Below are 54,274 nucleotides of genomic sequence, written 5' to 3'. Positions count from 1 at the left end.
GCTGGGTAGCTATGTATGGACGGGATAAATGCTGAAAGCATCTAAGCATGAAGCCCCCCTCAAGATGAGATTTCCCATTACGCAAGTAAGTAAGATCCCTCAAAGATGATGAGGTAGATAGGTTCGGGGTGGAAGCGTGGCGACATGTGCAGCTGACGGATACTAATCGATCGAGGACTTATCCTTTAAGAAAAGCGGAGACGACCGCATAGGCGCGACAAGCATAAGACGGCCTGCAAGGAGTGGCATAGCCACGGGAGCAGGATGGCTTATGACCTCGAGCGACTGGGAGTCGAAGCTGGACAATGTTAATTTAGTATGGTTGAACTTGTGTTTAGCAACAATGTTGGTTTTATCCGGTTTTGAGCGAATAAAAATAAATTATTTTTAAAAAACGCTTGCAATATTGACCAGATTTGATATAATAAATCTTGTCCTGTGAAAAACAGTCTAGTGACGATAGCGAAGAGGTCACACCCGTTCCCATACCGAACACGGAAGTTAAGTTCTTCAGCGCCGATGGTAGTAGGGGGCTTCCCCCTGTGAGAGTAGGACGTCGCTGGGCAGTCATTTACAAGATGACTGAATGTAACAACCGTAAATTAGTTGTTACTGATTATTCCGCAGTAGCTCAGTGGTAGAGCAATCGGCTGTTAACCGATCGGTCGTAGGTTCGAGTCCTACCTGCGGAGCCAATTGGAGAGCTGTCCGAGTGGCCGAAGGAGCACGATTGGAAATCGTGTAGACGGTTAACGCTGTCTCAAGGGTTCAAATCCCTTGCTCTCCGCCAGTTTACTTTACTTATTATATGGCCCCTTGGTCAAGCGGTTAAGACACCGCCCTTTCACGGCGGTAACACGGGTTCGAATCCCGTAGGGGTCACCATTTACTACTTAGCATTACAAAGCAAAAGAAGGAACGTACAACAGTACGTGACCGAGTGACCGAGTGAGTGAAAGAAGCTGACAAAGAGATGCGCAGCTTATCACGCTTTAAACTTGGAGGATTAGCTCAGCTGGGAGAGCACCTGCCTTACAAGCAGGGGGTCGGCGGTTCGAACCCGTCATCCTCCACCATTAACTTAAACGCAACATGTGATTTGTATAATTTCCTAAAAGGAAATTATAACAACATCTTATGAAACACTGAAAGCGTAGGATTTAAAATTCCTACAACTATTATTATCGCGGGGTGGAGCAGTGGTAGCTCGTCGGGCTCATAACCCGAAGGTCACAGGTTCAAATCCTGTCCCCGCAACCAAATGGTCCCGTGGTGTAGCGGTTAACATGCCTGCCTGTCACGCAGGAGATCGCCGGTTCGATCCCGGTCGGGACCGCCATATGTGGCTCAGTAGCTCAGTCGGTAGAGCAAAGGACTGAAAATCCTTGTGTCGGCGGTTCGATTCCGTCCTGAGCCACCATTTTTATATAGTGATGCCGGTGTAGCTCAGTTGGTAGAGCAACTGACTTGTAATCAGTAGGTCGTGGGTTCGACTCCTATCGCCGGCACCATTTTTCCCTTGGTGGGGTAGCGAAGTGGCTAAACGCGGCGGACTGTAAATCCGCTCCCTCCGGGTTCGGCGGTTCGAATCCGTCCCCCACCACCATTATACAGGGGCATAGTTTAACGGTAGAATAGAGGTCTCCAAAACCTTTGGTGTGGGTTCGATTCCTACTGCCCCTGCCATTACTGTTTAATTCAATATGATGGCGGTCGTGGCGAAGTGGTTAACGCATCGGATTGTGGTTCCGACATTCGGGGGTTCGATTCCCCTCGTCCGCCCCATTCACAGCAATTATCCAAAATGAATATAGTTCTATTATGGCGGTCGTGGCGAAGTGGTTAACGCATCGGATTGTGGTTCCGACATTCGGGGGTTCGATTCCCCTCGTCCGCCCCATTTACTTTTTGGGGTATAGCCAAGCGGTAAGGCAACGGACTTTGACTCCGTCATTCGTTGGTTCGAATCCAGCTACCCCAGTTTCGCGGAAGTAGTTCAGTGGTAGAATACGACCTTGCCAAGGTCGGGGTCGCGGGTTCGAATCCCGTCTTCCGCTCCACTTTTCATACGGCGGCATAGCCAAGCGGTAAGGCACGGGTCTGCAACACCCTTACCACCGGTTCGATTCCGGTTGCCGCCTCCAGTTTTATGAACGCTGTGTATTTGAATATGCCCGAGTGGTGGAATGGCAGACACGTCGCACTCAAAATGCGATGCCGCGAGGCGTGCCGGTTCAAGTCCGGCCTCGGGTATCCACACTTACGAGATACAACCTAGGTTGTATCTTTTTTTATTGGAACCATCCTGAAAAACGCTTCTCTCTGTCTTTATGAAGAGGAAGCGTTTTATGCTAGGGGCATATCTAAGTTTAGTTCATAATGAACTTAAGCCTGATCATTCTCTAATGCAATAGAAGTTTGACCTGCATGCAGCACAAAAGACTCAGCTTCTCCGCCACTCATGCTCGTAAACATCTTGCCGCTCGCTTGAAGAAGTTGAAGGGCTTCTGTTGTGTCCATAGATGGCCGTATAAAGAAAATCTGTATCGCTTCAGTCGTTTCTGCTGTCACTGCTGTTCTGACAGAGTCCACATAAGGACTACCAAAAGGACTGTAATCGTCTTTCAGTAAGAGAAGACGATTTAATGAATTGGGACGACCGTTTAAGCCATCATAGCTGTCGTCTTCATTACCTTGTGTCAGTTGAATATCACCTACAATTTTCGCCAAATCGTAAATCCCGATCGGTATTTCATATTGAAGCGAGAAGAATGTATTTAAATCGACAGCGGTATGCACTGATTGAAGAAACTCTTGTTTCTTTATTCTTCTAAAAAGGGATTCTACTGAAGGACGATAGCGGTTTGGATCCGCGCCAAGGGCTTTCCAAACCACTCGCCATTCTTGTATGTTTGCAAACTCAGTTAATGGTTTAGTGTCCAGCTCGAAATAAAGCTGTTCTTGAAATAATTGGAGCCTACCTTTTAACATTTGAGGAGATTCTGATACGGTAATTTTGGTATAATGGTTAATGCCGATTTTTACATGTGGTAGGATGGTTAAGAGTTCTTTGTCTATTTGAATGTTCAAGCCGATCACCCTTGTTATCTTTTTGTCAATCATATCATAAAGGAGGCGAAACGTTGTGAAGGTCGCTCAGCTTCAACAATCGATAAGAGAGTATGCACATGCAATCGGAATTGATAAAATTGGCTTTACGACGGCAGCCCCTTTTCTTGAATTGAAGAACCGATTAAAAAGACAACAGGAATTGGGGTATCAATCCGGTTTTGAAGAAAGTGATGTTGAAAAACGGACGGAACCGACGTTATTGCTCGATCAGGCTGAGAGTATCATCGCCATTGCAGTAGCTTATCCATCAAAAATGGATGCTTCTCCGAAAGGAAAGAAAGGAGAGCGTCGTGGAATTTTTTGTAGAGCTTCATGGGGGATGGATTATCATGTAGTGCTCCGTGAGAAGCTACAATTGTTGGAAACGTTTATTGCTACACAAGTACCCGACGCCAAGATGCGTTCTATGGTCGATACGGGTGAATTGGTGGACCGTGCGGTAGCGGAACGAGCAGGAATTGGCTGGTCTGCGAAAAACTGCTCCATTATTACACCGGAGTTCGGCTCATACGTCTATTTAGGTGAGATGATCACGAATATTCCATTTGCACCGGATACCCCAATGGAAGATGAATGCAAAGATTGTACGCTTTGCTTGGATGCCTGTCCGACGGGAGCACTCATTCAAGGAGGGCAATTGAATGCACAACGTTGCATTGCATTTTTGACTCAATCCAAAAAGCCGATTCCCGAAGAGTTCCGTGCGAAAATTGGAAACCGTATTTACGGTTGTGATACGTGCCAGACGGTTTGTCCGAAAAATAAAGGGAAATACAATTTGCATCAGGAAGCATTTGCGCCAGAACCTCAGTTGACCAAGCCGCTATTAACACCGATGTTAAAGTTGACGAATCGTCAATTTAAAGAGTCCTTCGGTCATATGTCTGGTTCGTGGCGAGGGAAAAATCCGATACAACGGAATGCAATCCTTGCGCTTGCCCATTTTAAGGAAGAAGCATCAGTTCCTTTATTAGCGGAGCTTCTTGTAAGTGATCCGCGCCCTCTTATTCGAGGAACGACTGCTTGGGCGTTAGGAGAGATTGCTACTGCAGAAGCGATTGAGGCAGTCCAGCAAGCATTGCAAACCGAAGAGGATCCTGGTGTACGTATAGAGTTGAATAATGTACTTGAATCTGAACAAAGGAAGTGCTGAAATGGCGATACATGTCGCGCTATTTGAACCGCTCATACCAGCGAATACAGGAAATATTGCACGAACATGTGCAGGAACAGGAACGAAGCTTCATTTAATTGAGCCGCTTGGCTTCTCAACCGACGATAAAATGTTGAAACGGGCAGGGCTTGATTACTGGGAGCATGTTGAGATTACGTATCATGCAGGCATCCAACAACTATTTGATGCTTTTCCGGAAGGGGAGTTTTACTTCATTACAAAGTTTGGTGAAAAGACCTATTCGAACTTTGATTTTACCTCTCCAACAAAAGATATTTTCTTCGTTTTCGGGAAAGAAACGACTGGGTTGCCTCCGGAAATCATTGAGCAAAATAAAGAGACATGCCTCCGGATACCGATGAATGAACATATTCGTTCGTTGAACTTATCAAATACAGCTGCCATCCTTATTTATGAGGCGTTACGACAACAATCATTTTTGGATTTACAATAAAAAACGGGACAGCCTTATGTAAGGCGTCCCGTTTTTTAGTACTTATTTCTTTACTTTACCAGGCTTGTCTTCGTACCCACCTGTAAAGATTGCAGATAGGAACGCGAAGCATACGGCCATGATTAGAATTAGGTTCATGAAATGTACCTCCTGTAAAAAAATCATTAGTCCTTTGTATAGTATACCCTAAAGTAACTGGAAAAGAAATGACCGCGATATGAAATTGTGACAATCTCCTTAACAATCAAATCGATTGTTCGCAATATCGTTTTTTTATCGTTACAATTAAGGAAATTAGTGGCGAAGGAGTGTGTCATGCAATGAGCTATTTTGCCGGCAACATTATATTGAATAATGGGATCGCCATGCCGCAACTCGGTCTTGGTGTCTATAAGATGACAAATGCTGAAGAAACAGTTATAGCGATTCAGACAGCTTTGCAATATGGCTATCGGGCAATTGATACTGCTTCCATTTATGAGAACGAAGTGGAAACTGGTGAAGCGATTCGTCTATCAGGCATCCCGCGAGAAGAGTTGTTCATTACCTCAAAAGTTTGGAATGCGGAGCAAGGATATGACGAGACTTTACGTGCTTTTGAACAATCGCTTAAGAGAATAGGCGTAGACTACTTGGATCTCTATTTGACGCATTGGCCGGTCGCTGATAAGTACGTAGATACGTACCGTGCGATTGAACGCTTATATGAAGAAAAGCTTATCCGTGCAACAGGAGTGTCCAATCATCATATTCATCATTTAGAGCGTGTGTTTGAAGTGGCGAATGTAAAACCGATGGTCAATCAAATTGAGTTGCACCCGAAGCTTACACAAGAACCGTTACGTCGTTTTTGTAAAGATCACGACATTACTGTGACGTCTTGGTCTCCATTGGCAAGAGGACAGCTTCTCAATGATCCTGTGCTTACCCAAATAGGCTTGTCGTACGGCAAAACACCGGCACAAGTCATTATCCGTTGGCATTTGCAACATGGATTGGTCGTCATTCCGAAGTCTGTTACGCCTGAGAGAATCCGCTTGAATATTGACGTTGGTGATTTTCAGTTAACGACAGCGGATATGATGAAGATTGACGCGCTTAATCGAGATGAACGGACGGGCACGAATCCAGATTCGTATGATAATGAATAGATGTTAAAGAAAAGGACAACATCCCGAGCGGTAAGATGTTGTCCTTTTTCACTATTCTATTGTTATGGACTCGTTTGTGAAGGGGTGTACAAAGGAAACTTGTTTAGCGGTTAAACGATATTGGCTGTCAGGTGTTTCGCTCGCTCCGTACAATGTATCCCCGACAACCGGATGGCCGATATGAGCAAAATGGACGCGAATCTGATGCGTACGACCGGTCTCAAGCATTGCATCTACTTTTGTCGACTGCTCCAAACGTTCAAGCACTTTGAAGCGTGTAATTGCATCTTGGCCATTTGGAGAGACTCTGCGTCGAGTTGGGTGATGGCGATCGCGTCCGATTGGATACTGAAGCGTGCCTTTGACGCGATTCAAACGACCTTCGACCTCTGCTTCATACATCCGTGTAATTTTACGCTCTTCAATCATTCGATCGAATAGAGCCTTGGCAATTGGGTGTTTGGCTACAAGCACGATACCTGCTGTTCCTTTGTCCAAACGGTGTATATGCTCTGCGTAATATCCATCGTCTTGGCTGACGTGATCCATGATTGCGTTCATGAATGTGCCACCGGTATCAGCTTTGTCAGGATGGACGGCGATGCCTGCTGGCTTATAGGCTGCAAGTAGATGCTCGTCTTCAAAGAGAATTTTAACAGTGTCTATTTTCTCTTTCGTATATGTCGATTGTGCATCACTGAAACGGATGACGAGCTTCGTACCCGCTTCAAGCGGGAGACGCCAGTCCAAAGGTTCCCCGGAGAGAACCGTCACAGCTTTGTCCATCCGTAGCTGATGTACGGTCTTTTTACCTGCTTGCCATTGATTGCGTAGCAAGTCTTCAATTGTCGTCTGGTCCTGCTGGATTGTGAATTGGATGTTTAACATGTTTTCCTCATTTTTCTTCATCGTAGGCGTCAAAGAACGCTTGGATGTCTTGTTCTGGATTTTTAGGGAGACCGACTGAGCGGGCAACTTCTTTCCCATCTTTGTAATGGATCAACGCTGGCCAAGATGTAATGCCATATGGCTGCGCTTCATTTTTGAACTCAAGCATATTGTATTGATAAACGTGAATGTCATTTTTTTCTGCAATTGGCATCAGAATAGGTGTCATCTCCATACAATATGGGCATTCAGGTGAGAAGAAATAAGCAGTGACAGACTCACCAGACTTGACTTTTTCATATAATTCGTCTGGTAGGACAATGTTGCTGTAATTTTCATTACCGAGCAAGCCAATTGTCGATTGCTCCAAGTCTTCTTTGCCGTATGGATTGTGTTTCAGCTTTGTTTCATTCGATTGGTTATTCAAAAAGATGAGCAGACCGAAAATCACGACAATAATTCCACCGATGATTAGTAGTTTTTTCAATTTACTTAGACTCCTTTTGCCATTTCATTAAAAATAGGCTGGTGATAAAAATCAGTACGAATGCCACGAGTGCCATGAACGGAATGGTGATGAACCCCAAGTAGTTCACGTATTGGCCTGTACAAGGTACATCTCCACATGCAGGTGCATTAGCTTGTAGAAAGCTCAGTTTTTGTAAGCTGTAATGGTAGAGAGAAATCGATCCACCGACGAGAGCAAATACCGCGGTCGTCAACGCGATCTTGGCATTTTTCTCAAACAACCCGATTGCAGAAATCAGGACAAGTGGGTACATCAGGATCCGCTGATACCAACAAAACGTACACGGCGTAAAACCACGAACTTCCGAAAAGTACAAGGAGCCGAGCGTAGCGATGAGGGCTATTGTAAAAATAAAAATTAGACCGTTTTCCAACCGTTTATCCATCGTGTCAACTCCAGTTCTACAGACTACCTTTGATTATAAAGTGTGGAATGAAACATGTAAAATAATCGGTACGACAGGATTCGAAGGCTAGGTTGGTGGGTAACTATAAAAGAAGAGGTGAAAAATGTGAGTGAAGAATTTAATGATGTCTCCCCGTTTGAGATGAGTATGGTCGTCCGTCAATTGGAACGGTCAGATATTGCCAAAATCCTGGCGATGCAAAAAGTCTGTTTTCCCGGTATGGAGCCGTGGGAGGAAAGTCAATTACTTAGTCATCTGGCAATCTTTCCAGAGGGACAATTTGTGGCGGAACTGGATGGGGAGATTATCGGGTCTTGTTCAAGCCTAATTGTCAACTTTGACGAATACGATGACCGCCATACGTGGGATGATATTTCTGCGGAAGGCTATATTACGAACCACAATCCTGAAGGGTATAATTTGTACGGCATCGAAGTGATGGTGCATCCGGATTATCGGAGAATGAAAGTCGGACAACGCTTGTACGATGCCCGGAAAGAATTAGCTCAACGTTTGAACTTGAAATCTATTATTATTGGTGGGCGTATTCCAAACTATCATCGGTTTGCACATGAAATGACGGCAAGGGAGTATGTGTCCGCGGTTTCCCGACATAAGATTTATGATCCTGTCTTGACGTTCCAAATTATGAATGACTTTACACTCATGCGGGTGAACCCCAATTATTTGCCTGATGATAAAGCATCAAAGAAATATGCAACGTTAATGGAATGGAACAATGTTGATTACAAAGCAACGACGAAACGCCATTACAAAACAAGTTATCCTGTACGGATTTGTGTTGTTCAATATTTGATGCGCAAAATTTCTTCGTTCGAAGATTTAGCCCATCAATGCGAGTACTTTGTCGATGTAGCGTCTGATGCAAATTCGGATTTTGTTGTGTTCCCGGAAATTTTTACGACTCAACTTATGTCCTTTTTGGATGAACCCTCTCCAAGTCGAGCTGTGCGCAAAATGACGGAATATACGCCTCAATACATTGAACTGTTTACGAATTTAGCTGTTCGTTACAATGTGAACATTATCGGCGGTTCGCATTTTGTAGAGGAAGACGATGAAGAGATTTATAACATTGCGTATTTATTCAGACGGGATGGGTCAATTGAAAAGCAATATAAGATTCATATTACGCCAAATGAACGAAAATGGTGGGGGATTAGTGCGGGTGATTCGGTCAGGGTATTTGATACGGATTGCGGGAAGATTGCGATTCAGGTCTGTTACGATATCGAGTTTCCTGAACTTGCACGAATTGCGACGGACAAAGGTGCGATGATCATCTTTACTCCGTTTTGTACCGAAGACCGCCAAGGCTATTTGCGTGTGCGTTATTGTGCGCAAGCCCGCGCTGTTGAGAATCAAATCTATACGGTCATTTCGGGTACAGTTGGAAACTTGCCACAAACGGAAAATATGGACATTCAATACGCACAATCCGCAATTTTTGCGCCTTCTGATTTTGAGTTTGCGCGTGATGGCATTGTAGGAGAGACGAATGCAAACTTGGAAATGGTGTTAATAGGGGACGTGGATTTAGAAATTTTACGCCGCCAACGACAAGATGGTACAGTGAAACAGTTAAAAGACCGTCGTCATGATGTGTACCGAGTGGAGTATAAAAAGGAATAATTATCTAATCGGAGAGGTGTGGAATGAAATCGCTCCATACGAAAAGCATTGATTGGCAATTATGTATCCTAACGTTTGTTAGGATAGTACCATGTCTGAGTGGATAGCTTAAATACGATATAAAAAAGGACTGTCTGAGAAAATCTAGACAGTCCTTTTATCATTACGATTCAACCGACAAGTCGGCTGTGTTGTTCATTTCTTCTTCTGTTTCGTGTTTCATCGCTTCCAAGTAAAGGATGTGATGACCTTCGACGTCTTTTACGGTAAATTCGTAGCCTTGTTCAATGATTTTCTCACCTGGCACGGCTTCAAAGCGTTCGGACATGAACCATCCGCCAATTGTGTCGATGTCTTCCTCTACAATGTCGATATTTAACACTTCATTGACGTTTTCGATTAACATCTTCGCGTCAAAAATATAATGGTTTTCGTTGATCATTTGTACTTCAGGTACTTCATCTATGTCAAATTCGTCTTGGATTTCTCCAACAATTTCTTCTAAAATATCTTCAATGGTGACGAGTCCAGCAGTTCCACCATATTCATCCATGAGGACTGCCATGTGAATACGTTCACGTTGAATCTTCAGTAGCAGATCTCCGATAGCCATCGTTTCGATGACGCGAATAATCGGCTGCATGTATTCACTGACGGGCTGATCGCCCGTGGAAGGGTCTTTAATGAAAGCTGTTAACAGGTTTTTCATATTGACCAAACCGATGACGTGGTCTTTGTCTCCGTCTGTGACCGGATATCTCGTAAACTGTTCGACACCTAACATTTCAAACATTTCACGCAACGTCGTATCTTTTTCGACGGTAATCATTTCTGTACGTGGCACCATGATTTCTTTTGCGACACGGTCGTCAAATTCGAAGATTTTATTCACAAATTTATATTCTGATTGGTTAATTTCCCCGCCTTTTAAGCTGTCTGAAAGAATGAGACGTAATTCATCTTCAGAGTGGGCGACATCCGATTCTGACACTGTCTTGTATCCGAATAGGCGCGTAATGAGTCGCGCTGATCCATTCATCCCTTTAATGACAGGGTACATGATCATGTAAAATCCGATGAGGGGTTTGGCAAATGATAGCGTAATGGCTTCCGCCCGTTGAATTGCGATTGTTTTTGGTGCCAATTCACCTACAACAACGTGTAGGAATGTCACGATTGTAAAAGCGACAATGAAAGAAATGAACGTTGCGATATTCGGTGCTAATTCAAAATGGGCGAATATCGGTTTCAAAAGGAGTTTTACTGTCGGTTCTCCTAACATACCAAGACCTAAGGCAGTAATTGTAATCCCTAATTGACAAGCCGATAAATACTCATCTAAATTACTCACTACTTTTTTAGCAGTGACCGCTCTTCGGTTCCCTTCTGCTACAAGCTGATTAATACGCGTTGTTCGTACTTTCACGATTGCAAATTCACTCGCAACAAAAAATGCGGTGAGTGCGATCAAGGCAGCAAATGCTGCCAATCGTATGGCAATTTCCAAATAAGTTTACTTTGTTCCTAACCCGAATGAGGGGTAGAACAAAGTGCACACCTCCTGTAAGGTTAAAATTCGTTAGATGATATAATGATAATTTATTTACAAGAAAAAAACAAATGGTTTTACATGAATTTTGTATGCTGCATAAAAAAACTGGTGGATGGACAAAGAACGGACAAATACTCGAGCATAGTGTTGACTGGAACAACATAAAGTAAGATGCCAGCGTGCTGAACGTGGCATCTTACTTAAACAGACATATGGCAGTTCCATTCGTCGTTCAGTTGAACATCGGAAAGACATAGTTCAGCAAGAACCAGAGGAAACCGAAGAATATGATGATGTAGGCGGCGTATTTGATGAAGGTTGCGCCTACTAAACTGTTATCGGTTTTTTCTTCGCTTTTCACTTCAATTTGTTTCTTTTCCTCCATTGTAAACATCCCCAGTCCAGTTGAATTTATTGCTTTTTGAATACCCATTCTTTGTGGAATTAAACAATTTGTCTAAATTGTATTGACAGATGGAAAAAGGTAGTGGTACTGTATAATTATTCGAAAAACGAAATAGTGAGGAGGCGTGCAAAATGAAAAAGAATGTATGTGCTACACAATTCAATAATTTTTGCGTGCCGACTGTTCTTACTGCATAAATTCATTTTATGGGAACGGCACGTATTGCCGTTCTTTTATACTGAGCACACGCTTATGTTAAGGGCGTGTGCTTTTTCGTTTTTAATGACATGAAAGGCCGGTGTTTTCACGCTTTGCGTGTAACATATAAAAAATGAGGAAAGGAGTGCTGAACATGAACAACATTATTCAGCAACGGAAACTATACCAACAGGAGTCTCTAGAAAGTGATTAGCTAATGTTCAAGGAAGAAGGTTGAAAGCATGTTTTCTGTTTTATTTAAATTAAAGTGGTTTTTTAAAGAAAATCGTAAACGGTATACGATTGCACTTGTTTTGCTAATGTTCGCAAACATTCTTGTCATTTTACCGCCATGGCTAATTGGTAAGGCAATCGATGCAATTCATACACAAACGATGACGGCGAATACATTAGCCATTTTCATTGGTGCGATGTTTCTCATTATGTTTGTGGCGTACATTGGAAATTTTGTTTGGCAATATCAATTGTTTGGCGGCGCCTATGTAATTGAACGGCAATTGCGGACGCGGTTAATGCGCCATTTTTTGAAGATGACCCCGACGTTTTATGAGAAGAACAAGACGGGAGATTTAATGGCTCGATCGACAAATGATTTACGGGCCATTTCAGAGACTGCGGGATTTGGTATTATGACGCTTGTCGATTCGACTGTCTATCTAGGGACACTGATTGTTACGATGGGATTTGTCGTCTCTTGGAAATTGACGTTGGCGGCGATTATTCCATTGCCGATTTTAGCATTCATTTTACAAGTATTAGGGAAGAAAATTCACGAGCGGTATATGACGGCACAGCAAGCGTTCGGGGATTTGAACGATAATGTCCTTGAAGCGGTGGCGGGTGTTCGTGTCGTTCGTGCGTATGTACAAGAACGTGCTTCTGAACAGCGTTTTGCTGAGATGACAGAAGATGTGTACAAGAAAAATATGCACGTTGAAAAGATCGATGCACTGTTTATGCCGTTCTCAAAAGTATTAACGGCGCTGACGTACATGGTTGGTCTAGGGTACGGGGCATTTTTAGTATCGACTGGGGAAATTACACTCGGAAATCTTGTGACGTTTAACGTTTACCTCGGTATGATTGTTTGGCCAATGTTTGCAATCGGTGAGCTAATCAACGTGTTACAGCGCGGGAACGCTTCGTTAGATCGTGTCATGGAGACGTTGAATTATGAAGAGGACGTGAAAGACCCTGAAAATCCGCAAGCAATTGATAAGCCTGAGAGTGTCGGGTTTGCGGATGTTAGCTTCACGTATCCGATGTCCCATGCGGTGAACTTGGATCGCATTGATTTGTCGTTGCAACGTGGGCAGACATTAGGGATTGTCGGCAAAACGGGAAGTGGGAAAACGACTTTCGTGAAGCAATTGTTACGGGAATACCCTGCTGGCGATGGGGACATTGCATTCTCGGATATTTCTCTTCATTCATTGAAGAAAGATCAGGTTCGTGACTGGATTGGCTATGTCCCTCAAGATCATGTCCTGTTCTCACGTTCTGTACGGGACAATATTTTGTTTGGACGTCCTGAAGCAACGGAGGATGATATCGCTGAATCCATTCGCTTGTCACATTTCGAGAAAGACTTGCAAATGCTCCCAGCCGGGTTAGACACACTTGTGGGGGAAAAAGGGGTTGCCCTTTCAGGTGGACAGAAGCAACGGATTTCCATTGCACGTGCACTCGTGAAAAATCCTGAAATCCTTATTTTGGATGACTCGCTTTCTGCTGTCGATGCAAAGACGGAAGCGAAGATCATCGAGAATATCCAATCGGAACGGTCAGGTAAAACGACAATCATTACAACGCATCGTCTCTCTGCGATTCAACATGCGGATTGGATCATTGTGCTGGATGATGGACGTGTTATTGAAGAAGGACGACATGAAGACTTGCTAGCGAACAACGGTTGGTACAAAGAGCAATTCGACCGCCAGCAGATTGGAGGGGTTGAATAATGGGGACAGGAAAACGTCTGTTGGATTATGCATTACAATATAAGAAACTACTTGCGACCGGTTTGGTTTTATTAACATTTGCGGTCGGAGCGGATTTGATGGGGCCACTCATTGCAAAACGGATTATCGATAATCATATTGCGACTTCAATTGATCAATCCATTAACTTCACACCCATTGCAAAATTACTAGCCGTCTTTTTCGGGTTAGCAGTTGTAACGGCAATTTTACGGTATTTCCAATATTTATTGCTCCAAAATGCAGCCAATCGGATTATCCAGAAAATGCGTAACGAATTATACGGGCATATCCAAACATTGCCGATTCGCTACTTTGATAATTTACCGGCTGGTAAAGTCGTCGCGCGGATTACGAACGACACGGAGGCAATCCGTAATTTGTATGTAACGGTCGTATCGCAATTTGCGATTAGTGGAATGTATATGCTCGGAATTTTCATTGCTTTATTCTACTTGGACCCGAAAATGGGCGCTATTACATTGTTCGTCTTACCTGTTTTGTATGTGTGGATGAAGTTATATAGAAGGTTTGCGTCGAAGGTGAATCATATTATCCGTAGTAAAAACAGTGAGATGAATGCGATGATCAATGAGTCGATTAACGGCATGACGATCATTCAGGCATTCCGTCGTGAAAAGCAGATGGACGGCGAATTTAATGCGTTGAACGAAGAGCATTATACGTATCAAAGTAAGTTATTGAAAGTAGAAGCGGCGACGTCCCATAACCTTGTGGACATTATTCGGTCACTCGCTTTCGTATTTCTGATCTGGTACTTCGGTGGGGCGTCACTTAATGCTGAAAGTGTCGTATCGGTCGGTATGCTCTACGCGTTCGTCGATTACATTACACGTTTATTCAATCCGATTACAGGTGTCGTCAATCAGTTTGCACGGTTGGAGCATTCACTTGTTGCGGCAGAGCGTGTATTCGATTTGATGGACCGTCAAGGCGAACCGGTAAGTGATGATAAAATTGTAAGATACCGAGGGAATGTGCGGTTCGAAGATGTTTGGTTTGCGTATAAGGATGAAGAGTATGTACTAAAAGATATTTCATTCGAAGCGAAACAAGGCGAAACGATTGCCCTTGTTGGTCATACGGGATCAGGGAAAAGCTCAATCATGAATTTGTTGTTCCGCTTTTATGACGTGTCCAAAGGGAAAATTACAATTGACGGAATGAACATCGGGGATCTATCTCGTCAGACAATCCGTGATCATATGGGCATCGTCTTGCAAGACCCGTATTTATTCAGCGGAACGGTTGAGTCGAATATTAGTTTAGGAGATGTACGGATTTCACGGGAGAAGGTCCAACAAGCATTGGATGCTGTTGGTGGCGAACGTGTGTTAAAGCATCTGCCAGGCGGTATTGACGAACCGGTTGTTGAGAAGGGGAGTACGCTTTCTTCAGGGCAGCGACAACTCATTTCATTCGCACGTGCATTGGCATTTGATCCGGCAATATTAATATTGGATGAAGCGACGTCCAACATCGATACCGAGACAGAAGAAATCATTCAGCATGCGATGGATGTGTTGAAAAAAGGGCGGACGACGTTCATTATCGCGCACCGTTTGTCCACCATTAAAAATGCAGACAAAATTTTAGTGTTGGACCGTGGCGAAATTGTGGAACAAGGGAATCACGATGAATTGCTACAGCTAGATGGACAATATGCTCAAATGTATAAACTACAGGCGGGGAATAACTCGAATGTAGGATAAGGTAGAAGCGGCTTGGAAAGTATTCTTTCTGAGCCGTTTTCTTTTGTGAAAATTTACAAGGAGTCGTTCTTTCTAAGTGGATATGATAGGATGAATAGTAGGATAATGAATCGGAAATTGGAGGTGACGTACGAATGAACGAGGAAATTGCTTTGTCGATTTTAGCTGAAGTGAAAGGGTTGAAATCAGAGTTAAATGGTGTCAAACAAGAAATGCACGGGTTTAGGACAGAGTTGAACGGTGTCAAACAAGAAATGCAAGGATTTAGGACAGAGTTGAACGGTGTCAAACAAGAAATGCAAGGATTTAGGACAGAGTTGAACGATGTCAAACAAGAAATGCACGGGTTTAGGACAGAGTTGAATGGTGTCAAGCTAGAAATTGAAGGTGTTAAAAGAGAACAGCAACTTACAAATGAACGGTTAGTGACAATTGAGGCTCAACAACAGCTCATTTATGAACAAACAGCACACTTAACAGATTTTCGATCGGAGACGCTGGCTCGGATGGAACAGCTTGCGACGAAAGAAGATTTGCGGTTTTTTGATTTGAAAATCGGCCAACATGAACGTGCAATTTTTACAATTCAGCATCGTAGCTAAGTAGAGATAGGTGAGGTAAATGAATAGATGATCTGATTGAAGTCACTAAAATCGTAGAGACTTCTTTTTTGTTTCTTGAAATAGTTTGAAAAATGCATTGCATAATAGTTCAGCGACCCGTATATTTAGTGTATCGAAATAGTAGTGTACGGAAAGTTGGAGAATTGAATGAAATGGTTCATTGAGTGGAAAAGACAAGTAACCGCCTTCAATCGGAATGTAAAGTTGTTCATGCTAGGAAACGTGCTTGTTCAAATTGGCATGGGTGTTTTCATGGTCATGTACAATTTGTACATTCGGGAGTTAGGGATGCCGGAAACAGTGAATGGAAAAGTCATTTCCATGACCGCATTGGCGTTGGCAATCATTCTTGTGCCAGCAGGTTTTGTCAGTGATCGACTGGGGCGTAAGTGGCTCATTTTTGGTGGAACATTGTTAACTGCGGGGACATTGTTCTATCGAAGCATCGCGGTGATGGAAACGCCGATTGTCGTCGCTGCGTTACTGACGGGTTTATTCATGGCATTTGTTCAAGTGTCAGGCATTCCGTTCTTAGCTGAAAACTCCACACCCGGTGAACGCGTGCATCTGTTTAGTATCAATTTTGCGATTGTAACCGTTGCAAACGTCGTTGGCAGTTTGTCTGGCGGGATGATTGCAGATTTGTTGGAAACTGCTCTAGCCCTTTCAACCGTAGAAGCAATCCGGTCGTCGTTGCTTATCGGCGCAAGTATCTTCACAATTGGATTAATTCCTTTCTTCCGCTTACAAGAGAAGCCGACTGAACCTGTGAAAACAAAACGGATTGAGGGTGTATCAACAGGTGAGGACAGTCTGAAACGGAACCTTCTTGTCATCTTCCATTTTTCCTTTGCCAGTCTATTGATCGGCTTTGGTTCTGGCTTGGTCGTACCGTATTTGAATTTGTATTTTGCGAACCGTTTTGGGGCGTCCAACAGTTATATCGGCTTCGTTTTATCACTGGGCTCAGCAATGACAGCAGTGGCGGTTATGATTGGCCCTGCGTTGTCGAGGCGGGTGGGGAAAGTGAAAGCACTCATCCTGTTTCAATTGCTGTCTATCCCTTTCCTTTTATTGACCGCTTATTCAACTTCGCTTTGGCTTGCTTCGTTAGGGTTTCTGTTGAGGCAGGCGTTAATGAATGCCGGAGGTCCCTTGCAAAGTGCAGTGGCAATGGAAGTTGTATCGGATAAATACAAAGGGCTGGCAAATTCAATGAACCAAACCGTCTTTAACATTGGCTGGGCGACGATGGGTCCAGTTGCGACAGGATTAGTCGTTGCACAAGGGAGTTATTGGGGGTATGCGTATGCATTCACAATTACAGCTGCTTTGTACGTTATTTCTTCGCTGTATTACTATTTCATCTTCGGTAGAAGGAAACTGCAAGATGAATGAAAACCGCGTCGTGTCTAGTACATAGGCTAGACGCGACGCGGTTTCGTTGTTCATTGACCTCTATTATACTGCGTTTCTTTCCAAGCGTTCTGCTCGTTCGGGACGCGGCTTTTATCCTCAAACACATTCTCGGTTTTTTGGTTCTCAATCTTCATCTGGTCTTTCTCTTTTTTCAATTGTTCAGGTGTTTTTTCTTTATCCACACGAATCGCCTCCTTCATATCGGAGCTTAGTATATGCGTAAAAGCACCTTTCATTCATATACGTGGAAAGTCATGAGTTCGTGAATCATTTTTTTGACATTTTCTTCATCAGAAGGCACATCACTTGTCCACTTTATCGTACCGTCGGGCATATACTCCCCTGTGAAGCGTTCTTGTTGATAAAAAAACGAAAACGTCCATCCAGGTAAATTGCCCCCTGCAAACATTGGCGTAAAACGAAAATGCTGTAACATTGACCTGCTCCTTTCATATGACAGTCCTTGCGCGCATAAGGTGAATAAAACATGCGAAAGGGTGCTGACGTGTTTGTCGATCAATTAAAACAAGCGATTCAGAACGAATACAAAGACTATCACTTTTACAAGTCCATGTATGAACAGACAAAAGACCCGCTTTGGCGTGATTTCATCCAACATATGATTGAAGATGAAAAGAGCCATTATGAAATGTTCCAACAACTCTATTATATGTTGACGGGGACCTTTGTTCAAAACCCGAAGAAGCCGATTCCATGCTACAATTTCAAAGAATGCGTAAAGCAAGCATTAGTGGATGAGCTTGAAGCGGTAGAAATGTACAAAGAAATGTTGTTGACGATTCCGATTCAACAAGCATACAATCCGCTCTTCATCGCAATGCATGATGAAATGGAGCATGCAATTCGGATGTCGACGATTTACAATTCATTAAGATGAAGCTAAACACGAGACCATCTACTTAGATGCTCCCGTGTTTTTTTTGGATATTTTTTCAGCAAGATAGTGGGCAGCTTCTAGCATTCTCGGGCCATACCAAAACATTTCACCGTCGACGAGTTCAATTTGAACGTCTGGAAGAAAAGCGTTGAATTCCGGGATATGTTTTTCCGTGTAAGGAAATGGTTCCGAAGCGAGCAGTAACACATCCAGATTCGCTTGTTGAAAGTCTTCGATTGTGACAGCAGGATACCTGCCTTCGTGTTGGACGAAGGGATTGGTGAACCCGAGTCTGTCAAGCAACGATTGAATGTACGTATCTTTTCCGACGACCATATATGGCTTGCGCCAAATGACATACGCTGCCCGTTTTCCAGCTCCCAACGGCAACTTCTCAAAAGCATTGCGTGTAGATTGAATAAGTGAAGTTGCGGCGTTTTCTCGGTCCGTCAATTCACCCATTTCCTCGATCATCGCATACGCTTCCTCAATCGTTTGCACTTCTGCGACATACACAGGGAAGTATTGTTCAAGTTCTTCAACGATTTCTTTCGTATTTTCCTCTTTTTCTACGATAATTAAATCAGGTGCAACTTCTTGAATGGCGGCTAGCTTCACATTTTTTGTTCCGCCGACAACAGGGACTTCTTCAACTTTCCCTTTCGGATAAATACAATACTTCGTTCGGCCGACAATTTCTTGTTCAAGGTTAAGCGCAAAAAGTGTATCTGTGATGCCGGGGCATAACGAAACGATTCGTTTAGGTGGATACGTATACGTGACAGTTCGTCCTACGTGGTCGACTACTGTTTTATTCAAAATAGATTTACTTCCCTTCTATGAAAAAACGCTGCACTTCCTTCGTCACCAGTTCAGGGACTTTTAGTGAAAGTGGCTCTGCATGTAAATAGTTAAACACATTGCAGTCACTCGATTCAAGCATACCAACTGTCATGCGAGGGAGCAGGCGTAGATGAACGGTTTCAGCTTCGCTCGCTTGAATCGGGATACAGAGCGCAAGGTTAAAACTTCCGATTCCGACAGCAGTGAAATACGTGAAGAAACGAAGGAGACTGTCGGCTAAATCTTCATAATCCTCATCCGTAAGATGCTGAAGAGAAGCAGCTTTCGTCATGCCGATGAAATCCATATGACTTTTCGGTGCATATGCATGAACCCAACGAATTGTGCCTGTTTCTCCTATCCAACGTTCCCCGAGAGACTGTTCTTTTTCCGCAAGTGCCAAATAGTAGTTTTCACCGTTTTTCGTATAATACTCTTTGCTTTTTTCCGTAATGACTGCTTGATAATTCGTCGGTTGTTCGGAAGCAAGGACATGGAGATGCGGGTGAACGATACTGCCGCCAGATGGGGGCATATAATTCCAGTTGACGGACACATATTTTGTTTGCGGATCAAACTCTACAATGTTTTCAATGTATTGATGAGCAGCTTTACATGCATTGGTTATCAAGTCTTCTGTAAATTGTTCAAGCGTTACATAATGCTGATCGGTCATCCGGACAACAGCATTATGTTTGCTATATGGAAACAAATTCGGGAAAACGACCGCTTGATCGTGAATGAAACGCCCGCCTTCAACGAGTTCATCCGGAAAACGAGGGGTGCTGGTCAATACATTTGGCGTGCAAAACGGACACTTCTCGCCTTCTGTCAATTTTGCGAGCTCTGCATAGTCCTTTGGTACAAAGGGTGCACCCATATCATAAATAATGCGTGACGACTCGCCCGTTAACGGATCAAACCGGATTTCCGTCTTCCGGTCAATCAGTTCGCCATTTTGTAAAGGGTCATGAAAGGTGAAAAATTCTTCGTGTGAATGGAATGAAATGGTCAATTTCCTAGTCCTCCTTTAGACAGTCTAACTAAAATGGATCTCAACTTGTCCTTTCCCATGCGCAACAGTTACAACACCCAATGCACCATTTACAAATGTAATTTGCGGCGGTACATGTCCTACATCAGCATCATAAATAATTGGCAAACCTGTCAACTCTTGAATTCTTTCCATCGAATCAAAAACAGTAAAACCTTTAACTTCTTGACCAGCAGGGGAGCGTCCAAATACGATTCCAGCCGCATTGGCAAACCAGCCAGCGTAGTGTAATTGAAGAAGTGAACGATGGAAATCAGTACTGTTCAGTTCACAATTCTCTAGGTACCAAATAATTGGCTCATCGTTCCCATAATTCTTTTGGAATGAAGCGACGTCCCCATAGGGCGTGCCTACTAAGTGACGAATTGTATCGATACAACCTCCTAAAAAACGGCCTTTCATGTGAACCGTATCCTCACCAATTACCTTCCACTTTGTATCGGTATTCAGTTTGTACACATAAGGATCGTTCGGAGCGTCATGTTGCCATTGGGATTGGTATTTCGTAGAGGACGTTTGGTAAATAGTCGCGCCAGGAGCAGCATGAAGTACGTCCAAAAACTTACTTGCGACGGGTTCCCATTCGTCACTTCTCATTTCGACTAAATTGGGTCCATGTGCAGTAGCAATCCCAGTTTTAATCGTAAGGGCGAATAACAAAGTACTTGAATCCGAGTAACCTAGGAGCCATTTCGGTTCAACTTCATCCCAATCCAAAAGAGGGAGGATTTCCATCAGCAGTTCCCCACCCCAAGGAGGGATGATTGCTGCAATCGATGGATCTTTAAGCATTGCCATAAGTTCGGCCGCACGCACCTCTTTAGAAGCTGAAGCTGCTTTCTGTTGAGTCCAAACTGTATCACCAACTTCTACAGAGTATCCACGATTTTCGAACTGCTGTTTAGCATCATGAACTAACTGATGGAGGGCTTCATCTACGCCAGAAGATGGTGCAGTTACACCAATCGTATTTTCTTTTTGCAATGGTTTTGGATAGCGAATCAATACAAACACTCCTTTTTCGTATGTAGAATATGGTAAGATAATTGTATAGTAGTTTACCAATAATTCTTGAAACTGTCACGACTATTTGAAAAGGATGATTGAAATGAGGAGTGCTGTGAAACGATTTGTCCTGTGGATAGGCTGCATGTCCATCTTTCTGATGGGGTGCGCAAATAGCGAAACAAATGCAAGCTACTTAATACCTGAAGCGTACACAGGCTATGCAATTGCAGTTTACAATGTGAAAAATGCGCCGCCCCTCACATACGAAAAAGGATTCGCGGTACATACAATGAATGAGGATGGATACTTTGCCACATCACAACCAGATATGCAATACGGGACTGTGACAGATCAATATTTTTACGTGGATCAAGCAGGAAACCGTACCCCGATCGATCCAACGTGCATTCATACCTTTGGAACAGGCGGCCTACAATCAGATAAGGTAAATCTTTTGTATACAGGCATTGAGGTGACGGATAACTGCTTGGAGGCATTCGCTCATAGCAGTGAGAACTTTGATGATACGCAGTTAAGGACGATAATGAATAAAGTGACGAAGCAGTATTATGATGTTGAAGCTTATCCGTAAAGTACAAATCGCATTTACTAATGAATGATCTTTTGGTTGAGCAATGTTGTGAGTACGCATATGACTAACGTTTCGGATAAAGAGCAAAACGAAAACAGAGACAGGGGAAAATAGGGATGATTAAATCAGCGACATTATATACAAATCAGTTGAAAGCACTCAAGCGTTTTTATGGGAACTTGCTGGAGCTGGATATTACAGAATCGACTACTGAACAATTCACAGTCAGAGTCGGGGCATCATATCTGACATTCAAACAAACAGAGCAACCTGCATTTTATCACTTTGCCATTAACATTCCAGGCAACCAATTTTCCATGATGAAATATTGGATGCAAGATCGCGTGACATTTAACCGGGAAGAGGGAAGAGACGAAGTATATTTCCCAAGTTTCGATGCGGACTCGATGTATTTTGAAGACCCAGCGGGCAATATCGTAGAATTAATCGGGCGAAGAAAACGGGATTTATTTGGTGATTTAACGAAGGAATCATTTTTAAGCTTAAGTGAAGTTGGCGTCGTGACACCGTACGTCGCGGAAGTAGGAGACGAGTTGCAAGATGTTGGGATTCCGCTTCGTAGCGGAACGGAAGTAGATCCAGATGAGTTGAACTTTCTAGGGCGTAACGACACATTTATCGTCCTCGTTCCACCAGGGCGTCGGTGGTATTTTTCCAAAAAGACTTCTGAGACGTTCCCATTGGCGTTCACATGGAATGATACACACATACAAATCGGTGAAGACGGAAAGTGTACATGTGGTGAAGAAGGATGAATTGTTGAAGGTGACGTGGTGCACACGTCACTTTTTCTTTTGGATTCGTTTGAATCGCGATGATCAGTAGACGAAGTATTTGGAGCGTGCCCGCATGACTAGGAAAAGTGGGGCGGTTTTCTAACGGTTGTGCATTGCATTAAAAAGTTGCCTGCTTAACGCGACATAGAGGGTTCGCATCACAACGTATCCCGTTCGTATCACAACGTAAAGGCTGCGCATCACAACGTACCGAGGTCGAATCACAACGCTCGCGTCGCATCACAACATAACCCGTTCGTATCACAACGTAAAGGCTGCGCATCGCAACGTATCGGGTTCGTATCACAACGTAACCCGTTCGTATCACAATGTAAAGGCTGCGCATCGCAACGTATCGGGTTCGTATCACAACGTTCGCGTCGCATTACAACATAACCCGTTCGTATCACAACGTAAAGGCTGCGCATCGCAACGTATCGGGTTCGTATCACAACGTTCGCGTCGCATCAAAACATAACCCGTTCGTATCACAACGTAAAGGCTGCGCATCGCAACGTATCGGGTTCGTATCACAATGCTCGCGTCGCATCACAACATAACCCGTTCGTATCACAACGTAAAGGCTGCGCATCGCAACGTATCGGGGTCGCATCACAATGCTCGCGTCGCATCACAACATAACCCGTTCGCATCACAACGTAACGGCTGCGCATCGCAACGTATCGGGTTCGTATCACAACGTTCGCGTCGCATCACAACATAACCCGTTCGTATCACAACGTAAAGGCTTCGCATCACAACGTATCGGGTTCGTATCACAACGTTCGCGTCGCATCACAACATATCCCGTTCGTATCACAACGTAAAGGCTGCGCATCGCAACGTATCGGGGTCGCATCACAATGCTCGCGTCGCATCACAACGTAACCCGTTCGTATCACAACGTAAAGGCTTCGCATCGCAACGTATCGGGGTCGCATCACAATGCTCGCGTCGGAACACAACATAACCCGTTCGTATCACAACGCTCGCTTCACAAAACTCTCCATTTAACTCATGCACATAACCTTTCAAACAAAAAACCGGCTATATCGTAATAGCCGGCTACTTTTTGATAGATGAAATCTATCTTTAACCTTTATTCATGAGGAAACAAAGGTAATTTCTCCAAGAAGAGTATGTCGTCACGTTCTGCTGCATCGCCTTCGGCTAATATAGCCGCTTTTGCTATGACGTGAGCACCAGCTGCTTCAACCAATTCGCCTAATGCACGGAGCGATTCGCCTGTACTGATAACGTCATCGACTAATGCAACCCGTTTGCCTTTCATGAAATCAGCGTCTTTGCGGTCGAGGCATAGGACTTGTTCTTTTTGTGTCGTAATGGATACGACTTCATTCACAAGAGGATCTTCCATGTAAGGTTTGACCGTTTTACGGGCGACGACGTAGCGTGGCATGTCGAGCTGCTTTGAGAGATCATATATGAGTGGAATTCCTTTCGCTTCTGCAGTTACAAGTACATCCACTTCAGGTAGTTTCGCTGCTAACAACGGTGCAGCTTTACGCACCACTTCTGTATCGCCTAAAATGACGAAACTTGCAATGCTCAATGCATCAGAAATTGGGAGTATTGGTAACTCCCTTTCAATCCCAGCTAGTTGTAATGTATATGTTTTCAACTGTTACCCCTCCAATTAAAATCCGAATACGGTCATAAGAAATTGAACGATGATTCCCGCTAACATGCCTAAGAATGGATCTGTAATCGCCGTGACGATCATTGTCACGCCACCAACTATTCCGTTGCCAGCTCCTTCACCAGTTAACGCAGAAATTGCGTTGCCAGGCAATGTGACAATCGCGCCTAAAACGAAAAGGAATCCAGCGATTGAAGCACTTGGCACAAACTTTCCAATCTTAGGAAGAAGTTTTGCAAATAAAATGATTGCCATCAAGACCATCATTAATACACCAGACCAAACGGCGTGTGGTGCACTTGCTGTTGCAGAAATGACGATTTCAACGGGTGCTCCACCAAAAAAGGAAGAAGCCATATCTGCCAAACTACTAATAACCGTTAACGTATCAACGTTTACATCAGTGTTTGCGATTTCCCCATTTATTTTACCGAAGGCAATATTTGCTCCGATATTTAAACAAACCATCGCTAGCGCACCTCTAATGACAGAAGGGTTTACGACAAGTTTTTGTCTAAACATGCCCTCTTTCATAAGATGGTTAGCGGGATTTGTCACATCTTTTTTCTTTATGAAGGTGTAAACGATACTTGAAAGAAGTACAGAAGCAGTAATTGTATAAACTAAATCTTTTGTTGCGAAATAGGTTACGAGTGCGCTCACCATCGATGTAATACCGATGATTCGATCATTCTTGGCCATATCCCAAGCCACTTTTGTCAGCATGATACCGACACCGGCCATCATCCCGGTTGTAATAATTGGACCAATCCAATCAATAAGGGATTCTAAAAAACCGAAAAGGCCAATCACTAATAAAATCGCCGCTCCGAAGAAAATCATCGAGAGTCGTTCGCGCATATTTTTCCCCATTGTTCCCGCTAACGTAATTGTCTCCGCTTGATAGGAAATGACTGCCACATTACTTGTTGCAGCACTCCCGACCGCACCGACAACGAAGGCCAATGCTGTTGGAACGGATGCGAACCCAAACGTCATCGCGAGCAAACCTTGGGGAAGGGCGTTTAATACCCCACTTAAAGCAGCCAAAATATCTTTCCAAATGTCCATGTTGTTCTCCTTCCATCACGCCATCTCTCTACGGAAAACAACTGGTTCGTTTGCACGGATAAATGAAAAAACACTTTTGTTCTACAAAAGCACTTTAGAAATCTGTCCGAACGACCATCCATAGTAGGGCAATTAAGGTTGCCCCGTAGAGACTCCCGAACCAAATTATCGGGATTATATGGGTGTGTCTAATGTCTTTGGCTGTTCAAAAATAACACAAATCAAACTATTGCACAATAGCACATTATTTGTAAAAAGGGTGTCATTTTCGTTTGCGCTAGCGAATGCTTTTTCCATTGAACATCGTTCTGTTATAATGAAACGGAACGAACTAGAAAAAGGTGAAGCGATTGAATTTCATATGGACATTGTTATTCATGGCAATGATTGGTGCATTAATTGGTGGTTTTACAAATCACCTTGCCATTAAGATGCTTTTTCGACCGCATGAAGCGAAGTATATTGGGAAGTGGCGGCTTCCGTTCACGCCGGGGTTAATTCCAAAACGTCGGGATGAATTGGCTGTACAACTCGGGAAGACGGTCACGAATTATTTAGTGACGCCTGATATGTTCAGAAAAAAGTTGCTGACGCCAGAAATGGAAAAGAAGGCGGAGCAATTCCTTCAACGGAAGCTTGAAGAGCATATTTTGCATTCTGACAAAACATTGAATGATTGGTTGCAAACAGCTGGTGCGACAACGTTTGCTGCAAAAACAGAAGAAAAAATCATTGACACCGTAGATGCGCAGCTGTTCAAAGTGAAGCACAAACTGACGACAGGTACGATTGAAGAAGTCGTTCCAGTGGCATGGCAAGAACAGTTGAAAAACAAAATTCCTACCGTCACATCCTATTTACTCGAACAATCGGCATCCTATGTCGATTCGTATGAAGGTAAAGTGATGTTTCAAAAGTTGATCAACGACTTTTTGGAGTCAAAAGGAACATTTGGTGGCATGCTCAATATGTTTTTCGGAGATTCCAATTCACTCGTTGAAAAAGTGCAAAAGGAAGTATTGAAATTCATTCAAGCACCTGGCACCGCGAACATGCTCACAACGTTGCTCGAAAAGGAATTTCTCAAACTGCAGCAACGACCGATGGAAGAATTGTTAGCGGATTTCAATTGGGATGGATTGTTTACGTCGATTCGAGCATATGTTAAAAAGGAATTGGCGGTTGACGTACGATTGAATAAGACGCTGCACGATTACTGGCCGGATGGTTCGATGTGGACGGCTGAAAATGTGACACCAAAGCTCGTTGAATTTGGATTCATGCAAGCGGAGAAACAATTGGATTTGTCACTGCAGAAATTGAAGCTCGATGAAATCGTTAAAGAACAAGTCGATTCATTTCCAGTCGCTGTACTGGAAGACTTAGTATTAGGTATTTCAAGACGTGAATTTAAAATGATCACCGTACTTGGCGCACTATTAGGTGGAGTCATCGGGATTGTCCAAGGATTGATCGTCTTTTTTACACTATAATATAGGGGGAATTAATAATGACCGTAAACATTTATGATGACTTGAACAGATTGGAAGCGACGTTCCGTAAAACGAACGAATTTGCAGAAGTGACAACAGCGATTGAAGCTGTTAAAGCTGATGAGCAAGCGTTGGAATTGTTCAAGAGCTTCCGTCAAATCCAAATGACGTTGCAAGAAAAACAAATGCGTGGCGAAGAAATTGCACCGGAAGAATTGGAGTATGCTCAGAAAACGGCTCAATTAGCGCAACAAAACGAAAAAATTATGGAAATGCTTCAAGCGGAAATGAAACTAAGTGGCTTGCTAGAAGAAGTAAACCGCGTTCTCATGAAACCTGTCCAAGATTTGTATGAAACGATGTAATGAATAAAAAGAAAAACAGAAAAAATGCATGATGGCAAATTCGCCGTCATGCATTTTTCTGTTTGTACGATGTTTCTTATTATTTCAAAGTTCTTCTATTACATTTGTGATAACGCATGTGCAGATGCACTGATTTCCTCAGAGCTTTCTTGGAAAGACTTGATGGACGTGAAAATCTTCTCAACGTCCTTATGTAGTTGAGCGTTGCGCGTTTGCAACTTCGACATCGAGTCGACGATTGAAGCAAACGAATTACTGGAAAGTACAATTTGCTTATGTTCTTCATCAATTAACGTCTGTAACGCACCGACTTCTTTTACAATCGTTGTCGTTTTGGAATCCGTTTCTTCTAAAATCATCCCGATTTCCTCAACAGAAGCTTTCGTATTCGCAGCAAGTTTTCCTACCTCTCCAGCTACGACGGCAAATCCTTTTCCGTGTTCACCCGCACGCGCCGCTTCAATGGACGCATTCAATGACAACAGGTTCGTCTGGTTTGCAATATCGGTAACAATTTGCGCGATGGATGCGATTTTTACAGTCAATGTACGTAGTTCTTCAGCGCGTACACGGATGGAATCCATGTTCGACTGGATTTCAATACTTTGTCCTTCTGTCTTTTGCAATGCAGTGCGTTCCATTTCGGAAGCGGTAGTGATTTCATCTGCTAACACCGTATTTTCATCCGCCAAATGATGGAGGTTATCAAGCACTTCTGTCATCTGCTGCACTTCAGTCGTTGTCTTGTCGATGACTTCATACAGGACAGAAGAACTTTGTTGGATCTCGTCCATTAAGGCCGTTTTCTTTTCATTTTCATCCACAAGTTTTTGTTCATGCGCTTGCTCATATACTTCTAACACGAGTTGTTGTTCAAAGTTTAAGATTTTGGAAATGCAGTGGATGGCGGTCACTTTGTCATTCCCCGCTAAGTCGGATTGTTCAATAATGGTAAAGAAGCTGTTCAGTAAGTCTTGAAATGCAGCTAAATACCATTTAGGCTCAAGACCAATTCTGGCATGGATAACCGCGATTTTATGACGTGTTTGTACATAATCATTGTCGATTTTCCCGTTAAACATTTCAGAGATGTGCTTTTCAAGTGTAATGCGCAGTCGCTCAACGCTACTATTGTTTGCAATGATGGTTTTGAGCGCTACTTCGTTTTCGAGATTTGCGTAAAATTTTGATACAATAGTGGACGCATTCTCTTTGACATACGGAATGAGAATACGTAAAACAGCTAAGTCGATTTCACGGATATTACTCATGCACAGTTGAGATTGTATATCTGCATCTAAGTCTTGGGAAATATGCACATGTTGTAATTCATGTTGTGCCTGTTCGAGTAGTGATGACGATACGGTTGTTTTTTTCTTTGTGAATAAAGCCAATGAAGTTCCCCCTAGAAAGTTGTAAAATGAAAACAATGATAAATGAAAGTTGGAGCGTACATGCAAAAGATTATCCTATCAAAACCATTTGAACAAGACTGGATTCGAATGTTCACACATCTTGCCAACCTTTTCTTTGAAGAGACAAAGATCAGTTTCGATGCGGAAGAGGATGGCATCTATGTTGATGTACATGTAGAGCAAGATTCGAACAACCGATTTTCAGGAAGTGCCCAGCTTAGACAGAACGACAAAGCGTATTGGGCATCGTTTGAAGAGCAAGTCGAAATGAACGTCACTGAAAAAGAAAGAGCTCGTCAGTTGAAGCGGGTGTATTCCCACGTATTTTTAGATGTACTGGAACAACTTACGGGCACAACGCAGTCTTGGGGAATACTGACAGGAATACGTCCGATGAAGCTCTACCATAAGTATCGTCAACTTGGACATAATTGTGAAGAGGTTAAAAAGATTTTAATGGAAAACCATCGGATTGCTGAGGAAAAATGTACACTTTTAGAACAGATTGAGAAAGTACAGATACAGGCCATCCCTGATTTACACGCTATTAAAGATGAAGTGAGTATTTACATTGGTATTCCTTTCTGTCCAACGAAGTGTGCGTATTGTACGTTTCCTGCGTATGCCATTCATCGGAAAAACGGTCGTGTCGAGTCGTTTTTGGATGGCCTTCATGAAGAAATCCGTGAAATTGGCAAATGGTTGACGCAAAGGGATAAAAAGATTACGACGATCTATTTTGGGGGTGGGACGCCGACTTCTATTGAAGCGGATGAAATGGACGCTCTTTATCAAACGATGTATAACTCATTTCCATATATGGACGAAGTGCGTGAAATAACGGTTGAAGCAGGACGTCCGGATACGATTACACCTGCGAAAATTGACGTATTAAAAAAGTGGGGCATTGATCGGATCAGTGTCAATCCACAATCCTATACGGATGAAACGTTGAAAGCGATCGGTCGGCACCATTCTGTGCAAGAGACGATCGACAAGTTCTGGTTGTCGCGCAATATGGGCATGAACAACATTAATATGGACCTGATTATTGGCTTACCGAATGAAGGCGTAGAAGAGTTCCAACATTCATTGACAGAAACTGAGAAAATGCAACCGGAATCTTTGACTGTGCATACATTATCCTTTAAACGTGCGTCCGAAATGACGAGGAACAAAGAGAAGTATAAAGTGGCGGACCGGGAAACAGTGGAACGGATGATGCAATTGGGGGAACAATGGACGAAGGAAAATGGCTATGTTCCATACTATTTGTATCGCCAGAAGAACATTCTCGGTAACTTGGAAAATGTTGGGTATGCAAAACCAGGCGAAGAGAGCCTTTATAATATTATCATTATGGAGGAAGTCCAAACGATCATTGGTATTGGGTGTGGTGCTTCGAGTAAGTTCATGGACCCAGTGACAGAGAAAATCACTCAATTCCAAAATCCAAAAGATCCTGCAGCGTACATTTTGACGTTTGAAGATTATATTGACAAGAAAATTGAACACCTTGAACGCATTTTCCCTGAGAAGGTCACAGTTGAGCTGGATCGCTGATGGGCACGAAATCGTAACCGACAAGCAGTTCGCCGCTTAACCGGTTACGATTTTCTTTTTGACGGAAAGAAGGAGTTCCACAACATACCTCGAATATGTACTAATGAATGGTTATTCATTATTGGAGGGATGGAGCATGTTTACGACAATTGAACTAACAAAAGAGGGGCGTTTAGCGCGTTTAGTACTTAATCGACCTGAAGCGATGAATGCGATGGACGATCGGATGATGAAGGAGTTAGCGGATGCTTTTGAAGCTTTGCACAATGATGAGGAAGTCCAGGTGCTCATTATTGAAGGGGCAGGAAGGGCTTTCTCAGCAGGCGGAGATATTAAAAAGATGGTAGACCCGGATTCGCCGATGGACATCGCGAGTGTAATGGTCGATGTATCACGTTTGGCGAAAGCGCTCTATTCGTTACCGCAAATTACGATTGCATCGATTCATGGGGCTGCGGCAGGATTAGGTTGCAGTGTTGCACTTGGCTGTGATGTCATTGTTGCGGAAGAATCGAGCAAATTGGCAATGAATTTCATTGGCATCGGGTTAGTGCCTGACGGGGCAGGACACTTCTTCTTAAAAGAACGCGTCGGCATCAATACGGCAAAACAGCTCATTTGGTCCGGTGAAGTGATGGCGGCTGAAAAAGCGAAAGCGCTTGCGTTGGTTGATGAAATCGTTCCGGACGGACAAGCTTCGGGTGCATCGACTGCACTTGCGCAAAAGTTTCTCAACGCGCCAATCGCAGCCATGCTAGCGTCGAAAAACATATTACACGCACAAAAGATGGATGAATTAGAGAAAGTAGTAGCAATGGAAAGTGAGCAACAAGTACGTATGCGTCAAACGGAAGATCATTTGGAAGGCATTCAAGCGTTCATACAAAAACGCAAACCACAATTTAAAGGGAAATAAACCCAGAAGCTGCCGACTCGTCAAATCGGCAGCTTTTCGTATATAGTAATTTTGAATACATTGAGGTTTAACGTCTATACATAACGGTTATGTAAAGATACGGGATTAGAACCTAGGGGGGGACTTAGATGGACTTTGTAATTGCTAACAAAGAAATTAACGACTATTTTCAAGGAAATAAACAATGCTTTGAAGCCGAATTGTTATCGCAAGCTGTCACGGTAAAAGACAAAATAACCGAGATTTTAGAAGTGGGTAATATTGATTTGATCAATAACGCTCACAAATTGGTCAATTGTGTGCTTGAAGGGAAAGGCGAAGAGTTGCAAGATTTCGCAAAGCAGGAAGGGATTTTATGGGCGACGCATGCATTGACGCTGTCGTTTAAGTTGGAATGGGTGCAAGCAATTAGGCGGACACTTTGGATTTTTATTGAACGCTATTTACATGAAAAACAATTGGACATCAATTTTTTTACACTTGAAAAACACATTAATAATCATATCGACCAATTCCTCAATGCGTTCTTCATCAACTACTCTACCTATAAAGATGCATTGCTAAAAGCACAGAGAGAGTTGGTTGAAGATTTGTCTGTACCAATCATTCCGATTACACCGACTGTCTGCATTTTGCCGATTATTGGTGAAGTGGATTATTTCAGGGCGAAAGTGATGGAAGAAAAGGTTCTGATGGAAGTGAGTAGGCTACATATTCAAACGTTGCTCATTGACTTATCTGGTATTGCTGAAATGGAAGAGGAAGTTGTCGACCAACTCATGAAAATAATTGACGGGGCTGCGATGATGGGCTGTAATACGGTCATAACTGGTTTACGACCAGATGTCGTCCGCAGTGTCATCAAACTAGGCGTTCGTTTTGATACAAATACGAAAACCGTAGGCTCCTTGCAACAAGCATTGAAGCTGTATTTGAAGTAAAAGAAAAGGACTCAATCCGCTTAGGAATTGAGTCCTTTTGTTTTGTATTTATCAGCTGTATCACGCCAAGAGAAGTACCCTTTTTCAACAGCGAGAATCAGTAATTCAGCCGTTGCGATATTAGTTGCAAGTGGAATGCCGTATACGTCACATAGACGAAGCAATGCACTGACATCCGGTTCATGCGGTTGTGCAGTCAATGGATCGCGGAAAAATAAAATTAAATCCAATTCACCTGTCGCGATCATCGAACCGATCTGTTGGTCACCGCCGAGTGGACCAGACATCATCCGGTGTACGGTTAGCCCAGTTTCATTCATGATAAGTTTGCCGGTCGTTCCTGTCGCAAAAAGGTTGTAATTTGCAAAGATATGTTTATACGCAATGGCGAAGTTCACCATTTCCTCTTTCTTCTGATCATGTGCAATTAGTGCAATATTCAAAGGAGCACCTCCAACTGTAGCTTTCAGCTTTAGTGTACCATTGCACGAGACGAACAGCCAAACAGAAAGATTATTCAGGAATCTATCAAATTAGACATGGAACAAAAGGAGTTTTCCTGCTGGTGAGGCTAAACGATGTGTTTGGTCGAGTAGATTTTGTTCTTCTAACAACGTCCTGCCCTTTTCTTTTGCTGCATCATCCGTTTCAGCGGTGAATGTCTCTTCCGTTAGTAATTTCCCCGTTTTTTCATATGCGGTTAACTTGTACGTTCTCATGTTGTTCATCCTCCCATCCTTTTTATTAGTATACTACGAATGTTCATAGAATGAATAGTAATTCATTTAAATGAAATATGACTTTCGTATGTAAAGTTTCCTTGACAATATGCATATAGTAAAGTAACCTTTACGTAAAGCGACCTTTACAAAAGAAAGGGGGAGCATGTCACTGGACAATTTAATACGGGAAAAGCGGACGGCGATGGGGCTGACCCAAGATGATTTAGCAGAGAAGTTGGAAGTTTCAAGGCAGACGATCATCTCGTTGGAAAAAGGCCGATACAATCCGTCTTTACTGTTAGCGTTTAAAATTGCAAAGTTGTTTAATTGCCAAATCGAAGAGATTTTTAATCCGGAGGAGGAGTGAAGATGTACGAAGGGTTTGATTTCTGGACATTTATGGCCGGATTGCCACTTGGATTGGCCATTTGGGGTGTCGTCTATTATTTTGTCAGGAAAAAAGGGAAGAAGGAGCGCTTGTTTGATGAACGGTATAAAAACATTCATCGACAAGCGAGGGCTTTTTCATGGATGGTCATGACGGGTGCAATCTTAATTGCTTGGATTATTGTCATGGTTGTAGAGGGTGCAAAATTAGCGTTCTTCATCATGACTGCGTTATGGGTCATTCATATGATGTCGTGGCTAGTGGGCGCGGTGATTGCGAATAGGGAACATTAAGGGAAAGGGGGAAGTTTATGATTCCCACAATGGAAAGTATTGCAGGATTTATTACAGGATTTGGTGTTGTTTCTTTAATCGCATTTATTTATTTTAAAAATGGCAATAAACACCGTCGTTTCGATGAAAGATACAAGGAGATTCATACAAAAGCTAGAACGATATCGTGGTCGATCACGCTCATTGTTCTTGTATGTATGTGGTTGGGGGCATTGCTAATAGAAGGACCTAAGCTTGCATTTTTCCTAGCGGTATTTGCATATGCTGTCATGCTAATTTCGTATGGGGTTAGTGTCCTTGTATTCAGTAAAAGAATGTAACTGAAACCATTCACATAGTTGTTCGTACTGTACAAAATGGAAACAGGAAAGGGGAAATATTGTGCTACAAATTGAACAAGTAACGAAAAGATTTGGGGATTTTACAGCTGTTGATCAGCTATCGCTCTCAGTTGAACAAGGAACGATGTATGGGTTCCTTGGAGCGAATGGAGCTGGCAAAACGACAACTTTTAGAATGATCTTAGGGTTATTGAATGCAAATGAAGGTCGGATTTCGTGGAATGGCAAGTCGATTTCTTATGCAACGAGTCCTGAAATCGGCTACTTGCCGGAAGAACGGGGTTTGTATCCGAAAATGAAAGTGGATGAACAGCTGCTGTTCCTTGGTGAGCTACGTGGGATGCGTAAAGCGGATGCCAAAAAGGCCATTCAGTATTGGCTTGACCGCTTTGAAGTGCCCCACTATGTGAATAAAAAAGTGGAGGAGCTGTCTAAAGGGAATCAGCAAAAAATCCAAGTGATTGCTGCGTTGATGCATGATCCGAAGCTCATCATCCTCGACGAACCATTTTCAGGACTCGATCCGGTCAACGTGGAAATGTTAAAACGTGCAATTATCGACTCGAGAAACAATGGAGCGACGATATTATTTTCTAGCCATCGGATGGATCACGTGGAAGAACTGTGTGAACAACTGAGTATTATTCATCGAGGAAAACAAATTGTCAGTGGTTCATTACGGGATGTGAAGCGATCTTTCGGTCGACAAAATGTGCGGATTCGGTCGGATTATGATTTGACGGCGCTCGATCAAGTACAAGGCGTACTGAACGTGAATCATTCGATTGAAGGGGCAGTATTTCAAATTGAAGATGAAGCCGTCGCTGCGGAACTGTTAACAGCAGCGTTACAAGCGGGGCCGATTCGTCATTTTGAAATCGAAGAGCCTTCTTTACAAGACATCTTCATTGCAAAGGTGGGGAAAGAGCATGCGTGAGTTTTGGATTGTTTTCAAGCACGCCTTTTTATCAAAAGCGAAGGCGAAATCGTTTTACATTACAACGGCAATCATGGTGGCGGCAATCTTTTTATTTGCAAACTTCTCGAAAATCATTGATACGGTGCAAACGATAACAGGTGGGGACGAAACCGAAAATCGTCTCTATGTAGTCGACGAAAGCGGGGAGCTTGTCGGAAAGTTGCAAGCGCAATTGGAAGTTGTCGGCAGTGACCTGAAAGTTGAACAAGCTGAAGACGCAGAGCAAGTACTGATGGAGAAAGTGACCTCAGAAGAAATTGACGCTTTTCTGACTGTGTCTGTGGATGAGCAGAACACGATTCAAGCGACCTATACAACGATGGGTTTACTAGATTTCTCAATGCCGCAACGCATTCAGGAAGCGCTACAATCGATTCAGACTGAAATGAAGGCTGAACAATTGTCATTGACGGGCGAACAAGTTCAAACACTCTTTACGCCTATCCAGTTTGAACAGAAAAATGTGTCTCCTTCGGCTAAGTCTGAAGAAGAGTTAAATCAGGCGAGAGTGCTCGTATATGTGCTCATGTTTGTGATTTACTTCTCTGTCATTATGTATTCAAGTATGATAGCGATGGATGTCGCGACGGAAAAATCGTCAAGGGTGATGGAAATTCTCATTTCAAGTGTGTCACCTGTGAAGCATATGTTTGCGAAGGTGCTGGGCATCGGTTCACTCGGCATCGTGCAGATTGTCATTTATGGGATCGCTGGTTTCATCGCGCTACGGACGTCTGCAACCGAAGTGCCGGGTGGTGTATCTGATTTCTTCAGTTTGTCAGACATAAATGGAATGACGTTAGCGTATGCGGCGATATTCTTTCTATTAGGCTATTTCTTGTACGCAACACTTGCTGCATTACTCGGTTCATTAGTAAGCCGTACGGAAGATGTGCAACAGATGATTATGCCGATGACGTTACTCATTGTCGCTGCATTTTTAATTGCTGCAACAGGGCTAGGTAATCCGGAAATAGGTTATTTGAAATATGCTTCTTACTTCCCGTTTTTCGCTCCACTCGTTATGTTTCTGCGCGTTGGTATGCTCGATTTGCCAATGTGGGAACCGTTGCTTTCCATTGCGATTATGGTAGCGACAATTTTCTTATTAGGATGGTTCGGTGCGCGCGTGTACCGCGGTGGTGTGTTAATGTATGGCCCATCCCGTTCCTTAAAAGATCTAAAAAAAGCAATTCAATTAGGGAAAGAATAAAAGACGACCACTTCATCATTGGTTTCATTAATGATGAAGTGGTTTTCTTCTATTTCCTTACCATTTTAAGAGAGAATGTGGTAAAATTAGAACAAATATTCGATTTTAGGAAGGGGGCGTCGGGTGTGTCATCAATCCGATTCATTCACACGGCTGATTTGCATTTAGATAGCCCGTTTAAAGGGATGACGGGCTTATCCACTGCAGCATTGCAAACCGTGCGGAATAGTACATTCGCCGCTTTTCATCGCCTCATAGAACACGCGGTGGCGAGTAAACCAGATTTTGTCGTCATCGTCGGTGATGTTTACGACGGGGAGGACAGAAGTTTGCGTGCGCAGCTCAAATTTCAGCAAGGGATGGAGCGATTGCACGAAGCGGGCATTCCAGTCATTCTATCGTATGGGAACCACGATCATTTAAGTGGCAATTGGACACGGTTTAAATTGCCGCCGAATGTTTATGAATGCAAGGAACACGTTGATAAGGTCACACTTACGGTCCGTGGACAGGAAGTTAGTCTGTACGGCTTCAGTTACCCACAACGCCATATTCGACAAGAGATGGTCAGTCAATTCCCTGTCGCAACCGAGCGGAATGCTTTTCATATCGGGCTGCTACACGGCAGTCAATCGGGCAATGAAACGCATGACGTCTATGCGCCGTTCACAATCGATGAATTGCTCGCAAAGCAATACGATTACTGGGCACTCGGCCATATCCATTTACGGCAGCACCTTCATGAAGATCCTCCGATTGTCTATCCGGGCAATTTGCAAGGGAGGCACCGCAACGAGGCAGGCGAGAAAGGCTTTTATGAAGTGGAGCTATCGAAAACGGAAGCGGCGTTCACGTTTGTCCCGACATCGGCCATTCAATTTGCGACATTACGAATACCTTGTCAACAACTCCGTCATGTAAATGAATTGCTGGAGACGATTCAACAAGCGATTGAAGCATTTCTGACAGAAAACGGTCCTGCAATTCTCGATTTGGAATTGCAACAGTTTGATGCAAACTCTGCTTCATTGGTCGAGCAAAATGAGGAAGAGTTGTTAATGGAAATGCTTACAGAACAATTGGAAGGACACGAGACGTTTGTTTCAGTGCAACGTCTAACGAGTGTCAATAACTACCGAGCCGCGGGGGAACATGATGCGCTTGTGACGTCCATCCTTGCGCAAATGGATAGGTGGGAATTAGACGAGTGGCACGAACAATTGGAAGATGTGTATAGCAATGTTCGTACACGCCGCTATGTGGAACGATTGACAGAAGAACAAGTCCAAACGATTCGACAACGTGCAGAACAGCTTTTGTTGAATGAACTGCAAGCAGAGAAATGAGGTGAATACGTGAAGCTAAGGAAAATTGTCATTTATGGGTTCGGGAAACATGAAGATAAGACGATTGAGTTCACGGATGGCGTCAATGTCCTATACGGGCATAACGAAGCAGGCAAGACGACAATCCAACAATTCGTTCTCCAAGTGTTGTTTGGTTTTCCAAAAAAACAGAGTGTGTATGTACGGTACGAGCCGAAATCCGGTGGCAAGTATGGCGGACAAGTTCATCTAGAGGATGACACGTACGGGACGTGTGTCGTCGAGCGTGTCCGTGGAAAAGCGACAGGGGAAGTGACCGTCTATTTGCCGGATGGCCGTCAAGGCGGTGAAGAACTGTTACAACGAATCATGCGCCACTATGATCGGGCTTCCTTTGAAGCAATATTTTCCTTTTCAGTCTTGCAGTTACAAGGCTTTGAGCGGATGAATGAAAGTGAATTGAGTCGAACGTTGCTCGCATCTGGAACGACGGGAGTCGATTCGTTAGTTGCGCTGGAAAAGAAGATGGACAAGGAAGCGGGCGATTTATTCAAAAAAGCGGGTCGTATCCCGGAGATGAATGTCCGTTTGCAACAACTGAAGGAATTGGAAGATGAACTGAAACGAGCAAGAGAGCGTCAGTCGACGTATGCACCAAAAGTGGCTCGCATCCGCGAAATTGAGCAAGAATTGAAAGCCGTCAAGGACCAATATGAGGGTATCCGCGCACGCAACCACACTATCGAAAAGCAATTACAATTGCTGCCGTTGCATGAACGGAAAAAGTTGCTACTGGCGAAAAGGAGCGCTTTGCGAGAAGGTGGTTTCCCATCGGATGGCATTAGGCGGTATGAAACAATAAACAGTCGGTTGTTGGAAGCTGAAGCGAAACGGCAAGGCTTGGACAATGAAACGAATGTGTTGAAAGAACAACTCGAGCGAAATGTACAAGCGGAAGATGTGGCAGCGCTAGAAAGTCTGTTAGCTCGGGAACCTGAGTGGCACGAGTGGCGGTCGATCTTAGTCACTATACAAGATTCTGAACGCCAACTGTTTGCAAAAAAACATCAGTTGCTCGACCGTCTCGGCTTGCAGGATGCAGAAGAGATGTTGCAAGCGGACGTTTCAATCCATCAGGAAGAACACTTGTATACGGAATTACAGCATGTTGCTGAACTGGATCGTCAGCTTGAATACATCGATCGCCAGCTTTCGCAACTGGAAGCTGAGTTGAAGGAGCTCAAACTGGAATGGCAGCACGTCCAAGAGAAGGGACCGACAGAGGAAGAACTGAAAAAAGCAGATGAGTGGCCGTCCATACGAAGTAAACTGGCAGAAGCGAAAGCCTTTGTGCAGTTGAATGAAAATCGTGTACGCGGAGAGCATCCAGCGGTTTTAATCATACTCCTCCTCGCTTCTGTAGTTGCGATTGGCTTCGGCTTCATCGAACAGCAATGGCTCATTTTGCTTGCTGGTCTTTGCATTGCAGGCGTTGCAGTACTACGGGAAGTCGGAAAACGCAAACAGTCACCTGCAGCGTCTCAACAGGAGATGCAACGGCTCATTGACCAATACGGTGGACAAGAAGCGGATGCCGAACTACTTCTCGATGATGTCCGGTTGTACCGTGACAAAACAAAGCAGCTAACGGACGCACTTCAATCCATGGAACGAAAAATAGGGCTTTTGGAAACTGATTATGCTAAATCTTCTCAGGAGAAAGAGAGAAAGGAACGCGCTTTACAACAATTTTTCTTGAACTATGGGATGACGAGCATTCCAAATGCGAGTATTGTGCATCAGTTTTTCAGTATGGCACGTTCGTTACAGGAGATTCACCGGGAGCTCAACGACAGTAAACGACGACAGCAAACGCTGAGTGAACACGTCGATTTGCGAGCATCGGCTATACGTGCATTCGTCGGTGCAGATTGTCTTGAAGATGTTTTATATGAAAAATTGCGCACAAAGTATGTTGCTTTGCAAAGCGAGCTGAAGGAGCGGGCGCATGTAGAGGCGCGTCTCGCTACGATTGAACAGCAGCAGAACGAAATGGATGGACTTATTGCATCATTACGTCAACAGCAGGAAGCGCTGTTCGAGGAAGCATCAGTAGAGACGGAAGCAGACTATTACGAAGCATACGAAGCGCATGCGCAACGGTTACAACTCTCACGTCAATTGGCCGATATCGATGCGCAATTGGATCTACAACCAGTCCTGGAAGTAGATGTGTCAGAGGAAATCGTGCAGGATGAGTTGGTACGCAACGAAAAGGAGCTAAATATACTCACAGCCCGACTAGATCACCTTGTACAAGAGAAAGCGAATTTGCAAGCTGAAACGGATCAGTTATTGACGGACGATGCCTACCAAGTGAAACAACAACAGATTGAAATGAAGAAGACTGAACTCGAGCAATTAGCAATGCGCTGGGCGACCAGGCAAGCGATTGTGCAAGCAATTAGAAGCATGATGACGGAGTTGAAAGACCGGAAGTTGCCACATGTTTTAGAACGGGCACAACAGCTTTTCAGTACACTGACAGCAGGTGCCTATGTAGCATTGGAAATAACGGAAGAAGGGCTGTTCAGAGCCGTTGCGAACAATGCGGTTCGGTATCCAATCATCGAACTGAGTCAAGCGACAAAAGAACAAGCGTACATTTCGTTACGTCTCGCGTTAGCGATGGAAATGAAGGCACAGGCACCATTTCCAGTTTTACTCGATGATCCATTCGTGCATTTTGACGGTGAGCGTTTAAAACGGATGTTGCAGCTGATTGACGAAATAAGTAGTAAACATCAGTTCATCTACATGACGTGCCATGATAAGATAATAGAAGAGTGGACAAATGCAACGATCATAAATGTTTCCACAGTCGGAAACGATAAGGGGGCGGTTTCTATATGAAGAAAGTATTGGAACACCAAGTCGGAGAGTCGGTAGATCTGTTTTTGCTTATTAAACAATCAACGAAAGGGATCACGCAACAAGGAAGTCCTTTCATGACATTGATTTTGCAAGACAAAAGCGGTGACATCGAAGCGAAACTGTGGGATACAAACGAAGAACACGAACAACAATACGCTGCGGCCACTATCGTGAAAGTCGGAGGGGAAATCCATGAGTATCGTGGAAAAAACCAACTGCGTATTAAGAGCATCCGACCTGTAAGGGAAGACGAAACGGTCTCCATTTCGGATTTGGTCCCTTCAGCGGAAAAGAGCAAAGAAGTGTTGTACGAAGAGCTTATGCAATATTTCTTTGAGATGAAAAACCCGCATATCCAACGAATTACGCGTCATTTATTGAAAAAGCACCAACAGGCATTTCTTGTCTATCCGGCTGCCACACGAAACCATCACGACTACGTATCGGGCTTGCTCGACCATGTCGTGTCGATGCTGAAACTCGGAAAAGCGATTGCAGAATTATATCCTTCCTTAAATAAGGACCTGCTCTATGCCGGCATTATTTTGCATGATGTCGGGAAGGTGATCGAATTGTCAGGACCGGTCGGCACACAGTATACGATCGAAGGAAACCTGCTCGGACACATTACCATTATGGTGAATGAAATCGCAAAGGCTGCGGATGAGCTGGAAATCCAAGGCGAAGAAGTGATGTTGCTGCAACATCTCGTCTTGTCCCACCACGGAAAAGAGGAATGGGGCAGTCCGAAACGGCCGATGTTGATGGAAGCGGAAATCCTGCATTACATCGACAACATTGACGCGAAAATGAACATGCTGAACCGTGCAATGGCGAAAACCGGTAACGGAGAATTCACAGAAAGAATTTTCCCACTCGACAACCGTTCGTTTTACAAGCCCAATATTGAATAGGTTGGTTTGATGAAACAAGAAAAACTGCGTGAACGAAGGAGCCAATGTCCTCGCGTTCACGCAGTTTTTTAAATGAAAAGTTGCTTACTTTTCGTCTTTTTTGTCAGCGTCGTCTTCTTTAGCTGGCATGTACTTGTCCAAAACAGTTTTGTATTCATCGACTTTAATGTCGACATCCGCTGCTTTAATCAATTCTTGCAATTTCGCTTCAAAAAGAACACCTTTTAGGCTGTTTTCGATTTCCGCTTTCAACTCTTCTTCAGTCTTTTCAGATTCAGCTTTACGCGTATCAAGCAACTCGATGACATGGTAACCGTAGCTCGTTTTTACCGGCTCACTCAGTTCACCTTTTTTCAACGCATACGCTGCATCTTCAAATTCTTGAAGCATTTTACCAGGACCGAACCAACCTAAGTCACCGCCTGTTTCTTGTGCAACGGGTTCAGTGGAATATTCTTTCGCTAGCGCTTCGAAATCCCCACCGTCTTTAATCTTCTGAATGACTTCTTTTGCAGTCTCTTCATCAGGAACAACGATATGACGTGCATGCAATTCCGTCTTCGCACGCTCTAATCCTTTAGCAACATCTTCTTCGGACACTTCTAATGATTCAACCATTTTCTTTTGAAGCATTTGAGACTTAACGTTCTTTTCGAAGAATGCTTCCGTAATACCGTTTTGTTCTAGATACATATCAAAGTTGTCGCCGTACACTTCTTTTTGTTTCTTAATTTCTTCTTCTACTTCTTTATCTGTAATTTTGTATTCATTTTCCAACGCTTGTTGAAGAAGCATATTTTCAATGACTTGAGGGCCAATCGCGTCTTTCATTTCTTCATATAAATCTTGTTTCGTAATTTCACCAGACTTCGTTGTTGCAATCACTTCATCGTCTGAAGTTTTTTGATCGTTACTACATGCAGCAAGGGCTAATACCGAAGCTGCCATTGTCATTGCAAGGACTGTTTTTTTCATGATTATTCTCCCCTAACTTTTGTGTACAACAGTTGATACTATACCATAAAAACGTATAGAAAACAAAAAGGTTCCATCTCGTGAATCGCCTAAATCATCTTTTCACCATCGCATACGATACAAAGAGAGAGGAGGTGCTCTAAATGAGTGGATACAGCCATGGTAATTCCGGCTTCGCGTTGATTGTTGTATTGTTCATTCTTTTGATCATCGTCGGTGCAGCATACTTGTATTAATAACAAAGGTCCAACGCCCTCGTCTTGGGTGTTGGACCTTCTCTTATTTACACGTTCAATAGAACTTCAAGGTAGAAAGACAATATCAGGATCGTAATGAGGATATTGACTGTACGATAGATTTTAGGTTGCTTTTCTTCAGGAATTTCCCGAGATTGGCATAACGCATATGTCATTTTGTTTATCTGAAATAAATAAAATAATGAAAACATCACCGTAACAATAAGGATCATGTCCATTCCTCCTCTTTAACACATACATGTATCATAGCAGACCAAAAGAGAAAAAGACATTATTTTTCTTTCGATGCAGGAACAGGGACAGGCTGTCTTTGCGGTTTTGAGAGGTTGACGGACACCAATTCACCGTCTTCTTCTTCAAAAGCATGATCGATTCTTTTGAAGCCACGCTCAAAAATTTCCATGAAATCTTCCCCATAAATATTCCGCAGCACCGACATGACTTCCAAAAACTCCGGGAACTTCCCGTAAATGCTTTTAATCGGCAACGAGCCTTCCAGAATGCCGTGATTGGAGTTGTAGTAGTTTTCATTCATGCCTTGTAACAGTTGCTCGCCTTCTTCCGTCACAGAGACATATGTATTGCGCCGATCGTCATCTCTCTTGTAAAACTTCAAGTAGCCACGCTCTTCCAGTTTTTTCGAGAAATTAAAAGCGGTCGACACGTGCATGACGCCGAATTTGGCTACATCCGAAATGGAGGCACCTTGTAAATGATACGCAATCCATAAAATATGGTGTTCATTAATATTCAGGTCATAAGGTTTTATCCACTGCTGCCAATCTTTTTCGACTGCTTTCCAAAGCGCTTTTGACATTTGGGCAACACGTTGACTATAAATCATTGCTTCCTTTTGAGAGAACTTTTGCTCAGTCATTGTATACCTCCAACAATTAAATAATTGGTCTTTCTGTCATTATAGCAGGAAAATATCAAATAAAAAAGTTTGAATTGCAAAAACATTGTATAGGGGGAATAGGAAGGGAGTTTTATATGTTGTCAAATCAATGAAATTTCCGTTAGTTTGCAAGAGGAAATAATTTTCGAAGTTGAGTGGGGGATTCCGCGTGTTTTGTGCGAAAGCAGTCTGTTATGCTTCAAAGTTGATCCGTGCCCAATTCCGCTTTCTGCCACACTTGCATGGTACTGCGAAACCGGCTAATCGAGCAACAAAAAAGACAGAGGACGTACAAATCCTCTGTCGACGGAAGTCTCTCACTTTTGTTGCGCTGCAATGGATTGTTCGAGTTCAGCAAGTGATTGTTGAATAGCGGAGATTTCCTTTTCAAGGCGTTGCTTGTTCTTTTCAGTTGAGCGTTGCCATTGTTCAATCGAGCCTTTCACGTCTTGCACGGCATCAGGAACTAGTTCTTTCGCTTCTTTCGTCATGTGCGTGACGGAATCTTTCAACTCGGAAATTTTCCCTTTTACGTCATTCAATTTAAGTTTCATATCAGTAGAAGCGCTTTTAACGGATGATCGGATTTCACGACCCGATTGTGGAGTTGAAAAAAGAACGGTGACTGCCGCCGTAACGGATCCTGCAAGTAGTCCGTACATAAATGTCGATGCTTTCATGAAGGACACTCCTTTCATTTTGAATAGTATTCCTTTTCATAGTTTAATTAAAACATGGCAACCCGTTCTGGGCAAATAAAAAAAGCTTCGCTCACGAAGAGGAAGCTTTGGGCTATCAATTGGAAACGGCTGTTTTAAACGATGTCCGTTGTAAAAACTTATGAATGATTGGGTAGATAATAAAGAACACGATCCCATTCATTGCTATTGTCGGTAAAACAACTGTGACGAACAATAATGTGAATGGCACTTTCGCACCGAGTACAAAAATGGCAACGGACAAGAAAATCGTTCCGGACAATAATGTCCCCACACATGCGATCGCAGTGGAAACAACTAAGTGATTCGCTGCTTTTTTCAACAAAAGAATGACCGCATAGACGACAAATGCCGTAATGAGCTTGTCTATAATATTGGGGACGAGTCCACCTGGAAATGTCGTGAAGATGCCCGATAGGACACCCGTCGTCGCACCAAGTAAAAAGACGCTGCGTGCATCTGGGAATAAAAAGATGCCAATAAACATCATTGTCAGCATGAAATCTGGCTTCATGCCATCTCCGTAACCTGGGATCACCAAGTACAAAGCGGCACCAACAGCGACTAATAGCGCCATTAGCGTAAGATTTTTCGTATTCATTTCTCATCTCTCCTCAACTGGGCTCAATATTGTTCTCCTAACGTATCCTCGTGATCGTTAGCGAAAACTTATTGAAAGTATACACATAATAGTCTGAATTGGCAACTGTTATTTATTGCCGATGGTCTTTCGGATTTCATTCGCAAACTCGTGAATCCGTTCTTTCGTCAACTCTTCCACTTGTGGATTCCAGTTGGAAGAAAAGCCGTCCGTTTCATCATAACGTGGAATGAAATGCATATGGAAATGGAAGACGGCTTGGCCTGCAGGCGCGCCATTGTTTTGTAAAATGTTCATGCCAGCTGGTGTGAACGTTTCTTTTAATGTGTTCGCGATTTTCGGAGCAACCGCAAATAGATTTGCAGCTTCCGTCTCACTGAACTCATAGAGATTTTCACGGTGTGTTTTTGGAATTAATAAAACATGTCCCTTTGTCACAGGGGTAACGTCCATGAAGGCGACGACATGGTCGTCTTCATAAATTTTCTCACTCGGGATTTCCCCTTCAACAATTTTACAAAAAATACAGGATGTCATTGACGTTTCGTCCTTTCTCATTCGGTTTTCCGTTTCATGATGAGCGTGAAAACGGAGATGGATTCATGATTGAAACAAGTGTAGCATACTTTCAATTAACAAGTGAAAGTTGGACAAAGCATTTCGATTGGATGTTTGGTAAAATGAGTACAAGAATGGAGGATGGATATGGCAATTCTCGAAGTACAAGACGTAACAGGTGGCTATACACGTAAACCTGTTTTACACGAACTATCATTTGAAATCGGTGAAGGCGAACTGGTCGGGTTGATCGGTTTGAATGGAGCCGGAAAAAGTACAACGATCAAACATATTATCGGACTCATGAATCCTCATGATGGAGATATAAAAGTGAACGGGGTCACGTTTAGTGACAACCCTGAAGACTATCGGAAAGCATTCTCCTATATACCTGAAACGCCTATTTTGTATGAGGAGCTGACGTTGCGAGAACACCTTGAACTGACTGCGATGGCGTATGGGCTCGATCAAGAAGTATTTGAAGCACGATCAGCAATGTTGTTAAAAGAGTTCATGATGGAAAAGCGGTTGAACTGGTTCCCGTCCCATTTCTCAAAAGGGATGCGCCAAAAAGTGATGATTATGTGCGCTTTTTTAGTGGAACCGTCGCTGTATATTATCGATGAACCGTTTGTCGGATTGGATCCGATTGGTATCCGTTCATTACTTCAGCAAATTACGGAACGAAAAGCGAACGGGGCATCCGTGCTCATGTCGACACACGTTCTTCCGACAGCAGAACAGTATTGCGATCGCATTATTGTTTTACACAACGGACGGGTGCGCGCGCAAGGAACGATGGACGATTTGAGAAAGGCATTCAATCGTCCGAAAGCAACATTGGACGAGTTGTATATTTCAATGACTGAGGAACAAGATTATGAACAGCATTCGTGACATATGGAGCAATCGGTTTGTTCATTACATGTCTGAACTTCAGCGCTACATGCAATTTGTGTTTACAGGTCATCTCGCAATTGTGCTGCTTTTTACAATCGGAGCAGGTGGCTATGCGTACAGCGAATGGTTAAAAGAAGTGCCTGAAACGTTCCCGGCAGCTATTTTATCCGCGTTGCTCATCGGTTTTGCCTTATCGATGGGTTCGCCTGTCACGTTGTTGAAGCCTGCAGATCGTGTATTTTTCTTACCGATGGAAAAGAAGCTAATGTTGTACTTGAATAAGTCTTTGCGTTTCACGTTTATTACACAACTGCCAATTCCACTGATTTTATTCATTATTGTCGTACCGTTATTGGCGGCAACGGGAGTTGCGGGTAAGCCTCAATTTTACTTGACGGCAGTTGTAATACTCCTTGTGAAATGGCTATATGTTGAGACGGAATATCATTATCGCCATGCGAGCGCGGGTGAAGGTGTGTGGAAAGATCGGTTCATCCGTTTTGTGTTAGCGGCATTGTTATTGTATGTAACAATTGCAGGGTTTCCAATTTTTATTCCACTCGTCGGTTTGCTCATGGCTTTCTATTATGTACTTTGGAAGAAAAGAAGTGCTGTAAAACCTTTTCCGTACGATCACTTCATTACGCTTGAACAAAATCGAATGATGCGTTTTTATCGATTCGCCAATTATTTCACGGATGTGCCCCATTTAAAAGGCTCGATCAGTCGACGGGCATGGCTCGGCTTTCTCATGCGGCCAGCAACGTTTGAACGGACATCTTCGCAACGCTATTTGCTAAGAAGAACGTTAATCCGGACGGACGATACATTCTGGTTATGGGTAAGACTCACCGCATTGTCTGTTGCGGGTGTCGTCCTCATTCCTTTCCCAATTGTCATGTACATTTTTAGTGGAGCATTAGCTTTCGCGACGTCGATTCAATTGGTTCATGCATTGCGTGCTGGAGATGAATTCCGGATGGATCAGTTATTTCCCGCAGCAACAGATGAACGGACGCCTGCGATTCGGAAAACAGTGAGCGTTGTGCAACTCATCCAAGCTGTCGTGGTTTTCCTAGCAGCCGTCTTTGCAAGTGGTTTATCCACAACCGCAATTATTGTAACGGTCATCGTCGTCCTCATTTCTGAATTGACAATCCGGTCATCGACAAAGCAGAACACAGAACAATGACTAGCAAACTAAAAATTAAATAGAATATTCTCAAAATCCTTGCAACTGAATAGCAAAATTATGTATAATAGAAAAAAGGCATCAGGGGTGAGGGAGATGGAAAACAATTATTCATATGCCGATTTCTTAAAAGCCGTGGGAAAAAACAGTTCTTCGCTACAAGCTGAAAGATTGCTAAATGATATCTATATGGATTTGTTTCTAAGTCACATTCATCGCGAACAGACGAAAAGCCGTCTCTTGGAGCTGATTGATCTCGCACTCGATGAAAATGACGAAAAGTCTTTTAAAAGGCTTACGGATGAACTGTTGAAAGTGGAAGACGATTAATAAATAAAAAGCGGGCTGCCTGGTAGGAAACTATCGGAGCAGCCTGTTTTTTTACGATTTATTTTAAAACACATGTTCCCTTATTTCTTTCGACTCGTGAAACTCTATGGTAAACTAGATGTAATCAACATTGATCTTGGGGAGGGAAAGACATGGACCAAACATTCGACTTGCATGCGCCATATGAACCGCTAGGCGATCAACCGGCCGCCATTGCTAAATTGGTCGACGGTATTAATGAAGGGAAAAAGCATCAGACGTTATTAGGGGCAACAGGAACGGGTAAAACGTTTACTGTGTCTAATGTGATAAAAGAAGTAAACAAACCAACACTTGTTATCGCGCATAACAAAACACTCGCAGGGCAATTATATAGTGAGTTCAAAGAATTTTTTCCAAATAATGCAGTAGAGTATTTTGTAAGTTTCTATGATTACTATCAACCGGAAGCGTACGTTCCGCATACCGATACGTATATCGAAAAAGACGCAACGATTAACGACGAAATTGATAAATTGCGTCACTCCGCTACCTCTTCTTTGTTCGAACGGAATGACGTGCTGATCGTTGCTTCCGTCTCGTGCATTTACGGTCTAGGTTCGCCGGAAGAATACGGGAAGCATGTCGTCTCCCTTCGTGCAGGCATGGAAATTGGACGGAACGAATTATTAAGGCGGTTTGTCGATAACCAATATTCAAGAAATGACATTAACTTCACACGCGGAACGTTTCGCGTAAGAGGCGATGTCGTCGAAATCTTCCCCGCTTCACAAGACGAACATTGCATCCGAATCGAGTTTTTCGGGGACGAAATTGACCGAATTCGAGAAGTAGATGCATTAACAGGGGAGATTCTAGGTGAACGGGAACACGTAGCGATTTTCCCGAATTCCCACTTTGTCACCGGTGAAGAAAAGCTGACGAAGGCGATTGCCAACATTGAAATTGAATTGGAAGAGCAACTGAAAGTGTTGCGAAAAGAAGATAAGCTGCTCGAGGCACAACGGTTGGAACAACGAACACGCTATGACTTGGAAATGATGCGCGAAATGGGCTTTTGTTCTGGGATTGAAAACTATTCTAGGCATTTAACGTTGCAACCACCTGGTGCGACACCCTTTACATTGCTCGATTATTTTCCTGATGATTTCCTCATTGTCATCGATGAAAGTCACGTCACATTGCCGCAAATTCGAGGGATGTACAATGGTGACCAAGCTCGTAAACAAGTGTTGGTCGATCACGGCTTCCGGCTTCCATCTGCGTTGGATAACCGGCCACTTATGTTTCAAGAGTTCGAGCGGTACATCCACGAAGCGATCTACGTATCCGCTACACCTGGTCCGTATGAAATTGAGCATACGCCGGAAATGGTCGAGCAGATTATCCGACCCACCGGATTGCTTGATCCGCTCATTGAAGTGCGTCCGATCGAAGGGCAAATTGATGATTTAATCGATGAAATTAATGAGCGTACAAAACGGGATGAACGGGTATTGATTACTACGTTAACGAAGAAAATGTCTGAAGATTTGACGGACTACTTAAAAGATATTGGCATTAAAGTGCAATACTTGCACTCAGAAGTGAAGACGTTGGAACGGATTGAGATAATACGGGAACTGCGGTTAGGAACGTATGACGTGTTGATCGGCATTAACTTACTGCGGGAAGGGCTAGATATTCCTGAAGTATCCCTTGTCGCGATTCTTGACGCAGATAAAGAAGGGTTTTTGCGCTCGGAACGGTCTTTGATCCAGACGATAGGCCGGGCTGCCCGGAACTCAGAAGGGCAAGTCATCATGTATGCAGACCGTTATACCGATTCAATGAAAAAAGCGATTGATGAGACGGCGAGAAGACGTGAAATCCAAATGGCGTACAATGAAAAACATGGCATTACGCCGACGACGATTAAGAAGAAAGTACGGGATGTGATCCGAGCAACTCAAGTTGCGGAAGCAGGAGAACCATCCTTTATGGATAAAGTGACGAAAGGAAAGCCGTTGTCGAAGGATGACAAGGCGAAACTACTTGTCACATTGGAGAAAGAAATGAAAGAGGCAGCGAAAGCGCTAGACTTCGAACGTGCAGCACAATTACGGGATACGATACTAGAATTGAAGGCTGAAAGGTGAAAACGCGATGAAGAATTCGGAGATTATTATTCAAGGGGCCCGAGCGCATAATTTGAAAGATGTTAATGTGAAAATCCCGCGCGACCAGCTTGTCGTCATGACAGGGCTGTCGGGATCGGGGAAATCATCACTTGCTTTTGACACGATTTACGCGGAAGGGCAAAGAAGGTATGTAGAATCATTGTCGGCGTATGCACGGCAATTTTTAGGGCAAATGGACAAGCCGGATGTGGATGTCATTGAAGGCTTGTCACCTGCTATTTCGATTGATCAAAAGACGACGAGCCGGAATCCTCGGTCGACAGTCGGTACTGTGACGGAAATATCCGATTACCTCCGCTTGTTGTTTGCACGTATCGGAAAACCGATTTGTCCGGTGCATGGGACGGAAATTACATCGCAGACGGTTGAGCAAATGGTCGATCGGATTATGGAATTACCAGAACGATCCCGTCTGCAAATTCTTGCACCTGTTATTTCGGGCAGAAAAGGTACGCACGTCAAACTGTTGGAAGACATTAAAAAAGAGGGCTATGTCCGCGTCCGTGTGAACGGGGAAGTGATAGACCTCGATGACAATATTGAGTTGAATAAAAACAAAAAGCATACGATCGAAGTCGTCATTGACCGGATTGTCGTAAAGGAAGGCATTGAGTCGAGGTTGAGCGACTCGCTTGAAGCGGCACTCCGTTTGGCAGAAGGCACGGTGATTGTTGATGTCATCGATGTAGAGGAATTGCTGTTTAGCGAGCATCATGCTTGTCCGTTATGCGGATTTTCGATTGGAGAGCTTGAGCCGAGGATGTTTTCCTTCAACAGTCCGTTCGGAGCATGCCCTGAGTGTGATGGGCTCGGAACGAAGTTGGAAGTGGACCCGGACCTTGTCATTCCCGATCGCTCATTGACACTGGCGGACGGTGCAATCGTTCCTTGGATTCCAACGAGTTCACAATATTATCCTGAGTTATTGAAGACAGTTTGTAAGCATTTCAATATTCCGATGGATGTGCCTGTGAGCGAGTTGGCGGATGAAGATTTACACATCATTTTGCATGGTTCGAAAGACGAAATGATTAAATTCCAATATACGAATGAATTCGGCAATACACGTGTGAACAACATTTACTTTGAAGGTGTGTTAGCGAATGTTGAACGCCGTTTCAAGGAGACGTCTTCGGATTATATCCGCGAGCAGATGGAGAAGTATATGGCACAACGCCCTTGTCCGACGTGTAACGGTTATCGATTAAAGGAAGAGTCGCTAGCCGTCAAAGTGAATGGTAGCCATATCGGTGAGGTGACGGCACTCTCAATTACAGATGCAGATGCGTTTTTCAAAAACCTCGTCCTTTCTGAGAAGGATATGCAGATTGCGAGACTCATTTTACGTGAAATCGAGGAGCGGCTCGGCTTCCTTATCAATGTAGGGCTTGATTATTTGACGTTATCAAGAGCAGCGGGTACGTTGTCAGGCGGTGAAGCACAGCGGATTCGGCTTGCGACGCAAATTGGATCTCGTTTGACGGGTGTTCTATACATTTTGGATGAACCGTCGATCGGTCTTCATCAGCGGGACAATGATCGTCTCATCGGTACGTTGCAAAGTATGCGGGATATCGGCAACACGCTCATCGTTGTCGAACATGACGAAGATACGATGATGGCGGCTGATTTCTTAATTGACATTGGTCCGGGGGCTGGTGCTGCTGGTGGACAGATTGTTGCTGCAGGTCCGCCGACTGAAGTGATGAATGACCCGAACTCATTGACAGGTCAGTATTTAAGTGGCAAGAAATTCATCCCGCTTCCGCAAGAAAGACGGAAGTCCGATGGAAGGGTCGTTTCCATTAAAGGGGCGTCCGAGAACAACTTGAAAAATGTGAACGTGGACTTCCCGTTAGGTCAATTCATTGCGGTGACGGGCGTTTCAGGTTCAGGAAAAAGTACGTTGGTGAATGAAGTGCTATACAAAGTGCTTGCCCAAAAGTTAAACCGTTCCAAGCAGAAACCGGGCCAATTCAAATCTGTGGCGGGACTTGAAGAATTGGAGAAAGTTATTGAAATCGACCAGTCTCCAATTGGGCGGACGCCTCGATCCAACCCGGCGACGTATACCGGTGTGTTTGACGATGTACGTGATGTGTTTGCGATGACGAACGAAGCGAAAGTACGTGGGTATAAGAAAGGCCGCTTCAGCTTCAATGTGAAGGGCGGACGTTGTGAAGCTTGTCACGGCGATGGCATTATTAAAATCGAGATGCACTTCTTGCCGGATGTCTACGTGCCGTGTGAAGTGTGCCACGGGAAACGATACAACCGTGAAACGCTTGAAGTGACGTATAAAGGGAAAAATATTGCAGATGTTCTGTCGATGACGGTTGAAGATGCACTCGTCTTCTTTGAAAATATCCCGAAAATCAGTCGCAAACTGCAAACGATTGTCGATGTCGGATTAGGGTACGTCCAACTTGGACAACCGGCAACGACGTTATCAGGTGGCGAGGCGCAACGGGTGAAACTCGCATCCGAATTGCATAGACGGTCAAACGGCAAATCGTTTTACATTTTGGATGAACCGACAACAGGTTTGCATGTTCATGACATAGAAAAGTTGCTGAAAGTGTTGCAACGACTTGTTGATTCTGGGAATACGGTTCTTGTCATTGAGCATAATCTAGATGTCATTAAAACCGTGGACCACATTATCGATCTAGGGCCAGAAGGCGGACATAAAGGTGGACAAATTATTGCCACAGGGACACCGGAACAAGTGGCACGCTCGAAAAAATCGTATACAGGCCACTATTTGAAGCCAATCTTAGAGCGCGATGCGCAACGGATGAAAGACAAAATCGAGCAAGCACAAGTATAGAAAGATGAAACCTTCTCCACACTCTTTCGTATATATAGCTATGAAACGTGAGAGTCTCGAACACTTGCTTTGACGGAAGGCTCTTGCAAAGAAAAACCTAGGCATACCAATTTAGGAGGCGGAAATGATGCAAAACGAACGCAAACGTATATTGACCATGCTAGAAAACGGGACCATTTCAATGGATGAGGCCTTGACGTTATTGGAGAAGTTAGAGAACAAGTCGACGGCAGAGAGCGGTCATGTAGATGTGCAGCAAACTGCGCATTCGGAATCGGTTCACGATGAGGATGCTGCGCACACGACAAAAAGAGGAAAAGACAAAAATCCTTCTATGGATGAATTCATTGAAGATATCCGCAAAGATTTTGTAACAGTAGGCGACCGTTTCATGCAATTCATGCAAACGACTGTTGATCGCATGAAAGGTTTCGACTTCGATTCGCCGTTTGGTGGAAGTTCCACTTTCCATCATTCTATTGTGAAGCAGGGAACGGATTTGTCTGAAATTCTCATCGATGTGGATCACGGGAGTGTCATTGTCCAACCGACGGATGCAACAGAAATCCGGGCAGAATTTACGGTCAAGGCGTTTAACAACCGATCCGAAGAAGAGGTCAAAAAGGAGTTCCTGGATAAATTAATTTTTGTACAAGATGAAGGGAAACTTCGCCTCTTGAGCGATTTGAAGTTGTACCAAGTGAACATTGATTTGTTTGTGCCGAAGAAGAAGCTCGACAAAATTTCTGCACGATTATTGAATGGAAGCTTTAATTTGAAAGATTTGTCCGTCGACCGTTTATATACAAAAACAGCAAACGGAAAAGTGGACATTGAGCGTATCGAATTTGATGAAGCGGAATTGGAAACAGCCAATGGGTCGATCCGTGTGAATGAAAGTACAGGCCGCTTGCTCGAAGCGGAAACGATTAATGGACGCGTATACATCTTAGGGAAATTAAAAGATGTAGAAGCGAAGTCGTTGAACGGTCATGTCGTCGTAACAACAACCGATCAAGCCGCACAAAAGGTGGAAGCACGGACGGTGAGTGGATCTGTCGAGTTATACATTCCATCGGATGTAACGCTCAATGGCGAAATTTCGACGAACATGGGACGCTTGGATCTGCAGTTGCATGACATTAATAAAACAACGGAGCAGGAGCAATTTTTACAACGTGCTGTTCGTTTCAAGAAGGATGTTGAAGGGGATGCAACGCCACTTCATTTGATTGGTGAAGCGAAGTCCGGTTCTGTCATTGTGTGCTATACGGTGAAACATTCGTAATGAGAATGGGTAGCCTGAAGAGTTGTCTTGTATGACGACTCTTCAGGCATTTTTTGTTTGTAGGGAAATGCGGTGATTTGATTGGAATATGCTGCGAATGCGTAAGTTTTGCCGCGTTCTGGAGGGATATGCCGCGTTTGACTGGAATATGCGGAGTTTGAAGAAGTTATGCTGTTGTTATCGCGGGGAGTTGTATATGTGGGACTGTTATTGTCGCGCTGAATGGGTTTTGACAATCTAAAAATGGGCTGATTATTGGTGAGGTTATTACTTAAAGTAACGTCGAGTTTTAGGGGAATGCGGCGTTTTGCTTGTATATGCGGCGAATGGAGAAGTTATGCGGCGTTCTAGAGGGATATGCGGAGTTTGACGGGAATATGGTAAGCGTAAAAGGATCTGCACCTGTTTTTCCGGGTGCAGATCCTTTATTTTAGTAATGAATCCTTTAATTTTTAGATAGGTAACATTGCTCCGGCAGCTTTTTCGACCAAGGGAACAATTTT

At 43.6% G+C, this 54,274-nt stretch carries 54 protein-coding genes, 16 tRNA genes, 2 rRNA genes and 1 riboswitch; of the genes, 50 read left to right on the top strand and 22 right to left on the bottom strand.

The genetic code is table 11. The features are described 5' to 3' along the window. From QT711_RS17360 to QT711_RS17275, 18 genes are all read left to right on the top strand, one after another. Nucleotides 1–186 (top strand): 23S ribosomal RNA (locus QT711_RS17360); the annotation flags it as partial. A 263-nt stretch (nucleotides 187–449) separates the two neighbouring features. Continuing rightward, nucleotides 450–565: ribosomal RNA gene (gene rrf, locus QT711_RS17355) — 5S ribosomal RNA — on the top strand. A gap of 55 nt (nucleotides 566–620) precedes the next feature. Then, a tRNA-Asn gene (locus tag QT711_RS17350) sits at nucleotides 621–695 on the top strand. 3 nt (nucleotides 696–698) lie between these two features. Continuing rightward, a tRNA-Ser gene (locus QT711_RS17345) sits at nucleotides 699–790 on the top strand. Nucleotides 791–810: 20 nt separating this feature from the next. After that, nucleotides 811–885 (top strand) — tRNA-Glu (locus tag QT711_RS17340). A gap of 115 nt (nucleotides 886–1,000) precedes the next feature. Further along, nucleotides 1,001–1,076 (top strand) — tRNA-Val (locus QT711_RS17335). A 109-nt stretch (nucleotides 1,077–1,185) separates the two neighbouring features. Continuing rightward, nucleotides 1,186–1,260, top strand: a tRNA-Met gene (locus QT711_RS17330). Nucleotides 1,261–1,263: 3 nt separating this feature from the next. Further along, a tRNA-Asp gene (locus QT711_RS17325) sits at nucleotides 1,264–1,339 on the top strand. A gap of 5 nt (nucleotides 1,340–1,344) precedes the next feature. Further along, nucleotides 1,345–1,420, top strand: a tRNA-Phe gene (locus QT711_RS17320). A 15-nt stretch (nucleotides 1,421–1,435) separates the two neighbouring features. Then, nucleotides 1,436–1,511 (top strand) — tRNA-Thr (locus QT711_RS17315). Nucleotides 1,512–1,521: 10 nt separating this feature from the next. Beyond that, nucleotides 1,522–1,606: transfer RNA gene (locus QT711_RS17310), tRNA-Tyr, on the top strand. Between the two features lie 6 nt (nucleotides 1,607–1,612). After that, nucleotides 1,613–1,686, top strand: a tRNA-Trp gene (locus tag QT711_RS17305). Nucleotides 1,687–1,709: 23 nt separating this feature from the next. Beyond that, a tRNA-His gene (locus tag QT711_RS17300) sits at nucleotides 1,710–1,785 on the top strand. A gap of 39 nt (nucleotides 1,786–1,824) precedes the next feature. Then, nucleotides 1,825–1,900 (top strand) — tRNA-His (locus QT711_RS17295). A 9-nt stretch (nucleotides 1,901–1,909) separates the two neighbouring features. Then, a tRNA-Gln gene (locus QT711_RS17290) sits at nucleotides 1,910–1,981 on the top strand. A gap of 4 nt (nucleotides 1,982–1,985) precedes the next feature. Then, nucleotides 1,986–2,060, top strand: a tRNA-Gly gene (locus tag QT711_RS17285). Between the two features lie 10 nt (nucleotides 2,061–2,070). After that, a tRNA-Cys gene (locus tag QT711_RS17280) sits at nucleotides 2,071–2,144 on the top strand. 28 nt (nucleotides 2,145–2,172) lie between these two features. Then, nucleotides 2,173–2,253 (top strand) — tRNA-Leu (locus QT711_RS17275). A 132-nt stretch (nucleotides 2,254–2,385) separates the two neighbouring features. On the opposite strand, the gene QT711_RS17270 is transcribed toward QT711_RS17275, so the two are convergent. Further along, nucleotides 2,386–3,090, bottom strand: coding sequence for a B3/4 domain-containing protein (locus QT711_RS17270; protein ID WP_398296310.1), 705 nt, complete (start codon nucleotides 3,088–3,090; stop codon nucleotides 2,386–2,388). A 55-nt stretch (nucleotides 3,091–3,145) separates the two neighbouring features. Between QT711_RS17270 and queG the strand changes: the two genes are divergently transcribed. The 3 genes from queG (at nucleotide 3,146) to QT711_RS17255 (ending at nucleotide 5,911) form a co-directional block, all read left to right on the top strand. Beyond that, nucleotides 3,146–4,285 carry a tRNA epoxyqueuosine(34) reductase QueG gene (queG, locus tag QT711_RS17265; protein WP_317946342.1) on the top strand — a complete coding sequence of 380 codons (1,140 nt, stop codon included), beginning with the start codon at nucleotides 3,146–3,148 and terminating at the stop codon, nucleotides 4,283–4,285. Between the two features lies 1 nt (nucleotide 4,286). Beyond that, nucleotides 4,287–4,760 (top strand): tRNA (uridine(34)/cytosine(34)/5-carboxymethylaminomethyluridine(34)-2'-O)-methyltransferase TrmL, encoded by a 474-nt coding sequence (gene trmL / locus QT711_RS17260; RefSeq protein ID WP_317946340.1) that lies wholly within the window; start codon nucleotides 4,287–4,289, stop codon nucleotides 4,758–4,760. A 320-nt stretch (nucleotides 4,761–5,080) separates the two neighbouring features. Continuing rightward, nucleotides 5,081–5,911, top strand: coding sequence for an aldo/keto reductase (locus QT711_RS17255; protein WP_317946338.1), 831 nt, complete (start codon nucleotides 5,081–5,083; stop codon nucleotides 5,909–5,911). A gap of 51 nt (nucleotides 5,912–5,962) precedes the next feature. Here QT711_RS17255 and QT711_RS17250 read toward each other — a convergent pair whose 3' ends face one another. From QT711_RS17250 to QT711_RS17240, 3 genes are read right to left on the bottom strand one after another with little or no spacing between them, the layout of a single operon-like run. Further along, the gene (locus QT711_RS17250; protein ID WP_317946336.1) at nucleotides 5,963–6,799 is read right to left on the bottom strand and encodes an RluA family pseudouridine synthase; all 837 of its coding nucleotides are present in this window, start codon (nucleotides 6,797–6,799) and stop codon (nucleotides 5,963–5,965) included. 7 nt (nucleotides 6,800–6,806) lie between these two features. After that, nucleotides 6,807–7,286 (bottom strand): thioredoxin family protein, encoded by a 480-nt coding sequence (locus QT711_RS17245; protein ID WP_317946335.1) that lies wholly within the window; start codon nucleotides 7,284–7,286, stop codon nucleotides 6,807–6,809. A 1-nt stretch (nucleotide 7,287) separates the two neighbouring features. Further along, nucleotides 7,288–7,713, bottom strand: coding sequence for a disulfide oxidoreductase (locus QT711_RS17240; RefSeq protein ID WP_317946333.1), 426 nt, complete (start codon nucleotides 7,711–7,713; stop codon nucleotides 7,288–7,290). A 126-nt stretch (nucleotides 7,714–7,839) separates the two neighbouring features. Between QT711_RS17240 and QT711_RS17235 the strand changes: the two genes are divergently transcribed. Continuing rightward, a complete protein-coding gene (locus QT711_RS17235) occupies nucleotides 7,840–9,387 on the top strand; it encodes a GNAT family N-acetyltransferase (RefSeq protein ID WP_317946331.1) in 1,548 nt (515 codons plus the stop codon). Between the two features lie 163 nt (nucleotides 9,388–9,550). On the opposite strand, the gene QT711_RS17230 is transcribed toward QT711_RS17235, so the two are convergent. Together QT711_RS17230 and QT711_RS17225 are read right to left on the bottom strand one after the other, a co-directional pair. Continuing rightward, on the bottom strand, nucleotides 9,551–10,894 hold the full coding sequence (locus tag QT711_RS17230; RefSeq protein ID WP_317946330.1) for a hemolysin family protein: 1,344 nt from the start codon (nucleotides 10,892–10,894) through the stop codon (nucleotides 9,551–9,553). A gap of 277 nt (nucleotides 10,895–11,171) precedes the next feature. Beyond that, nucleotides 11,172–11,324 (bottom strand): hypothetical protein, encoded by a 153-nt coding sequence (locus QT711_RS17225; RefSeq protein ID WP_317946329.1) that lies wholly within the window; start codon nucleotides 11,322–11,324, stop codon nucleotides 11,172–11,174. A 461-nt stretch (nucleotides 11,325–11,785) separates the two neighbouring features. On the opposite strand from QT711_RS17225, the gene QT711_RS17220 reads away from it, so the two are divergent. The 4 genes from QT711_RS17220 to QT711_RS17205 all read left to right on the top strand — a co-directional run bounded on the left by QT711_RS17220 (nucleotide 11,786) and on the right by QT711_RS17205 (nucleotide 17,297). After that, nucleotides 11,786–13,525: an ABC transporter ATP-binding protein gene (locus tag QT711_RS17220; RefSeq protein ID WP_317946328.1), complete on the top strand. Its 1,740-nt coding sequence runs from the start codon at nucleotides 11,786–11,788 to the stop codon at nucleotides 13,523–13,525. Beyond that, a complete protein-coding gene (locus tag QT711_RS17215; RefSeq protein ID WP_317946326.1) occupies nucleotides 13,525–15,276 on the top strand; it encodes an ABC transporter ATP-binding protein in 1,752 nt (583 codons plus the stop codon). Before QT711_RS17220 ends, QT711_RS17215 begins: the two co-directional genes overlap by 1 nt. Nucleotides 15,277–15,410: 134 nt before the next feature. Next, on the top strand, nucleotides 15,411–15,878 hold the full coding sequence (locus QT711_RS17210) for a hypothetical protein (protein ID WP_317946324.1): 468 nt from the start codon (nucleotides 15,411–15,413) through the stop codon (nucleotides 15,876–15,878). A 168-nt stretch (nucleotides 15,879–16,046) separates the two neighbouring features. Next, the gene (locus QT711_RS17205; RefSeq protein ID WP_317946322.1) at nucleotides 16,047–17,297 is read left to right on the top strand and encodes an MFS transporter; all 1,251 of its coding nucleotides are present in this window, start codon (nucleotides 16,047–16,049) and stop codon (nucleotides 17,295–17,297) included. A 50-nt stretch (nucleotides 17,298–17,347) separates the two neighbouring features. Here QT711_RS17205 and QT711_RS17200 read toward each other — a convergent pair whose 3' ends face one another. Then, nucleotides 17,348–17,500, bottom strand: coding sequence for a hypothetical protein (locus tag QT711_RS17200; RefSeq protein WP_317946320.1), 153 nt, complete (start codon nucleotides 17,498–17,500; stop codon nucleotides 17,348–17,350). A gap of 50 nt (nucleotides 17,501–17,550) precedes the next feature. Further along, nucleotides 17,551–17,754, bottom strand: a complete 204-nt coding sequence (locus tag QT711_RS17195) for a YheE family protein (RefSeq protein ID WP_317946318.1) — start codon at nucleotides 17,752–17,754, stop codon at nucleotides 17,551–17,553. Nucleotides 17,755–17,805: 51 nt separating this feature from the next. Here QT711_RS17195 and QT711_RS17190 point away from each other — a divergent pair, with 51 nt between their 5' ends. Further along, entirely contained in the window at nucleotides 17,806–18,216 is a 411-nt protein-coding gene (locus QT711_RS17190) for a ferritin-like domain-containing protein (RefSeq protein ID WP_317946316.1), read from the top strand. Between the two features lie 18 nt (nucleotides 18,217–18,234). Here QT711_RS17190 and QT711_RS17185 read toward each other — a convergent pair whose 3' ends face one another. The 3 genes from QT711_RS17185 to QT711_RS17175 are packed head-to-tail and all read right to left on the bottom strand — an operon-like array spanning nucleotide 18,235 to nucleotide 21,127. Beyond that, nucleotides 18,235–19,035 carry an ABC transporter substrate-binding protein gene (locus QT711_RS17185; RefSeq protein ID WP_317946315.1) on the bottom strand — a complete coding sequence of 267 codons (801 nt, stop codon included), beginning with the start codon at nucleotides 19,033–19,035 and terminating at the stop codon, nucleotides 18,235–18,237. A 7-nt stretch (nucleotides 19,036–19,042) separates the two neighbouring features. Next, entirely contained in the window at nucleotides 19,043–20,074 is a 1,032-nt protein-coding gene (locus tag QT711_RS17180) for a hypothetical protein (RefSeq protein ID WP_317946313.1), read from the bottom strand. A 24-nt stretch (nucleotides 20,075–20,098) separates the two neighbouring features. Next, nucleotides 20,099–21,127, bottom strand: coding sequence for a S66 family peptidase (locus QT711_RS17175; protein ID WP_317946311.1), 1,029 nt, complete (start codon nucleotides 21,125–21,127; stop codon nucleotides 20,099–20,101). Between the two features lie 94 nt (nucleotides 21,128–21,221). Here QT711_RS17175 and QT711_RS17170 point away from each other — a divergent pair, with 94 nt between their 5' ends. Both QT711_RS17170 and QT711_RS17165 read left to right on the top strand, forming a co-directional pair. Further along, on the top strand, nucleotides 21,222–21,713 hold the full coding sequence (locus QT711_RS17170) for a DUF6843 domain-containing protein (RefSeq protein WP_317946309.1): 492 nt from the start codon (nucleotides 21,222–21,224) through the stop codon (nucleotides 21,711–21,713). A 116-nt stretch (nucleotides 21,714–21,829) separates the two neighbouring features. Then, complete coding sequence (locus tag QT711_RS17165) at nucleotides 21,830–22,489, top strand: glyoxalase (protein ID WP_317946308.1); 660 nt, start codon at nucleotides 21,830–21,832, stop codon at nucleotides 22,487–22,489. Nucleotides 22,490–23,609: 1,120 nt separating this feature from the next. On the opposite strand, the gene QT711_RS17160 is transcribed toward QT711_RS17165, so the two are convergent. Both QT711_RS17160 and QT711_RS17155 read right to left on the bottom strand, forming a co-directional pair. Further along, nucleotides 23,610–24,152 carry a phosphoribosyltransferase family protein gene (locus QT711_RS17160; RefSeq protein WP_317946306.1) on the bottom strand — a complete coding sequence of 181 codons (543 nt, stop codon included), beginning with the start codon at nucleotides 24,150–24,152 and terminating at the stop codon, nucleotides 23,610–23,612. Nucleotides 24,153–24,167: 15 nt separating this feature from the next. After that, nucleotides 24,168–25,241, bottom strand: coding sequence for an NCS2 family permease (locus QT711_RS17155; RefSeq protein WP_317946304.1), 1,074 nt, complete (start codon nucleotides 25,239–25,241; stop codon nucleotides 24,168–24,170). A 101-nt stretch (nucleotides 25,242–25,342) separates the two neighbouring features. After that, nucleotides 25,343–25,443: riboswitch (purine riboswitch) on the bottom strand. A gap of 139 nt (nucleotides 25,444–25,582) precedes the next feature. Here QT711_RS17155 and QT711_RS17150 point away from each other — a divergent pair. Both QT711_RS17150 and QT711_RS17145 read left to right on the top strand, forming a co-directional pair. Then, nucleotides 25,583–26,734: a DUF445 domain-containing protein gene (locus tag QT711_RS17150; RefSeq protein WP_317946302.1), complete on the top strand. Its 1,152-nt coding sequence runs from the start codon at nucleotides 25,583–25,585 to the stop codon at nucleotides 26,732–26,734. 17 nt (nucleotides 26,735–26,751) lie between these two features. After that, the gene (locus QT711_RS17145) at nucleotides 26,752–27,099 is read left to right on the top strand and encodes a YlbF family regulator (RefSeq protein WP_317946300.1); all 348 of its coding nucleotides are present in this window, start codon (nucleotides 26,752–26,754) and stop codon (nucleotides 27,097–27,099) included. A gap of 98 nt (nucleotides 27,100–27,197) precedes the next feature. Here QT711_RS17145 and QT711_RS17140 read toward each other — a convergent pair whose 3' ends face one another. Beyond that, nucleotides 27,198–28,493: a globin-coupled sensor protein gene (locus tag QT711_RS17140; protein ID WP_317946298.1), complete on the bottom strand. Its 1,296-nt coding sequence runs from the start codon at nucleotides 28,491–28,493 to the stop codon at nucleotides 27,198–27,200. Nucleotides 28,494–28,553: 60 nt separating this feature from the next. Between QT711_RS17140 and QT711_RS17135 the strand changes: the two genes are divergently transcribed. The 3 genes from QT711_RS17135 to QT711_RS17125 all read left to right on the top strand — a co-directional run bounded on the left by QT711_RS17135 (nucleotide 28,554) and on the right by QT711_RS17125 (nucleotide 31,934). Continuing rightward, nucleotides 28,554–30,077 carry a coproporphyrinogen III oxidase gene (locus tag QT711_RS17135; RefSeq protein WP_317946347.1) on the top strand — a complete coding sequence of 508 codons (1,524 nt, stop codon included), beginning with the start codon at nucleotides 28,554–28,556 and terminating at the stop codon, nucleotides 30,075–30,077. Nucleotides 30,078–30,213: 136 nt separating this feature from the next. Further along, nucleotides 30,214–30,993, top strand: a complete 780-nt coding sequence (locus QT711_RS17130) for an enoyl-CoA hydratase (RefSeq protein WP_317946297.1) — start codon at nucleotides 30,214–30,216, stop codon at nucleotides 30,991–30,993. A gap of 128 nt (nucleotides 30,994–31,121) precedes the next feature. After that, nucleotides 31,122–31,934 (top strand): STAS domain-containing protein, encoded by an 813-nt coding sequence (locus QT711_RS17125; RefSeq protein ID WP_317946296.1) that lies wholly within the window; start codon nucleotides 31,122–31,124, stop codon nucleotides 31,932–31,934. A 20-nt stretch (nucleotides 31,935–31,954) separates the two neighbouring features. On the opposite strand, the gene mgsA is transcribed toward QT711_RS17125, so the two are convergent. Together mgsA and QT711_RS17115 are read right to left on the bottom strand one after the other, a co-directional pair. Next, the gene (gene mgsA / locus QT711_RS17120; RefSeq protein WP_317946294.1) at nucleotides 31,955–32,377 is read right to left on the bottom strand and encodes a methylglyoxal synthase; all 423 of its coding nucleotides are present in this window, start codon (nucleotides 32,375–32,377) and stop codon (nucleotides 31,955–31,957) included. Between the two features lie 90 nt (nucleotides 32,378–32,467). Then, nucleotides 32,468–32,653, bottom strand: coding sequence for a YhzD family protein (locus tag QT711_RS17115; RefSeq protein WP_317946292.1), 186 nt, complete (start codon nucleotides 32,651–32,653; stop codon nucleotides 32,468–32,470). A 172-nt stretch (nucleotides 32,654–32,825) separates the two neighbouring features. On the opposite strand from QT711_RS17115, the gene QT711_RS17110 reads away from it, so the two are divergent. The 8 genes from QT711_RS17110 (at nucleotide 32,826) to yhaM (ending at nucleotide 41,043) form a co-directional block, all read left to right on the top strand. Continuing rightward, nucleotides 32,826–33,023, top strand: coding sequence for a helix-turn-helix transcriptional regulator (locus QT711_RS17110; RefSeq protein ID WP_317946346.1), 198 nt, complete (start codon nucleotides 32,826–32,828; stop codon nucleotides 33,021–33,023). 2 nt (nucleotides 33,024–33,025) lie between these two features. Then, nucleotides 33,026–33,337, top strand: a complete 312-nt coding sequence (locus QT711_RS17105) for a hypothetical protein (RefSeq protein ID WP_317946290.1) — start codon at nucleotides 33,026–33,028, stop codon at nucleotides 33,335–33,337. A gap of 17 nt (nucleotides 33,338–33,354) precedes the next feature. Continuing rightward, complete coding sequence (locus tag QT711_RS17100; RefSeq protein WP_317946288.1) at nucleotides 33,355–33,657, top strand: DUF3796 domain-containing protein; 303 nt, start codon at nucleotides 33,355–33,357, stop codon at nucleotides 33,655–33,657. Nucleotides 33,658–33,715: 58 nt separating this feature from the next. Continuing rightward, nucleotides 33,716–34,615 carry an ABC transporter ATP-binding protein gene (locus QT711_RS17095; RefSeq protein ID WP_317946345.1) on the top strand — a complete coding sequence of 300 codons (900 nt, stop codon included), beginning with the start codon at nucleotides 33,716–33,718 and terminating at the stop codon, nucleotides 34,613–34,615. Then, entirely contained in the window at nucleotides 34,608–35,870 is a 1,263-nt protein-coding gene (locus QT711_RS17090) for an ABC transporter permease (protein ID WP_317946286.1), read from the top strand. Before QT711_RS17095 ends, QT711_RS17090 begins: the two co-directional genes overlap by 8 nt. 125 nt (nucleotides 35,871–35,995) lie before the next feature. Beyond that, nucleotides 35,996–37,216: a metallophosphoesterase family protein gene (locus tag QT711_RS17085; RefSeq protein WP_317946284.1), complete on the top strand. Its 1,221-nt coding sequence runs from the start codon at nucleotides 35,996–35,998 to the stop codon at nucleotides 37,214–37,216. Between the two features lie 9 nt (nucleotides 37,217–37,225). Next, nucleotides 37,226–40,108: an ATP-binding protein gene (locus QT711_RS17080; RefSeq protein ID WP_317946282.1), complete on the top strand. Its 2,883-nt coding sequence runs from the start codon at nucleotides 37,226–37,228 to the stop codon at nucleotides 40,106–40,108. Further along, nucleotides 40,105–41,043 (top strand): 3'-5' exoribonuclease YhaM, encoded by a 939-nt coding sequence (gene yhaM, locus QT711_RS17075; RefSeq protein WP_317946280.1) that lies wholly within the window; start codon nucleotides 40,105–40,107, stop codon nucleotides 41,041–41,043. Before QT711_RS17080 ends, yhaM begins: the two co-directional genes overlap by 4 nt. An 84-nt stretch (nucleotides 41,044–41,127) precedes the next feature. Here the strand turns inward: yhaM and QT711_RS17070 are convergent, their stop codons facing one another. After that, the gene (locus tag QT711_RS17070; protein ID WP_317946278.1) at nucleotides 41,128–42,018 is read right to left on the bottom strand and encodes a peptidylprolyl isomerase; all 891 of its coding nucleotides are present in this window, start codon (nucleotides 42,016–42,018) and stop codon (nucleotides 41,128–41,130) included. A 143-nt stretch (nucleotides 42,019–42,161) separates the two neighbouring features. On the opposite strand from QT711_RS17070, the gene QT711_RS17065 reads away from it, so the two are divergent. Beyond that, nucleotides 42,162–42,254: a YjcZ family sporulation protein gene (locus QT711_RS17065; protein WP_317946277.1), complete on the top strand. Its 93-nt coding sequence runs from the start codon at nucleotides 42,162–42,164 to the stop codon at nucleotides 42,252–42,254. A gap of 47 nt (nucleotides 42,255–42,301) precedes the next feature. Here the strand turns inward: QT711_RS17065 and QT711_RS17060 are convergent, their stop codons facing one another. The 5 genes from QT711_RS17060 to QT711_RS17040 form a co-directional block, all read right to left on the bottom strand. Continuing rightward, a complete protein-coding gene (locus tag QT711_RS17060) occupies nucleotides 42,302–42,487 on the bottom strand; it encodes a hypothetical protein (protein ID WP_239432685.1) in 186 nt (61 codons plus the stop codon). Nucleotides 42,488–42,546: 59 nt separating this feature from the next. Next, the gene (locus tag QT711_RS17055; protein ID WP_317946274.1) at nucleotides 42,547–43,152 is read right to left on the bottom strand and encodes an HTH-type transcriptional regulator Hpr; all 606 of its coding nucleotides are present in this window, start codon (nucleotides 43,150–43,152) and stop codon (nucleotides 42,547–42,549) included. Between the two features lie 338 nt (nucleotides 43,153–43,490). Continuing rightward, complete coding sequence (locus QT711_RS17050; RefSeq protein ID WP_317946273.1) at nucleotides 43,491–43,853, bottom strand: YtxH domain-containing protein; 363 nt, start codon at nucleotides 43,851–43,853, stop codon at nucleotides 43,491–43,493. 115 nt (nucleotides 43,854–43,968) lie between these two features. Continuing rightward, nucleotides 43,969–44,493, bottom strand: coding sequence for a tryptophan transporter (locus QT711_RS17045; protein ID WP_317946272.1), 525 nt, complete (start codon nucleotides 44,491–44,493; stop codon nucleotides 43,969–43,971). A 108-nt stretch (nucleotides 44,494–44,601) separates the two neighbouring features. After that, nucleotides 44,602–45,030: an HIT family protein gene (locus QT711_RS17040; protein ID WP_317946270.1), complete on the bottom strand. Its 429-nt coding sequence runs from the start codon at nucleotides 45,028–45,030 to the stop codon at nucleotides 44,602–44,604. Between QT711_RS17040 and QT711_RS17035 the strand changes: the two genes are divergently transcribed. The 7 genes from QT711_RS17035 (at nucleotide 45,024) to QT711_RS17005 (ending at nucleotide 53,771) form a co-directional block, all read left to right on the top strand. After that, nucleotides 45,024–45,245, top strand: coding sequence for a hypothetical protein (locus QT711_RS17035; protein WP_317946268.1), 222 nt, complete (start codon nucleotides 45,024–45,026; stop codon nucleotides 45,243–45,245). The two genes, QT711_RS17040 and QT711_RS17035, sit on opposite strands and share 7 nt — an antisense overlap. Then, nucleotides 45,199–45,948, top strand: a complete 750-nt coding sequence (locus QT711_RS17030; RefSeq protein ID WP_317946267.1) for an ABC transporter ATP-binding protein — start codon at nucleotides 45,199–45,201, stop codon at nucleotides 45,946–45,948. The genes QT711_RS17035 and QT711_RS17030 overlap by 47 nt, the downstream gene beginning before the upstream one ends. Continuing rightward, entirely contained in the window at nucleotides 45,932–47,143 is a 1,212-nt protein-coding gene (locus tag QT711_RS17025; RefSeq protein ID WP_317946265.1) for an ABC transporter permease, read from the top strand. Before QT711_RS17030 ends, QT711_RS17025 begins: the two co-directional genes overlap by 17 nt. Before the next feature lie 96 nt (nucleotides 47,144–47,239). After that, nucleotides 47,240–47,473 (top strand): IDEAL domain-containing protein, encoded by a 234-nt coding sequence (locus tag QT711_RS17020; protein ID WP_317946263.1) that lies wholly within the window; start codon nucleotides 47,240–47,242, stop codon nucleotides 47,471–47,473. Between the two features lie 152 nt (nucleotides 47,474–47,625). Continuing rightward, entirely contained in the window at nucleotides 47,626–49,611 is a 1,986-nt protein-coding gene (gene uvrB / locus QT711_RS17015; protein ID WP_317946261.1) for an excinuclease ABC subunit UvrB, read from the top strand. Between the two features lie 7 nt (nucleotides 49,612–49,618). Continuing rightward, nucleotides 49,619–52,483: an excinuclease ABC subunit UvrA gene (gene uvrA / locus QT711_RS17010; RefSeq protein WP_317946259.1), complete on the top strand. Its 2,865-nt coding sequence runs from the start codon at nucleotides 49,619–49,621 to the stop codon at nucleotides 52,481–52,483. Nucleotides 52,484–52,610: 127 nt separating this feature from the next. Then, entirely contained in the window at nucleotides 52,611–53,771 is a 1,161-nt protein-coding gene (locus QT711_RS17005; protein ID WP_317946258.1) for a DUF4097 family beta strand repeat-containing protein, read from the top strand. Nucleotides 53,772–54,274 lie beyond the last annotated feature (503 nt).

This window comes from Sporosarcina saromensis (assembly GCF_033253735.1).
GTDB lineage: Bacteria > Bacillota > Bacilli > Bacillales_A > Planococcaceae > Sporosarcina > Sporosarcina saromensis.
The sequence above is the reverse complement of the archived record's forward strand: the minus strand, read 5'-3'. Positions and strand labels throughout refer to the sequence as shown.

Coding starts and splice junctions, on each gene's coding strand:
- trmL (WP_317946340.1), top strand. CDS start 4,287: ATGGCGATACATGTCGCGCTATTTGAACCGCTCATACCAGCGAATACA.
- QT711_RS17255 (WP_317946338.1), top strand. CDS start 5,081: ATGAGCTATTTTGCCGGCAACATTATATTGAATAATGGGATCGCCATG.
- QT711_RS17250 (WP_317946336.1), bottom strand. CDS start 6,799: ATGTTAAACATCCAATTCACAATCCAGCAGGACCAGACGACAATTGAA.
- QT711_RS17240 (WP_317946333.1), bottom strand. CDS start 7,713: ATGGATAAACGGTTGGAAAACGGTCTAATTTTTATTTTTACAATAGCC.
- QT711_RS17225 (WP_317946329.1), bottom strand. CDS start 11,324: ATGGAGGAAAAGAAACAAATTGAAGTGAAAAGCGAAGAAAAAACCGAT.
- QT711_RS17220 (WP_317946328.1), top strand. CDS start 11,786: ATGTTTTCTGTTTTATTTAAATTAAAGTGGTTTTTTAAAGAAAATCGT.
- QT711_RS17215 (WP_317946326.1), top strand. CDS start 13,525: ATGGGGACAGGAAAACGTCTGTTGGATTATGCATTACAATATAAGAAA.
- QT711_RS17210 (WP_317946324.1), top strand. CDS start 15,411: ATGAACGAGGAAATTGCTTTGTCGATTTTAGCTGAAGTGAAAGGGTTG.
- QT711_RS17205 (WP_317946322.1), top strand. CDS start 16,047: ATGAAATGGTTCATTGAGTGGAAAAGACAAGTAACCGCCTTCAATCGG.
- QT711_RS17195 (WP_317946318.1), bottom strand. CDS start 17,754: ATGTTACAGCATTTTCGTTTTACGCCAATGTTTGCAGGGGGCAATTTA.
- QT711_RS17190 (WP_317946316.1), top strand. CDS start 17,806: ATGCGAAAGGGTGCTGACGTGTTTGTCGATCAATTAAAACAAGCGATT.
- QT711_RS17170 (WP_317946309.1), top strand. CDS start 21,222: ATGAGGAGTGCTGTGAAACGATTTGTCCTGTGGATAGGCTGCATGTCC.
- QT711_RS17165 (WP_317946308.1), top strand. CDS start 21,830: ATGATTAAATCAGCGACATTATATACAAATCAGTTGAAAGCACTCAAG.
- QT711_RS17155 (WP_317946304.1), bottom strand. CDS start 25,241: ATGGACATTTGGAAAGATATTTTGGCTGCTTTAAGTGGGGTATTAAAC.
- QT711_RS17145 (WP_317946300.1), top strand. CDS start 26,752: ATGACCGTAAACATTTATGATGACTTGAACAGATTGGAAGCGACGTTC.
- QT711_RS17135 (WP_317946347.1), top strand. CDS start 28,554: ATGCAAAAGATTATCCTATCAAAACCATTTGAACAAGACTGGATTCGA.
- QT711_RS17130 (WP_317946297.1), top strand. CDS start 30,214: ATGTTTACGACAATTGAACTAACAAAAGAGGGGCGTTTAGCGCGTTTA.
- QT711_RS17125 (WP_317946296.1), top strand. CDS start 31,122: ATGGACTTTGTAATTGCTAACAAAGAAATTAACGACTATTTTCAAGGA.
- QT711_RS17115 (WP_317946292.1), bottom strand. CDS start 32,653: ATGAGAACGTACAAGTTAACCGCATATGAAAAAACGGGGAAATTACTA.
- QT711_RS17105 (WP_317946290.1), top strand. CDS start 33,026: ATGTACGAAGGGTTTGATTTCTGGACATTTATGGCCGGATTGCCACTT.
- QT711_RS17100 (WP_317946288.1), top strand. CDS start 33,355: ATGATTCCCACAATGGAAAGTATTGCAGGATTTATTACAGGATTTGGT.
- QT711_RS17090 (WP_317946286.1), top strand. CDS start 34,608: ATGCGTGAGTTTTGGATTGTTTTCAAGCACGCCTTTTTATCAAAAGCG.
- yhaM (WP_317946280.1), top strand. CDS start 40,105: ATGAAGAAAGTATTGGAACACCAAGTCGGAGAGTCGGTAGATCTGTTT.
- QT711_RS17070 (WP_317946278.1), bottom strand. CDS start 42,018: ATGAAAAAAACAGTCCTTGCAATGACAATGGCAGCTTCGGTATTAGCC.
- QT711_RS17065 (WP_317946277.1), top strand. CDS start 42,162: ATGAGTGGATACAGCCATGGTAATTCCGGCTTCGCGTTGATTGTTGTA.
- QT711_RS17060 (WP_239432685.1), bottom strand. CDS start 42,487: ATGATCCTTATTGTTACGGTGATGTTTTCATTATTTTATTTATTTCAG.
- QT711_RS17055 (WP_317946274.1), bottom strand. CDS start 43,152: ATGACTGAGCAAAAGTTCTCTCAAAAGGAAGCAATGATTTATAGTCAA.
- QT711_RS17050 (WP_317946273.1), bottom strand. CDS start 43,853: ATGAAAGCATCGACATTTATGTACGGACTACTTGCAGGATCCGTTACG.
- QT711_RS17045 (WP_317946272.1), bottom strand. CDS start 44,493: ATGAATACGAAAAATCTTACGCTAATGGCGCTATTAGTCGCTGTTGGT.
- QT711_RS17035 (WP_317946268.1), top strand. CDS start 45,024: ATGTCATTGACGTTTCGTCCTTTCTCATTCGGTTTTCCGTTTCATGAT.
- QT711_RS17040 (WP_317946270.1), bottom strand. CDS start 45,030: ATGACATCCTGTATTTTTTGTAAAATTGTTGAAGGGGAAATCCCGAGT.
- QT711_RS17030 (WP_317946267.1), top strand. CDS start 45,199: ATGGCAATTCTCGAAGTACAAGACGTAACAGGTGGCTATACACGTAAA.
- QT711_RS17025 (WP_317946265.1), top strand. CDS start 45,932: ATGAACAGCATTCGTGACATATGGAGCAATCGGTTTGTTCATTACATG.
- QT711_RS17020 (WP_317946263.1), top strand. CDS start 47,240: ATGGAAAACAATTATTCATATGCCGATTTCTTAAAAGCCGTGGGAAAA.
- uvrB (WP_317946261.1), top strand. CDS start 47,626: ATGGACCAAACATTCGACTTGCATGCGCCATATGAACCGCTAGGCGAT.
- uvrA (WP_317946259.1), top strand. CDS start 49,619: ATGAAGAATTCGGAGATTATTATTCAAGGGGCCCGAGCGCATAATTTG.
- QT711_RS17005 (WP_317946258.1), top strand. CDS start 52,611: ATGCAAAACGAACGCAAACGTATATTGACCATGCTAGAAAACGGGACC.